This is a genomic window from Bacillus sp. C28GYM-DRY-1, assembly GCF_030519405.1.
Lineage (GTDB): Bacteria > Bacillota > Bacilli > Bacillales > Bacillaceae > Bacillus > Bacillus spizizenii_A.
This window is the reverse complement of the sequence record NZ_JAUMKF010000007.1, coordinates 1-57671: the sequence shown is the minus strand read 5'-3', so window position 1 is coordinate 57671 and position 57671 is coordinate 1. Positions and strand designations below refer to the sequence as shown.

54 protein-coding genes and 7 pseudogenes (1 of these 61 running past the window's edge) are annotated in these 57671 nt (G+C 43.4%); 45 read left to right on the top strand and 16 right to left on the bottom strand.

What is annotated here, in order from left to right; all coding sequences use genetic code 11:
* Positions 1 to 317, bottom strand: the 5' portion of a protein-coding gene (locus tag Q3W56_RS08840; protein ID WP_302895199.1) for a CidA/LrgA family holin-like protein. Its footprint begins 88 nt before the window's first position; only the first 317 of its 405 coding nucleotides appear in the window; the start codon lies at positions 315 to 317; its stop codon lies beyond the left edge, outside the window.
* Between the two features lie 226 nt (positions 318 to 543).
* Between Q3W56_RS08840 and Q3W56_RS08835 the strand changes: the two genes are divergently transcribed.
* A complete protein-coding gene (locus tag Q3W56_RS08835) occupies positions 544 to 975 on the top strand; it encodes a MarR family winged helix-turn-helix transcriptional regulator (protein ID WP_302895198.1) in 432 nt (143 codons plus the stop codon).
* 56 nt (positions 976 to 1031) lie between these two features.
* Here Q3W56_RS08835 and Q3W56_RS08830 read toward each other — a convergent pair.
* Positions 1032 to 2100: pseudogene (locus Q3W56_RS08830) on the bottom strand (SDR family oxidoreductase).
* A 126-nt stretch (positions 2101 to 2226) separates the two neighbouring features.
* Here Q3W56_RS08830 and yxaF point away from each other — a divergent pair.
* The 3 genes from yxaF (at position 2227) to Q3W56_RS08815 (ending at position 5223) form a co-directional block, all read left to right on the top strand.
* Positions 2227 to 2802, top strand: a complete 576-nt coding sequence (yxaF, locus tag Q3W56_RS08825; RefSeq protein ID WP_302895197.1) for a transcriptional regulator YxaF — start codon at positions 2227 to 2229, stop codon at positions 2800 to 2802.
* A gap of 91 nt (positions 2803 to 2893) precedes the next feature.
* The gene (locus tag Q3W56_RS08820) at positions 2894 to 3907 is read left to right on the top strand and encodes a quercetin 2,3-dioxygenase (RefSeq protein WP_302895196.1); all 1014 of its coding nucleotides are present in this window, start codon (positions 2894 to 2896) and stop codon (positions 3905 to 3907) included.
* Between the two features lie 107 nt (positions 3908 to 4014).
* The gene (locus Q3W56_RS08815; protein WP_302895195.1) at positions 4015 to 5223 is read left to right on the top strand and encodes a DUF418 domain-containing protein; all 1209 of its coding nucleotides are present in this window, start codon (positions 4015 to 4017) and stop codon (positions 5221 to 5223) included.
* Positions 5224 to 5252: 29 nt separating this feature from the next.
* Here the strand turns inward: Q3W56_RS08815 and Q3W56_RS08810 are convergent.
* Positions 5253 to 5683: pseudogene (locus Q3W56_RS08810) on the bottom strand (RDD family protein).
* Between the two features lie 266 nt (positions 5684 to 5949).
* On the opposite strand from Q3W56_RS08810, the gene Q3W56_RS08805 reads away from it, so the two are divergent.
* Positions 5950 to 6381, top strand: a complete 432-nt coding sequence (locus tag Q3W56_RS08805; protein ID WP_302895194.1) for a DUF5391 family protein — start codon at positions 5950 to 5952, stop codon at positions 6379 to 6381.
* 50 nt (positions 6382 to 6431) lie between these two features.
* On the opposite strand, the gene Q3W56_RS08800 is transcribed toward Q3W56_RS08805, so the two are convergent.
* The gene (locus tag Q3W56_RS08800; protein WP_302895193.1) at positions 6432 to 7769 is read right to left on the bottom strand and encodes an aldehyde dehydrogenase family protein; all 1338 of its coding nucleotides are present in this window, start codon (positions 7767 to 7769) and stop codon (positions 6432 to 6434) included.
* Positions 7770 to 7911: 142 nt separating this feature from the next.
* Between Q3W56_RS08800 and Q3W56_RS08795 the strand changes: the two genes are divergently transcribed.
* On the top strand, positions 7912 to 9057 hold the full coding sequence (locus Q3W56_RS08795) for a TetR/AcrR family transcriptional regulator (RefSeq protein ID WP_302895192.1): 1146 nt from the start codon (positions 7912 to 7914) through the stop codon (positions 9055 to 9057).
* A 706-nt stretch (positions 9058 to 9763) separates the two neighbouring features.
* Here the strand turns inward: Q3W56_RS08795 and Q3W56_RS08790 are convergent.
* Positions 9764 to 10585 (bottom strand): SDR family oxidoreductase, encoded by an 822-nt coding sequence (locus tag Q3W56_RS08790; protein ID WP_302895191.1) that lies wholly within the window; start codon positions 10583 to 10585, stop codon positions 9764 to 9766.
* 115 nt (positions 10586 to 10700) lie between these two features.
* Here Q3W56_RS08790 and Q3W56_RS08785 point away from each other — a divergent pair.
* A pseudogene (locus Q3W56_RS08785) lies at positions 10701 to 10953 on the top strand (hypothetical protein).
* 182 nt (positions 10954 to 11135) lie between these two features.
* On the top strand, positions 11136 to 13016 hold the full coding sequence (gene htpG / locus Q3W56_RS08780; protein ID WP_302895190.1) for a molecular chaperone HtpG: 1881 nt from the start codon (positions 11136 to 11138) through the stop codon (positions 13014 to 13016).
* Between the two features lie 40 nt (positions 13017 to 13056).
* Here htpG and Q3W56_RS08775 read toward each other — a convergent pair whose 3' ends face one another.
* The 7 genes from Q3W56_RS08775 to iolR form a co-directional block, all read right to left on the bottom strand.
* On the bottom strand, positions 13057 to 14442 hold the full coding sequence (locus tag Q3W56_RS08775; RefSeq protein WP_302895189.1) for a sugar porter family MFS transporter: 1386 nt from the start codon (positions 14440 to 14442) through the stop codon (positions 13057 to 13059).
* Positions 14443 to 14558: 116 nt separating this feature from the next.
* Complete coding sequence (locus Q3W56_RS08770) at positions 14559 to 15047, bottom strand: HPP family protein (RefSeq protein WP_302895277.1); 489 nt, start codon at positions 15045 to 15047, stop codon at positions 14559 to 14561.
* Positions 15048 to 15183: 136 nt separating this feature from the next.
* Positions 15184 to 15750, bottom strand: a complete 567-nt coding sequence (locus Q3W56_RS08765; protein ID WP_302895188.1) for a CGNR zinc finger domain-containing protein — start codon at positions 15748 to 15750, stop codon at positions 15184 to 15186.
* 214 nt (positions 15751 to 15964) lie between these two features.
* Complete coding sequence (locus tag Q3W56_RS08760; protein ID WP_302895187.1) at positions 15965 to 16270, bottom strand: DUF2653 family protein; 306 nt, start codon at positions 16268 to 16270, stop codon at positions 15965 to 15967.
* 3 nt (positions 16271 to 16273) lie between these two features.
* Positions 16274 to 16924 carry a hypothetical protein gene (locus Q3W56_RS08755; protein WP_302895186.1) on the bottom strand — a complete coding sequence of 217 codons (651 nt, stop codon included), beginning with the start codon at positions 16922 to 16924 and terminating at the stop codon, positions 16274 to 16276.
* A 325-nt stretch (positions 16925 to 17249) separates the two neighbouring features.
* The gene (locus Q3W56_RS08750; RefSeq protein WP_302895185.1) at positions 17250 to 18182 is read right to left on the bottom strand and encodes an aldo/keto reductase; all 933 of its coding nucleotides are present in this window, start codon (positions 18180 to 18182) and stop codon (positions 17250 to 17252) included.
* A gap of 53 nt (positions 18183 to 18235) precedes the next feature.
* On the bottom strand, positions 18236 to 18991 hold the full coding sequence (iolR, locus tag Q3W56_RS08745) for a myo-inositol utilization transcriptional regulator IolR (protein ID WP_302895184.1): 756 nt from the start codon (positions 18989 to 18991) through the stop codon (positions 18236 to 18238).
* A gap of 417 nt (positions 18992 to 19408) precedes the next feature.
* Between iolR and iolA the strand changes: the two genes are divergently transcribed.
* The 10 genes from iolA (at position 19409) to fba (ending at position 30724) form a co-directional block, all read left to right on the top strand.
* Positions 19409 to 20872: a methylmalonate-semialdehyde dehydrogenase gene (gene iolA, locus Q3W56_RS08740; protein ID WP_302895183.1), complete on the top strand. Its 1464-nt coding sequence runs from the start codon at positions 19409 to 19411 to the stop codon at positions 20870 to 20872.
* Positions 20873 to 20946: 74 nt separating this feature from the next.
* Complete coding sequence (iolB, locus tag Q3W56_RS08735) at positions 20947 to 21762, top strand: 5-deoxy-glucuronate isomerase (protein WP_302895182.1); 816 nt, start codon at positions 20947 to 20949, stop codon at positions 21760 to 21762.
* 23 nt (positions 21763 to 21785) lie between these two features.
* Positions 21786 to 22763 carry a 5-dehydro-2-deoxygluconokinase gene (gene iolC, locus Q3W56_RS08730; protein WP_302895181.1) on the top strand — a complete coding sequence of 326 codons (978 nt, stop codon included), beginning with the start codon at positions 21786 to 21788 and terminating at the stop codon, positions 22761 to 22763.
* Between the two features lie 32 nt (positions 22764 to 22795).
* Entirely contained in the window at positions 22796 to 24709 is a 1914-nt protein-coding gene (gene iolD, locus Q3W56_RS08725) for a 3D-(3,5/4)-trihydroxycyclohexane-1,2-dione acylhydrolase (decyclizing) (protein ID WP_302895180.1), read from the top strand.
* A 16-nt stretch (positions 24710 to 24725) separates the two neighbouring features.
* Entirely contained in the window at positions 24726 to 25619 is an 894-nt protein-coding gene (gene iolE / locus Q3W56_RS08720) for a myo-inosose-2 dehydratase (RefSeq protein ID WP_302895179.1), read from the top strand.
* Positions 25620 to 25633: 14 nt separating this feature from the next.
* Entirely contained in the window at positions 25634 to 26962 is a 1329-nt protein-coding gene (gene iolF / locus Q3W56_RS08715) for a myo-inositol transporter IolF (RefSeq protein WP_302895178.1), read from the top strand.
* Between the two features lie 22 nt (positions 26963 to 26984).
* Complete coding sequence (gene iolG, locus Q3W56_RS08710) at positions 26985 to 28019, top strand: bifunctional inositol 2-dehydrogenase/D-chiro-inositol 1-dehydrogenase (RefSeq protein WP_302895177.1); 1035 nt, start codon at positions 26985 to 26987, stop codon at positions 28017 to 28019.
* Positions 28020 to 28038: 19 nt separating this feature from the next.
* On the top strand, positions 28039 to 28908 hold the full coding sequence (locus tag Q3W56_RS08705; protein WP_014115770.1) for a sugar phosphate isomerase/epimerase family protein: 870 nt from the start codon (positions 28039 to 28041) through the stop codon (positions 28906 to 28908).
* A gap of 86 nt (positions 28909 to 28994) precedes the next feature.
* Positions 28995 to 29831 carry a 2-keto-myo-inositol isomerase gene (gene iolI, locus Q3W56_RS08700; protein ID WP_302895176.1) on the top strand — a complete coding sequence of 279 codons (837 nt, stop codon included), beginning with the start codon at positions 28995 to 28997 and terminating at the stop codon, positions 29829 to 29831.
* 20 nt (positions 29832 to 29851) lie between these two features.
* Positions 29852 to 30724, top strand: a complete 873-nt coding sequence (gene fba / locus Q3W56_RS08695; RefSeq protein WP_302895175.1) for a class II fructose-1,6-bisphosphate aldolase — start codon at positions 29852 to 29854, stop codon at positions 30722 to 30724.
* A gap of 39 nt (positions 30725 to 30763) precedes the next feature.
* Here fba and Q3W56_RS08690 read toward each other — a convergent pair whose 3' ends face one another.
* On the bottom strand, positions 30764 to 31729 hold the full coding sequence (locus Q3W56_RS08690; protein WP_302895174.1) for an iron-hydroxamate ABC transporter substrate-binding protein: 966 nt from the start codon (positions 31727 to 31729) through the stop codon (positions 30764 to 30766).
* A gap of 174 nt (positions 31730 to 31903) precedes the next feature.
* On the opposite strand from Q3W56_RS08690, the pseudogene Q3W56_RS08685 reads away from it, so the two are divergent.
* Positions 31904 to 32302 (top strand): annotated as a pseudogene (locus Q3W56_RS08685) (hypothetical protein).
* Positions 32303 to 32352: 50 nt separating this feature from the next.
* Here the strand turns inward: Q3W56_RS08685 and Q3W56_RS08680 are convergent.
* Both Q3W56_RS08680 and cotNE read right to left on the bottom strand, forming a co-directional pair.
* Complete coding sequence (locus tag Q3W56_RS08680; protein ID WP_302895173.1) at positions 32353 to 32706, bottom strand: hypothetical protein; 354 nt, start codon at positions 32704 to 32706, stop codon at positions 32353 to 32355.
* Between the two features lie 249 nt (positions 32707 to 32955).
* Entirely contained in the window at positions 32956 to 33321 is a 366-nt protein-coding gene (gene cotNE / locus Q3W56_RS08675; protein WP_302895172.1) for an inner spore coat protein CotNE, read from the bottom strand.
* A gap of 154 nt (positions 33322 to 33475) precedes the next feature.
* On the opposite strand from cotNE, the pseudogene Q3W56_RS08670 reads away from it, so the two are divergent.
* The 24 genes and pseudogenes from Q3W56_RS08670 to Q3W56_RS08555 form a co-directional block, all read left to right on the top strand.
* A pseudogene (locus Q3W56_RS08670) lies at positions 33476 to 33692 on the top strand (DUF3255 family protein); the annotation flags it as partial.
* A gap of 19 nt (positions 33693 to 33711) precedes the next feature.
* Complete coding sequence (locus Q3W56_RS08665; protein WP_302895171.1) at positions 33712 to 34272, top strand: hypothetical protein; 561 nt, start codon at positions 33712 to 33714, stop codon at positions 34270 to 34272.
* A gap of 39 nt (positions 34273 to 34311) precedes the next feature.
* Entirely contained in the window at positions 34312 to 35124 is an 813-nt protein-coding gene (gene yidA / locus Q3W56_RS08660) for a sugar-phosphatase (RefSeq protein ID WP_302895170.1), read from the top strand.
* Positions 35125 to 35313: 189 nt separating this feature from the next.
* On the top strand, positions 35314 to 36141 hold the full coding sequence (locus Q3W56_RS08655; protein WP_302895169.1) for a DUF1206 domain-containing protein: 828 nt from the start codon (positions 35314 to 35316) through the stop codon (positions 36139 to 36141).
* Positions 36142 to 36276: 135 nt separating this feature from the next.
* The gene (gene deoR, locus Q3W56_RS08650; protein ID WP_302895168.1) at positions 36277 to 37218 is read left to right on the top strand and encodes a DNA-binding transcriptional repressor DeoR; all 942 of its coding nucleotides are present in this window, start codon (positions 36277 to 36279) and stop codon (positions 37216 to 37218) included.
* Positions 37219 to 37322: 104 nt separating this feature from the next.
* A complete protein-coding gene (gene deoC, locus Q3W56_RS08645) occupies positions 37323 to 37991 on the top strand; it encodes a deoxyribose-phosphate aldolase (RefSeq protein WP_302895167.1) in 669 nt (222 codons plus the stop codon).
* 95 nt (positions 37992 to 38086) lie between these two features.
* Complete coding sequence (gene nupC, locus Q3W56_RS08640) at positions 38087 to 39268, top strand: nucleoside permease NupC (RefSeq protein WP_302895166.1); 1182 nt, start codon at positions 38087 to 38089, stop codon at positions 39266 to 39268.
* A 29-nt stretch (positions 39269 to 39297) separates the two neighbouring features.
* Positions 39298 to 40599, top strand: coding sequence for a pyrimidine-nucleoside phosphorylase (locus Q3W56_RS08635; protein WP_302895165.1), 1302 nt, complete (start codon positions 39298 to 39300; stop codon positions 40597 to 40599).
* Between the two features lie 264 nt (positions 40600 to 40863).
* On the top strand, positions 40864 to 41058 hold the full coding sequence (locus tag Q3W56_RS08630; RefSeq protein ID WP_268400354.1) for a helix-turn-helix transcriptional regulator: 195 nt from the start codon (positions 40864 to 40866) through the stop codon (positions 41056 to 41058).
* Position 41059: 1 nt separating this feature from the next.
* On the top strand, positions 41060 to 41539 hold the full coding sequence (locus Q3W56_RS08625; protein ID WP_268400356.1) for a DUF6773 family protein: 480 nt from the start codon (positions 41060 to 41062) through the stop codon (positions 41537 to 41539).
* Positions 41540 to 42039: 500 nt separating this feature from the next.
* Positions 42040 to 43743 carry an ABC transporter ATP-binding protein gene (locus Q3W56_RS08620; RefSeq protein ID WP_311766030.1) on the top strand — a complete coding sequence of 568 codons (1704 nt, stop codon included), beginning with the start codon at positions 42040 to 42042 and terminating at the stop codon, positions 43741 to 43743.
* A gap of 343 nt (positions 43744 to 44086) precedes the next feature.
* Complete coding sequence (locus Q3W56_RS08615) at positions 44087 to 44314, top strand: hypothetical protein (RefSeq protein ID WP_302895164.1); 228 nt, start codon at positions 44087 to 44089, stop codon at positions 44312 to 44314.
* A gap of 129 nt (positions 44315 to 44443) precedes the next feature.
* The gene (gene abnB, locus Q3W56_RS08610; RefSeq protein WP_302895163.1) at positions 44444 to 45835 is read left to right on the top strand and encodes an arabinan endo-1,5-alpha-L-arabinosidase AbnB; all 1392 of its coding nucleotides are present in this window, start codon (positions 44444 to 44446) and stop codon (positions 45833 to 45835) included.
* Positions 45836 to 46138: 303 nt separating this feature from the next.
* Positions 46139 to 46504 (top strand): YwqH-like family protein, encoded by a 366-nt coding sequence (locus Q3W56_RS08605; RefSeq protein WP_302895162.1) that lies wholly within the window; start codon positions 46139 to 46141, stop codon positions 46502 to 46504.
* 11 nt (positions 46505 to 46515) lie between these two features.
* On the top strand, positions 46516 to 46785 hold the full coding sequence (locus Q3W56_RS08600) for a YwqI/YxiC family protein (RefSeq protein ID WP_302895161.1): 270 nt from the start codon (positions 46516 to 46518) through the stop codon (positions 46783 to 46785).
* A 19-nt stretch (positions 46786 to 46804) separates the two neighbouring features.
* Entirely contained in the window at positions 46805 to 48502 is a 1698-nt protein-coding gene (locus Q3W56_RS08595; RefSeq protein ID WP_302895160.1) for a ribonuclease YeeF family protein, read from the top strand.
* Between the two features lie 13 nt (positions 48503 to 48515).
* Complete coding sequence (locus Q3W56_RS08590) at positions 48516 to 48785, top strand: hypothetical protein (protein ID WP_268394373.1); 270 nt, start codon at positions 48516 to 48518, stop codon at positions 48783 to 48785.
* 19 nt (positions 48786 to 48804) lie between these two features.
* A complete protein-coding gene (locus Q3W56_RS08585) occupies positions 48805 to 49056 on the top strand; it encodes a hypothetical protein (protein ID WP_268394374.1) in 252 nt (83 codons plus the stop codon).
* A gap of 78 nt (positions 49057 to 49134) precedes the next feature.
* Entirely contained in the window at positions 49135 to 49515 is a 381-nt protein-coding gene (locus Q3W56_RS08580; RefSeq protein ID WP_268394376.1) for a hypothetical protein, read from the top strand.
* A 617-nt stretch (positions 49516 to 50132) separates the two neighbouring features.
* Positions 50133 to 50315: a hypothetical protein gene (locus Q3W56_RS08575; RefSeq protein ID WP_302895159.1), complete on the top strand. Its 183-nt coding sequence runs from the start codon at positions 50133 to 50135 to the stop codon at positions 50313 to 50315.
* Positions 50316 to 50572: 257 nt separating this feature from the next.
* A pseudogene (locus tag Q3W56_RS08570) lies at positions 50573 to 51031 on the top strand (DUF2247 family protein); the annotation flags it as partial.
* 302 nt (positions 51032 to 51333) lie between these two features.
* Positions 51334 to 53172, top strand: coding sequence for a PTS beta-glucoside transporter subunit IIABC (bglP, locus tag Q3W56_RS08565; protein WP_302895158.1), 1839 nt, complete (start codon positions 51334 to 51336; stop codon positions 53170 to 53172).
* Positions 53173 to 53196: 24 nt separating this feature from the next.
* Positions 53197 to 54606 (top strand): aryl-phospho-beta-d-glucosidase, encoded by a 1410-nt coding sequence (gene bglH, locus Q3W56_RS08560; protein ID WP_302895157.1) that lies wholly within the window; start codon positions 53197 to 53199, stop codon positions 54604 to 54606.
* Between the two features lie 7 nt (positions 54607 to 54613).
* Positions 54614 to 54834 (top strand): annotated as a pseudogene (locus tag Q3W56_RS08555) (universal stress protein); the annotation flags it as partial.
* A gap of 33 nt (positions 54835 to 54867) precedes the next feature.
* Here Q3W56_RS08555 and Q3W56_RS08550 read toward each other — a convergent pair.
* Positions 54868 to 55599: a 2OG-Fe dioxygenase family protein gene (locus Q3W56_RS08550; RefSeq protein WP_302895156.1), complete on the bottom strand. Its 732-nt coding sequence runs from the start codon at positions 55597 to 55599 to the stop codon at positions 54868 to 54870.
* A 167-nt stretch (positions 55600 to 55766) separates the two neighbouring features.
* Here Q3W56_RS08550 and Q3W56_RS08545 point away from each other — a divergent pair, with 167 nt between their 5' ends.
* On the top strand, positions 55767 to 56510 hold the full coding sequence (locus Q3W56_RS08545) for an SDR family NAD(P)-dependent oxidoreductase (protein ID WP_302895155.1): 744 nt from the start codon (positions 55767 to 55769) through the stop codon (positions 56508 to 56510).
* Between the two features lie 66 nt (positions 56511 to 56576).
* Positions 56577 to 57512 (top strand): DMT family transporter, encoded by a 936-nt coding sequence (locus Q3W56_RS08540; RefSeq protein WP_302895276.1) that lies wholly within the window; start codon positions 56577 to 56579, stop codon positions 57510 to 57512.
* The last annotated feature ends 159 nt before the right edge of the window (positions 57513 to 57671 follow it).

The window sequence follows — 57671 nt, the reverse complement described above, 5'->3', positions numbered from 1 at the left end:
GCCGCAATGATCGTAACGATGGTGCTCAGAACGATTGTAATCAGCAGGATCAGGCCATTGAATGAAATGAGGGACGGGTATTTCATCACTCCTGTTATTGCCGGGATGAACAACAAAGGAAGAAAGGACAATAAAAAACCTGCTCCGTCTTGAATAATGGAGACGGGAACAATACGAAGGCCTAAACAGATCAGCAGCAATACCAATCCGACTATGCTTCCTGACACCGGTAAATGAAACAGATGCTGAATGGCTTCCCCGATCATAAAAAATACATATAATATCAACACTTGCAACATAATTCGAATGACTTTCACATCAAGTGCTGCTCTCTAAATCGAACAGCTTCCTCCTTTCTGGTGACTGGCTTCTAGGATGGTTCTGAGGAATCGCTTTACTTTCTTGTTATATAATTGTACTATACAAGTAAAATAATAAATTGATCATATAACGACTTGTATGTATTCAGGAAATATACATTTGTATTATACAAGTATATATGGTGTTGTCAATGTCGGAAATTGGAATGGGGAGCGAGAACGATTGCAAAAACAACACCCAGTTGAATTAATTGAATATGAGCTGACGACTTTTATCAGGAGAGCCGTTTATCTGGAACAATCTGAGAAAAGAACAGGGAATTTGGAGAGATCTTCGTACTTATTGCTGAGACAATTGGATGAGTTTGGGCCTGCTCGTGTAAAGGAATTGGCAGAATCGTTTAAGCTCGATATTTCCACTCTTTCAAGACAAGCAGCTGCATTAGAGGCGAAGGAGCTCATCTATCGCTTATCAGACCCTTCCGATGGGAGAGTCAGCCTGTTTACCATTACAAAACTCGGCAAACAACTATTAAAAGCCGATCAGCAAAAGCGCCTTGAACGTTATGAACAGATGCTGAAAGAATGGTCAACAAAGGAAAAAGAGATGTTCGGCGAGCTCCTGCAGCGTATGAACAAGGCTTTTATCGATTAACAGCTGAAAAACCCATGGTTCGCTGGAACAGCATGGGTTTTTCTTATGGTCAGAGATTACCTGCATCGTTTGGCGGCAGCCCAAGCCACTAGTCCTGCAACAACAGCCGCCGATACAATGGGGCGCTTCGTCGCTTTCGTGTAGTAGCTTCTTGACCTCATCCATCCTTTATTTGTGCCTCTGTCATGCATACCGCAGCCCGCATCATAAAGAGCGCTTTCTTCTCGCGGTTTGGACGGTCTTTGGCATGCTGGCTGTGGTACATGATTTTCTCCATCAGTCTGTCGGTCAGCCGGGGGAAAAGAGCGCCCAGCATGGCGATGGCTTTTGCCTGTGAGCCGACGTACATGTCACGCTTCGGGTGTTCGGCGGCAAACAGGATGGCTTCGGCGACTGCTTCCAGAGGATAGATGAAGGAGCGATAATGAGCCGGCTGTTTGTCTAGGCAGCTGTGCGCGTGTTCGTTGTAAGGTGTGTCAATTCTGCCTTGATGAATGAGCGTAACCGAGACGGGCGCCTGTTCCTTTTCAAGCTCCATCCGGATGCTTTCCGTCCAGCCGTGAAGCGCAAATTTGGCTGACGCATATGTGGATTGAATGACAGTTCCCCTGTCGCCAAACAGGCTGCCTATATTGATTAGTGCGTCCGGCATGCCTCTGCTGGTGTAGTGTTTGACGGCCGCTCTTGTTCCGTAAACAGGCCCCAGAAGTTTGCGTCAAACATGCGCTTCATGTCTTCAACGGTGACGTCCATAGCGTGTCCGAAGATCGAGACGGCGGCATTCTTGACCCATGTGTCAAAGCGGCCAAATGTGCTGATTGCGGTTTCTGCGATGCGGTTGACGTCTTCTTCTTTTCCGACATCCGCTCTGACCCATATGGCGTCGTGCCCTTTATCCTTTAGTTCATCAGCGAGTTCCTTCAACGCATCTTCATTTCGCGCTGCTGCGACGACCTTTGCGCCTTGTTCAGCTGCCATTCGTGCCGTGACAAGGCCGATCCCGCTTGTAGCGCCGGTAATGACGATCACTTGATCCTTGAGTTGTTTCAGTTTGAGCTTCGTTTTCATGCCCGACTTCTGTTGTTCAAGCTTTTCTGTATTCGTGACTGAATAATCGTTTGTCATTGAAATCCCTAGACGCTGTTTTTCTACATTTACCCCATCCGGGAGGGTCTTACCCATTTTGACAATCACAGGGTTCTTTTTTATATTATATAAGTCGCTCTACCATACCTAGGAGGGAATGTTTTAATGACTAGCAGAGGAGATTCACGTGAAAAAATCCTTCACACGGCGTCACGTCTGTTCCAGCTGCAAGGATATCACGCGACGGGTTTGAACCAGATTGTGAAAGAAAGCGGTGCTCCGAAGGGATCGCTTTATCACTTTTTTCCGAAGGGCAAAGAAGAATTAGCAATAGAAGCGGTTACATACACAGGGAAATTGATTGAACATCTGATACAGCAAAGCATGGATGAATTCTCTGATCCAATAGAAGCGATTCAGCAATTTATCAAAAAAACAGCCAGCCAATTTGACAACACAGAAAGCATTAAAGGGATTCCAGTCGGTTTGCTGGCGAGTGAGACAGCATTAATCAGTGAACCGCTGCGGACGGTTTGTATGAAGGTGTTTAAAAGCTGGGAAGCGGTTTTTGCCAAAAAATTAGTGGAAAATGGTTTTGCAGAAGAAGAAGCAAATCAGCTTGGAATGCTGATCAATTCGATGATTGAGGGCGGGATCATGCTTTCGTTAACGAATAAAGACAAAATGCCTCTTCTTCTCATTGCCGAACAAATTCCAGTGCTGGTGAGAAAAAAAGGGTAGCAATTTGTTATCCTTTCTCCTACAATTATATAGAACGGTCTAGTCAGATAGATGAAAGTATACTGACTGGTCTACATTGGAGGAACGATATATGAAAACATTATGTGAAAATGCATTACCTAAAGAAAAAATGCCTTATTTGCTCCGCAGCGGAGAAGGCGAGCGCTATTTGTTCGGCAGACAGGTTGCCACGGTGATGGCGAATGGAAAGAGCACCGGCGATCTGTTTGAGATCGTGCTGCTTGCCGGGGGAAAAGGAGATGCCTTTCCGCTTCACGTCCACAAGGACACACATGAAGGGATTCTCGTTTTGGACGGGAAGCTTGAGCTGACGCTTGACGGGAAACGCTATTTATTAATATCAGGGGACTATGCGAACATTCCGGCCGGAACACCACACAGCTACCGGATGCAGAGCCATAGAACAAGACTGGTGTCTTACACGATGAAAGGAAATGTGGCCCACATGTATTCCGTTATTGGGAATCCATATGATCACGCTGTACATCCTCCGCACGCAAGCGAAGAGGTGTCAAACGAGCAATTTGCAGAAGCAGCTACAGTAGCTGACATTACATTTCTGGACGAAGAAAAGGCTGCCGGTGTGCCAACATTAGCGGAACTGGCAGAGCTTCCGGATGGACCGGTTCCATACGTGCTTGAGTCTGGAGAAGGCGACCGTTTATTGACCGGAGACCAGCTTCACCGCATTGTGGCTGCACAAAAAAATACAGACGGCCAGTTTATCGTCGTCGTATCGGACGGCCCTAAAGGCGAGCGAATCGTTGATCACTACCATGAACATCATACAGAAACATTTTATTGCCTTGAGGGGCAGATGACGATGTGGGCCAATTGCCAAGAAATCCAGCTGAATCCTGGAGATTTTCTGCATGTTCCTGCGAATACTGTTCACTCCTATCGTCTGGATTCCCATTATACAAAAATGGTGGGCGTATTGGTTCCAGGCTTATTTGAACCGTTTTTCCGGACGTTAGGTGAGCCGTATGAAGGCCATATCTTCCCAAGTGAGCCTCAGGCTCTTCGCTTTGATCGGGTTTTGCAGAATATCGAAGCATTAGATTTAAAGGTGATGAAACCGTAAAGATGACAAGATTGTAAGGTTTCCATGCCTGCCTGACACCTAAATCGATGTTTCTGCGCTCCTTTTTTTCATACCCTTAAGGTACAGAAAAAAGGAGCGTGATGGCTATGTCTTCATTGCAGCCGACTTTGGCAAATGAGCGGATCGGCGTGCTTGATGTGCTAAGAGGAATGGCGATTTTCGGCATCTTGTTTGTCAATCTGGCACATTTCAGTTATCCGGATATGTATTTGTCTATGCTTGGAAAAGAGAACTTTTTTACAGAAAAGTGGTCTGAAGCAGATTTTGCAGCAGCAGCCATCATAACATTCTTCATCCAAACAAAATGTATTTTATTGTTTTCTTTTTTATTTGGATTTGGCATGGTTGTCATGATGGAGAGAGCAGCAAGCAGAGGAAAACGGTTTGTTCCGCTATATGTGAGAAGGCTAACGGCGCTTCTCTTGTTTGGAACGATTCATGCCTTTTTGATTTGGGACGGGGATATTTTAATGGAATACGCCCTGCTTGGCTTTGTCCTGCTCTTATTTCGAAAAGCAAAGCCAAAAACCCTGCTGATATGGGCTGTTTCTTTGTATCTTTTGTTTTGTATTCCGTTTATTTTGACCAGCTTTTATCAATCAAACGGACAGGAATGGGCACAAGCGGTAACTCAGCAGGCAAAGCAAGCACTCCATGTTTACGGAAGCGGCAGCTTGAAGGACATTGCGGAACAGCGGATACACGATCGTCTTGTTTACATGTCTTCGAATGGCATGCTTACGTATAACCCGCTCACCTTCTTCTTTGCATCCATTCCTTACTTCAGCATGTTTTTGCTGGGAGCTGCGGCGGCAAAGGCACGATATTTGCACGACCCTGGAAAGCATCGCAAAGGATTGAGAAGGGTGTGGATGGCGGGGCTAGTCATCGGCCTCAGCGCCCAAGTGTTGTACAGTGTTATGGATAGGGAAGTATTTTTGCTGATTGGCGCGCCTTTTCTTATGTTTTTCTATGTCACAACGGTTGTCTATCTGTATCACAAAACAAGAGTGAAAACAGTGCTGCAATCCTTCTCCGCTGTTGGACGGATGGCATTTACCAATTATCTGATGCAGTCTATCGTGTGTACGTGGATTTTCTATCATTACGGCTTGGGGTTATACGGGAAAGTGTATCCTGCTGCCGGCGTGCTCATCACGATTGCTATTTGTGCCGTTCAAATGGTTTTCAGCCATCTTTGGCTTCGGGTATTCCGGATGGGGCCGTTTGAGTGGCTGTGGAGGAGCGCTACGTATTTGGCGTGGCAGCCTATTGAAAAGAAAACAAAAGTCTAGATGCCTATTGGCGTCTAGGCTTTTTTCTATTATTGATACACAACACGTGTTTTGCAAATGATGTCATGCAGGCCTTTTTTCTCTCCAAAGGCGATCATTGTAAAACCAATATAAAAGATGATTCCAGATAAAATGTATGCAAAGTAACGGCCGATTCCCTGTCCGGCAGAGACCCGTCCGCCTTGTTCATTGACCACTTTCAGGCCAAGAATTTTTTTGCCGAGTTTGCCCTGCATTTTAGATGCAGTGAGCAGACCGTAATATAATACACTGATGACGAGCATGATCAGCATGGTAGGCAAAAATGCAAGCATCATGTATGTCACCATATACTCCTCTTGGGTCATGTAAGGGTTTGCTGCCACAGCCCCAGCACAAAAAACGTATTGATAATAAATAGAATCATATAACTAGGAACAGATACAATAATGCCATCAATAAAATAAGCTAAAAAGCGAATCTAAAATCGTGCTGGTTTTTCCATGTATTTTTCTCTCTCCTTTAATGAATCTGGAATAGTATATTTTGAATGCAATATAATATGGTGATAAATTCCTGATACACCTTAAAAAATGAGTCTTTTATCCTTTTTATTTACTATATAAATATACCGGGAAGAACCTTATCGTTTGCGTATGTGTTCTGGGATTTTCTAGATATAATGAATTTTCCATTTGTCTTAATTATAATAAAAAGGTTAATATTTCTATTTAAAGGAGGGGTTTGATGTCTAGAAAAAAAAGCGTGGCGGTCGTAACAATCATTTCTGCGTTCCTTTTTTGCGCCATGATTGCCGCTGCTTCACTTTCACCGCTGGCCGAAACGGGAGGGGCGGCCAATCAGTTTAACTCAGTCGGCATGTGGGCGGCTATCGGAATGATCCTTGTGTTGTATCTCATTCCTTTTCTCATTTACATGCTTGGAGTTGATGCAATGAGGTATGTAATGGCGGTGCTTTGCGGCTTTGGGCTGCTGATTCATTTATCTTCGGCCGGTTTTGTCTTGATGTTTAGTAGTTTGTTCAGTGACCATCTGCTTTCTGAGGTAATCCTTGTGATAGGGGTTTGTCTCGCTGCGGCTGCTGTAAACATCATTTGGTTTTTTGCAGCCTTTCGTTCAGCATCAAAAAAACCTGTTACAAGAAGTTTCAGAGTGTAGTGAAAAATAAAAGAGAACCTGCAGAATGATGCAGATCCTCTCCATTATGATTATTTAGCGGCTTGAATAAATACACCCTTCTCATGAGAAAACTCTTTAAAGCCATATACCCCGTGATAGGAGCCGATTCCGCTTGTGTTGACGCCTCCGAATGGCAGGTTGACATCACTGAAATGGACGACAACATCATTGATGGCGGCGTTGCCTGATGTCGTATGCTGAAGGACGTTGTCAATCAGGTCTTGGTTGTGGCTGAATATATAAAGCGCAAGCGGTTTATCGCGATCATTTACGTAATCAATGACCTCGTCGATGGTTTCATAGTTCATCATCGGCAGGATCGGTGCGAAAATTTCCTCCTGCATGATTTTCATGTCAGGTGTGACGTTTTTCAAAACGGTTGGCGAAATCGTGCGGTCGCTGGCATCAAACACGCCTCCGAATACGACTTCCGCCCCTTTTTCGATGGCGTCGTCGAACAGGTCTTTGACGCGGTTGAAGTTGCGGTCATTGACGATCTGCGTAAATTTGCTGCGGTCTGGATTATGATCATCCTCCATAAATCCTGCGTTGACGATCGTTTGTAAAATGCCCGCGAACTTGTCCTGAACGTCTTCTTTAATGAACAGATAATCAGGTGCGATGCAGGTTTGGCCGGCATTTACAAATTTCCCGACTGCAATCTTTTTCGCTGCGTCCATGAGATCATATTCACTGTCAATGATCGTTGGGCTCTTGCCGCCAAGCTCAAGTGTGACAGATGCTAAATGTTTGGCCGCTGCTGTCATGACGATTTTTCCGACATTTGTGCTTCCAGTGAAGAAAATGTGGTCAAACGGCTGATCTAGAAGCTCGGTTGCCACCTCAACCTCTCCTTCAAAAATCGCGACTTCTTTTTCATCAAAAGCGTCTCGAATCACTTTTGCAGCAATGTTGCTTGTGTTCATCGTAAAATCAGACAGCTTCACAATCGCGCTGTTTCCGGCTGCGAGAGAAGCGGCAAGCGGCGCCATCGTCAGCATAAACGGATAGTTCCACGGACCGAGGATGAGCGTTACGCCTTTAGGCTCGTACATGAGAATGCCGTTTGCGTCAGGGCTTAAAGATGAACCGACTTCTTTAGGCGTCATCCATTGTTCCAAGTTGTTCATATTATCTCTAATCGCTTTTTTCGTCCCTTCGATTTCCGCTTTTTTAACCTCGTGATAGGGTTTGCGGACGTCTTTGCGGATCGCTGCGATGATTTCCTCTTCATGGGCAATGACAGAATCTAAAAAGCGCTGAAGCTTCTCTATGCGCTGTTCCGCTGTTGAAGCGCGCAGTGCTTTTTGCTGTTTTTTCTGAAGCTGAAAGACACGCTGAATGTCGTCTTTTACTTGCTGTTCCATTGTAATATCCCCCTCATTTGCTTTCTTCTTTTCTCGGACCTATTATAAAGTGGTACCTTTTCTATAAGAAAGACAACGGTGAACCATCTATACGTTACCGTACATATATCGAACATCTGTCTAATGATTGGAGGTGTCTTTTGTGCAGGAATCTGCTGAAGCCCAAGTAAAACAGGCGCTGCTGGCCTTATTGGAAGAAAGGGATATTCAACATATCACAATGAAAGAAATTGCTGAGAAGGCCAAAGTGAGCCGCGGGACGCTCTACCTTTATTATGAAGACAAGTTTTCAATCATTGAGGATGTGATCGAAGACATGAAGGAAGGTCTGGGCAAAGCGCTTTTTGACGCCTTCAGGCATATGGATACCCTCCATTTGAACAAAAAACGGCAAACCGTGCATCCGACTCTGTCCTTTGTTCACGAGCACCGATCGTTTTTTTATGTAATGATGAACAGAGGACATTTTCATCGTTTTTTTAAGGATGTGTTTCAGCAGGATGTCCTGCTGGCTCCGATCCATGTGAATTTGACGCCGATCGAACGGGACATTTATGGACATTATCGGGCCTTGTACACGTACGCGATTATCCTGTATTGGCTGAATGAAGATGCGGCCGCGTCTCCTGAAGCCATCAGCCAGAAGGTATGGGAGCTTGTTTCTCAAAAGCGATTTTATTGGCTGTTTGGACAAGCTGTGCCAGGAGAACGAGAGAAGGAGAAACAAATCGACAGGCGGGTGGTTCGAACGAGAGAGGCGCTGCAGAAGGCTTTGCTGGACGTCTTGGCGGAGAAAAAAGATTACGCAGCCATCACGATTTCAGACATTACCCGTAAAAGCAATATCCGCCGCGCAACCTTTTATGATCACTATGCCAGTAAAGAGGAATTGCTGCAAACTATGATTCAGCAATCATGCGCGGAGATCATAGACCACCTGACGATTGCCTCCAGTCCGAGTGGGCTTTCCTTAGAAGAAGCAGAGACAGCGCTCACCAGTCTGCTTTCTGCTTTATCGGACCGCATGCCCATTGTTCATTTTCTCAATCGGGACTGGGGTGTTCCTCATGTGATACCCGAGATGATCAAAGCGCTGGAAACATTTTATCTGCATCAGCAGACTGAGATTCAAGCGGGAAAAAAGCTTTATGCTTATTATGTATCCGCGATGATTATCGGTCTGATTTTATATCGGCTGGATGAAGGGAAGACGCATGCGCCGGAAGTACTGGCGAGGGAGTTTTTGCAGTTTTTGGATGTGAAGAAGTATAAGGTGGTCTTGCTGTAATAAACGAACCGAACTGGATATACATTTGCCCGGATACTCAGTCCGGGCTCTGTGTCGTTGTGTGACTCGGCTTGGTCTTTTGAGTTTCTCTCTTTTCTTTTAAGGTGTACTTTAAAAAGAGAAGGGCCAAAAGAAATAGAGCAATGTTTACCAACCAAGATGTCCAGCTTGCAGTAGGGTCTAAAATTGAATTGAGCGAGTGAAGGATAGAAGAGAATGATAAAATGAAAAATAATAGTTTGTTCTCAGACATAAATGACGTACCTTTCTATATGGAGAATGTGAGGTTTTAAACATTCAATAGCTGCCTTCACATTATATCCTGCAAGATTTTATTTTAGTATTAATTTGAAGTTTCGGGGCTTTTAGCTCGTCTATATAAAAAAAGTGCAAAGTTAAAATAGATAAGATATAAAGCAAGATTAAAAATACCTAAATCAAAAAGGCAAGAAAGAGAAATGCTAGTGAAGCCTCCTAAAATGATATAGATAAATAGCAATTTCATTCTAACAACTCCCAATAAATTCTAAATCCATTGTAGGATAGGATCGACAATATGTAAAATATATAGAGTAATGCAGTCTGTTTTTTTCTGCAGGAGAGCGAAAAAAATTGAGGAATGATGAAGAGGGAGCTTATCCTAGTGATTAAGGAAAAGCTCCCTTTTATGATTGATATTTGATCATTGATAATGCGCAGACTATGTTTATTTCGTTTCTTCCTTCCATTTCTCATCAAACAGCATCTTCCCAGGCCATGTATACGCCATGATGCCGCCGTCTGCGGTGATGTCTTCGCCTGTGACGTATGAGCTGTCGTCAGAAGCGAGGAACAGCGCCACCGTTGCCATTTCCTTCGGCTGGCCGAGACGGCCGAGCGGCGTGATCCACTTGTTGGCTTCGCGGAATGTTTCACCCATTTCCTGTTCTTTGGTGCCTGCTAATTTGTCAATCAGCGGGGTTTCGATCGTTCCCGGAGAAATAGAATTGACGCGGATGCCGTTTCTTGCGTAGTCGATCGCCATCGCTCTTGTCAGATTCGTGATTCCTCCTTTTGCGGCATTGTAGCCGGAGCGGTCGAGGTCCGCGGCCCGGCCAGACATGGAGGAGGTGTTGATGATGGAGCCTCCTTTTTCGAGCATGAGCGGAATCAGATATTTGCTGCAAAGGAACGTGCCGCGCAGATCGACGGCGATAATGCGGTCAAACAGGTCAACGGGATATTCGTGCACTTTTCCGCCTTCCTGGTCAACCCCGGCGTTATTAAACAGAATGTCAATCGTGTCGCAGGCGTCTTTGATTTGATCAGCAAATGCTTTCACGCTGTTTTCATCTGACACATCGAGGTGAAAGGCGTCCGCCTGTCCTCCCTTTTGTCTGATCGCTTCAACTGTTTCTTCCATTTGATCTGCATTGATGTCTCCGATTATCACACGCGCGCCTTCATTGGCAAAAACCTCTGCCGTCGCTTGCCCAATGCCTGTCGCGGCGCCTGTGATGACGGCGGTTTTGTTTTCGAGTCTCCCCATGATACGAGTCCTCCTTTTTCTATTTGTCTTCCCGCTATGTGCAGTGATAAACATGTGAGAAAAGAAATGCCAACATATGTTAAGATGGACTAGAAATTGTTGGGAGGTAAGTGTTTTGAAGGTACAGCATAAGAAGGAGCTCAAGTTTTATTGCTTCGTTACAATTCCGTCTGCGTTTGTTGTGCTGACTGTCATCTCTTTTCTATTCAAAGAGATTACGTTTCCGGTTACAGCAAGCGCATTTCTGAATGCTTCATGGCATAATCTATTGTTTCTGATCCCGTTCGGTTTGTTTTTCTACCCGGTGCATATATGGATGAAGCGGGAGTTTGGCCGGCTGGAATGACGCAGAAAAAAAGAGAGGATGATAAAGCCTCTCTTTTTTATCAGGAGCGACTGATAAAAAAAGAGTGAAAATTCTCCTAGCTAATGTTAAATTTACATATATATGCATCTATCAATCTAATTGACAATTGTCACCACATGTGATAAATAGATGCTGAAAAGAGTTTACATAGCGTAACAATATATCAAAAAGGAGCGATCTAGAGTGGCTAAAAAAGAGTTTAAAGCAGAATCCAAACGCTTGCTGGATATGATGATTAACTCGATTTATACCCAAAAAGAAATTTTCCTTCGTGAGTTAATCTCCAATTCGAGTGACGCGATTGACAAGATCTATTACAAAGCACTGACGGACGATACGCTTACGTTTAATAAAGACAGTTACTATATAAAGGTCGCAGCTGACAAAGATGCGAGAACATTAACGATCTCTGATACGGGGATTGGGATGACAAAGGATGAACTTGAGCAGCATCTCGGCACAATTGCAAAAAGCGGTTCACTTGCGTTTAAAAAGGAAAACGAGCTGAAAGACGGACATGACATCATCGGGCAGTTCGGTGTCGGTTTTTACGCGGCGTTTATGGTTGCCGATGTCGTGACAGTCATCAGTAAGGCACTCGGCAGCGAAGAGGCGTATAAATGGGAGTCTGCGGGTGCTGACGGCTACACGATTGAGCCGTGTGAAAAGGATTCTGTCGGTACAGACATTATCCTGAAAATCAAAGAGAACACTGAAGACGACAGCTATGACGAGTTCTTAGAGGAATATCGTTTAAAAGCGATCATTAAAAAATACTCCGACTTCATTCGCTACCCAATCAAAATGGATACAACCATTAATAAGCCGAAGGAAGGCAGCGAAAATGAATTTGAAGAGGTACAGGAAGAGCAGACAGTCAACAGCATGGTGCCGATCTGGAGAAAAAACAAAAACGAGCTGACAGATGAGGATTATGAAAAATTCTATGCTGAAAAGCATTACGGGTTTGATAAACCGCTGACACATGTTCATATTAGTGTGGATGGAGCGGTTCGCTACAATGCGATTCTATTTGTCCCTGAAAACATGCCGTTTGACTATTATTCCAAGGAATACGAGAAAGGCTTGGAGCTGTATTCTAATGGCGTTCTGATCATGAACAAATGCGCGGATCTGCTTCCGGACCACTTCAGCTTCGTGAAGGGTATGGTCGATTCTGAGGATCTGTCATTGAACATTTCCAGAGAAATGCTCCAGCATGACCGCCAGCTGAAGCTGATCGCGAAAAATATCAGCAAAAAAATCAAAAGCGAGCTGGAAAGCCTGCTCAAAAAAGACCGAGAGAAATACGAGACGTTCTACAATTCATTTGGCAGACAGCTGAAATTCGGCGTGTACAATGATTTTGGCGCGAATAAGGATCAATTGAAGGACCTCTTATTATTCTACTCTTCCAAAGAGAAAAAACTGGTCAGCTTAGATGAGTACGTATCAAGGATGCCTGAAGATCAGAAATATATTTATTATGCGACCGGTGATTCATACGATCGCATTGAGAAACTGCCGCAAACGGAAATGGTAGCGGACAAAGGCTATGAAATTCTCTACTTTACAGAGGACATCGATGAGTTTGCGATTAAGATGCTGGCATCTTATCAGGAAAAAGAGTTTAAATCCGTATCAAGCGGAGACCTTGGCATAGACACGGATGAGGATCAAAAGCAGTCCGAGGAAGAGGAAAGCAAGTACAAGGATCTGTTTGAAGAAATGAAAAACATTCTGTCAGATAAAGTGAAAAACGTCAGAATCTCAAAACGACTCAAATCACATCCGGTCTGCCTTGCCGCTGACGGCGAAGTGACAATCGAGATGGAAAAAATCTTAAACGCGATGCCGGACAGCCAACATGTAAAAGCGGAAAAAGTGCTGGAAATCAACCCGAATCATGAGGTATTCCAAACACTGCAGAACGCATTTGAACAAGATAAAGAGAAGCTGAGCCTGTACACAAATCTTCTGTACAATCAGGCGCTTCTCATCGAAGGCTTGCCGATTCAGGACCCTGTTGAATTTACCAACAATATTTGCAAGGTTATGGTGTAATAGAAAAAGGAATCGTCCCTTGAGGAGACGATTCCTTTTTTTATAATGTACGCTCATTCAGCACTTGGTTTTGGCTGCTTTTCTTCTTTTTAAACTGTTTTTTCAGGCTTGCTTCAATTTCCTCCAAACTTTTCCCTTTGGTTTCCGGAACCATGTAGAGGGCGAAGAAAAATGAAAGCAGGCAGATGACTGAAAAAATGGTAAAGACCCATGCGATGCCCAGGGTGCTGAGCATCAGCGGGAAGACGAGCGACACAATCAGGTTGGTTGCTGATAATACCAAAGTAGTAAAGCCTGTTGCGGCTCCGCGTACTTTGGATGGGAAGAGCTCAGGCATCAGAACCCATACAACCGGCCCCCATGTTGCCTGGTAAAATACGATATAGACTCCGAGAAAAACGACGGTCAGCCATGCTGTTGATGTAGAGAGCCCCAGTGTCAGGAGCACAGCTGCTAGTGCGGCCAAGCTCAGTGTAATGCCGACGCTTCCCCATATCAGCAGTTTTTTGCGGCCGATGCGGTCAATTAAGATCATAGCAGTGATACACATGATGACGTTGAGGACACCGATACCCATTGTGCCGAGTACGGATGCCGATGTGCCAAGACCGGCCTTCGTAAAAATGGTCGGCGCGTAGTAGATGACCGTGTTAATGCCGACAGCCTGCTGGAAAACGGCAAGGCCGATGCCAATCAGAAGCATGGGACGAATCCATTTTGCTTTTAGTAAACCGAGTGTTGTTTCTTTTTTTCCTGCTTCCGCTTCTTTCATATCCGCAAGTTCTTGTTCAATATTTTCTTGGCCATGAGTGATTTTCATGATGTTTTTCGCTTCATCTTCACGCCCGCGCTTCACGAGCCATCTTGGTGATTCAGGCATAAATGCGATCCCGATTAATAAAAGCACCGCAGGCACCGCAGCCAGTCCCACCATCCAGCGCCACGCTTCAAACGGCGTGAACAGATAGTTTACGATATATGCTAATAAAATACCGGTAACAACCATTAAGTTGTTCATTGTACCGAGTGTCCCGCGGATTTTCGTCGGTGCCATTTCTGACAGGTACACGGGCACAAGCGCCGTTGAACCACCGACGGCCAAGCCGAGTATCACCCGAGATGCAATCAGCATGCCGACTGTTTGAGAAAACGCGCAAGCGAGCGCGCCGACAATGAAAATGATGGAAAGGACAAATACAACTTTTCTCCTGCCCCAGCGATCGGAGCATGTGCCGCTTAAGGCAGAACCGAAAATTGCACCAAGGAGAAGCATGCTGACAACCAATCCTTCTGTCAATGTCGTTAAAGGAATATCATTTTTGATAAAAAGCAGTGCTCCAGAGATGACGCCCGTATCATAACCGTAAAGCAGTCCCCCTAAAGCGCCGAAAAAGTAGATCATATATTTCCTTGTGTTTGTCTTCACAAATGTTCCCCCTCAGTTGTTAGGCCAATGAGTATCTCTTATGTTTAACAAAGTTAATAGAGTAGTACCCATTTCCTATCTGATTTGAAACATTTGTTTTTTAAAAGAAGAAAACATTAAAGCCAAAACGAAGGATATTGGCGATTTTTGCGCAAGTTATTGATAATAAGAGCGAAGAGTACAATGATGACAGACCCAATGAGTACGGGAAATACTAAATAACTCCAAGCATATGCCCCTTGAATAACGACAATCGGGTCTGCGCCGGCAGGAGGATGAGTGGTTTTGGTGAGCATCATCAAGCAAATGGCAAGCCCTGTCCCCAGTGCAAAGGTCCATGGGTGGGCGCCGAATATGTGAAGGACAACAATCCCTGTAAGTGCAGAGATAAAATGGCCGCCAATCACATTTCTCGGCTGTGATAATGGCGCATTCCAAGCGCTGAAAACCAGAACACAGCTGGCCCCAAAAGGTGCCATTAACCATAAGGTTGATGTATACGCGGTTAAAGAAGCGAGTGTCAGTATGGTGATAAATCCTCCAATAAGTCCTGTAACAGCGTCTTTGCCGTTTACCTGTAAAGGCGTTTTTCCTGTTCCTTTCATTTTCAAAAAGAAGTTTTTTTCCAAATTTATCCCTCCAGTATGTATAGAATAATAGCTGCAAACTAACCTGTCAAGAATATTTTTAAAGGTTAGTTTTTTAATTCAATAAAAAAACCGTTCGCTGGGGAACGGATTCTTATTCCTTATTCATTTTTTTCTGATGGCGTGAGACCTTATGTCTGTTGCCGCATATCTTCATGGAGCACCATTTTCGCCTTCCTGTTTTATCAAGGAAAAGCAAAATGCACTTTTCATTTGCGCACCGTTTCAGCTGTTGGATTTCTTTTGAATGAATCAGCCATAACGCATCATAAGCGATAAGCGATAAAATGGAATCATCTAGTTTTCCATTCGGAATGCGTGCAAGTTTGTCATCTGTGATTTGATAAGAAAAGGGAGCGGCGGCGATTTGATCTTGCAGGAATGTAATAAAAGCTGGAGAGGGTTCACTGCCTTCGGCGATACGCTCAAAGTGTTTTCTCAGCACAGCTCGAAATTGATGAATCCGTTGCAATTGTTCTTGGACTTGCTGTAGCGTAAAAGAACTGAGAAAAGGAGCAGTTTCTCCCATTATTTCAAACCATGCCATCAGATCTTTGTCTGACTGGATGAGATCGTGCCGTTTATCATAGCTTATAATTTCAGTATTCACGAGATCGAGAGAAAGGTTTTGTGTAATAAGAGGGAATTGAGCATTTGCCATTGTAATCATTCCTTTCAATATCATTGTAAGCACGAAAGCCGTTATCAGCAAGGATGTGAGTAATGGAGGCTTATCTGTCAGGCGGGCTGCTGATGTGAAGGGCGGTGCTCTTCCTGTTTGCCGGAAAACAGACCGTTTCTGTACCTGCATTTCATATGCCGGAGGGGAAACGTCAATAAAACCTTACTCACAAGGAGGAGCAAGGTTTTGATTTTTATTCTCCCTCGTTGACGAAAACCAAGGCGGAAAATCCTTTTTTCTTATCAAATTGCAATTCTACTGCTGTAACGTCTGGATTGAAGTTGTGGTATTCCTCTAAGAACTGAATAATGCCTTCTGAAATGTCATCTGACACTAGCTGCTTGTGGTGCAGGCCATATGAGGCTTCAGCGAAGAATCCTGTCCGCTTGTTGTAAGACAGCTCTTTTACTTCAACGTCCTCAGGGTACACATCTTCTTCATGAGAAATGAACACACAAATCCCGTCTACAATTTCTTGCTCATTTAAGACTAATTTCATTACCTAAAAGCTCCTTCTGTACGTCTTCGGTGTTTTGAATGCGCGAATCAGTGCGATGACAATGAGTAAAATAATGATCAAAGCGATGATATCAACGATCCAGGCAATGGGCGAAGCGCCGTAAGAAACATAGCCTGGACCCCCAACTGGATGATAGGTGTAACCCCAAGGGTGCATCATGCTGATCATGAACATGCCCGTTGTCAATCCGCTATAATATCCAAACCATCCCGATGGCGAGAATCCTGCATTGTAGTAATGGTTGACCGAAACATAACGTCCGTCAACATAAGCTTTAGACGTTTTTCCGCTGTATGTCTTACCGCTTACTTTTGAAGTGGCACCGGAAAATGTGCCTGATGATTTTTTAGCGCTTGATGAGCTGGACGTTTCCGAGGATTTCTTTTTCAGCGAAATCGATGAGGATGAATCGTCAGACGTCTTGTAATTTTTGCTTGAAGAGCTTGATCCTGAACTGTAGCTTGATTTTGGGCTGGATCTATAGCTTCCGCTGTATGATGAGCTTGAACTTCGGCTGCTGTAACTAGATGATGAGCGGCCACTAAAACTTTTTGCATGAGAAATGGTTGATGGCAGCAGTACACCTAAAGCAACAGTTACTGCAACAAAAGCTTTTACATATGTGAGTTTCATTCTGTTTCCTCCATAGACCCGAAACGGTCCATTATTCTGAACAGCAAATAAAAGTAGCTGTCCAGATTTTTTTATACACATGAGTCTATTATTTCTAGATGATACTAACGTTTCATATCTTGTTTTGCTTTTTCAATCACTTTCTTTCTGAAGTAACTTACCTTTATTTTATCGAATTTATGGCTCTTTTTGTAAGTTTTTGCTCCAAAATCAGTAATTCAGTGGAGCTATTACGATGTTTTCTCATCATGCAATCATAGGATGATAGATGAATGTTGCACAAATAAAAACAGCCTTCTCATTGGAGAAGGCTGTTTTCTATTTCTTATGAGAATAGCTTATCAGTAAACGAGATATCCTCTTGAGAAAGCGTCACGTCAGCTGTTTTAATGTTATCAATCAACTGATCGGCACGTTTTGCGCCAGGGATTAAAATATCAATTTCCGGTCTTGCCAAATACCAAGCCAATACGATGTGAGGGATGTCCACGTTGTGCTTTTCAGCAATCGGCGCAAGCTTGTTGACCTTTCTGATATTCTCTTTGAAACGCTCGCCTTTGAAGTGTTCCTGTTCGTTTCGCAGGTCTCCTTCAGGGAACGTTGTATCTTCTGTATACTTGCCTGCCAATAATCCTGATACGAGCGGGAAGTAAGGGATAAATGAAATATTATGCTCCTTCGTATACGGGAAGAATGTCTTTTCCGCTTCACGGTTTAACAGGTTGTATTCGCCTTGCAATACATCTACCAATCCGTCTCTGTTTGCTTCTTTCAATTGCTCTATAGAGAAGTTTGATACACCGATGGAGCGAATTTTTCCGGCTTGTTTCATCTCATTCAGCGCGTTGACAGCTTCATCCTTAGGTGTATGTTCGTCCGGGAAGTGAATGTAGAACAAATCGATATAATCGGTATTCAAACGCTTCAGGCTTTCATCAACTGATTTCTTAAGGAATTCTGGTGAATTATCAAAGACAAAGTCATTTCCTTGTTTTCTGTGCGCGGCTTTCGTCGCGATGACAACATCTTCACGGTTGAATTCACGCAGCACCTCGCCAATTAATTCTTCAGAACGGCCGATTCCGTAAATGTAAGCGGTATCCAACATTGTCACGCCATTACGGATCGCCTCGCGAACCAATTCTTTTCCGGTTTCTTCATTCAGATTCGGGTAGAGGTTATGTCCTCCGACAGCATTTGTTCCTAATCCGATAGGGAATACCTGCAAGTCTGATTTTCCGAGCGTAGCTTTTTTCATGATCTGCCTCCTAGAATAAAATGGATGAAAGAATCTCAACACTATTGTAACCGCTAGGCCATATGAATGCCGATTTGGTGCTCATTGCAATACTGCGTGTACTCGTCATCTAATGGCTGGGATGTCACAATGCAATGCAGCCTGTCAAACGGTGCATACGTCAGCAGCGTTGATTTTCCGAATTTAGAATGGTCAGCCAATAAATACACTTCTTTTGCTTTTTCCGAAATCCTTTTTTTAATTTCGTACTCGAGCAGATCCGAATTGGTCAATCCGTGTGTCAGCGTCGTTCCGGTAGCAGACATAAAGGCTTTGTTGATATTGTACTTATCAAGCATAGCCGGGTCGTCCATTCCGACAAAGGAGCGCGTTTTTCTCTTATAATTATTTCCGATAATGATTAAGTTGATATGCTTCAAAGCTGACGCCGCATTGATAATGTCTAAACTGTTGGTCAAAATGGTGACATCTTTGGCAGGATCAAGCGTATCGAGAATAGACTTTGTTGTTGTTCCTGAATCAATGAAAATCAGATCGTGATCTTCAATAAAACGGGATGCATAGTGAGCAATTTTTGTTTTCTCGTCTTGGTGCTGAATGGTGCGATTCTCAAAAGGGACTAATGCGGTTTTCTCAATAGATGTTACGCCGCCGTATACTTTTTCAATCGCACCCTTTTCTGTTAGCTTGTTGATATCACGTCTGACTGTGTTTTTAGAGACATTGAATACCTGGCACAGCTCATCTAAGGAAACAGTGCCATGCGATAAAATGTACTCCTCCATTTCTTGAATCCGCATCAGTTTCATATAAATAAACTCCTTCTTGAATCTTTACGTAACATAAATATATAATAAAACCCAAGAGTTGATCAATAGTTGCTTAAAAAATGATAACATCAGTGTATATCTTTTGCAAGATTCAACGGACTTCTCGTTACTCTCTTCATTAGTTAAAAGATTAATATAATAAAAATAATGAAAAAATTTAGAGTTTGTGATTGACTTATGGGTATTATGCGATTAGAATATAACCAAGAAATGACCAAAAAGTAACCTGATGATTATGTAATGGTTGCTTGTATCTAAAACTGAACCGCCATTTATTTTTTTGGTTTTTTTGAAAGCGTTTAATTCTTGGCTTACTGAAACAGTGGATATTGATATGAATCTATCCTGAACCATCCATACAAGTGTATGTGTTTACTAATGAAGGAGGCAATAAGAATGGCAGAAATCAGAAAATTAAAAAACTACATTAACGGTGAATGGGTTGAAAGCAAAACAGATAAATATGAAGACGTTGTGAATCCGGCGACGAAAGAAGTGCTGTGCCAAGTGCCGATTTCAACAAAAGAGGATATCGATTACGCAGCGGAAAAAGCGTCTGAGGCGTTTAAAACTTGGTCAAAAGTGGCGGTTCCGCGCCGGGCCAGAATCCTATTTAACTTCCAGCAGCTGCTGTCTCAGCATAGAGAAGAACTTGCTCATCTGATTACCATTGAAAACGGAAAAAACACAAAAGAAGCGCTTGGAGAAGTGGGACGCGGAATTGAAAACGTGGAGTTCGCGGCTGGAGCACCTTCTCTGATGATGGGTGACTCACTTGCTTCCATCGCAACGGATGTTGAAGCGGCGAACTACCGTTACCCAATCGGAGTTGTCGGCGGAATCGCGCCATTCAACTTCCCGATGATGGTTCCTTGCTGGATGTTCCCGATGGCGATCGCGCTCGGCAACACATTTATTTTAAAGCCATCTGAGCGGACACCGCTGTTAACAGAGAAATTGGTTGAGCTTTTTGAAAAAGCGGGCCTTCCGAAAGGGGTATTCAACGTCGTATACGGTGCGCATGACGTTGTGAACGGCATCCTTGAGCATCCTGAAATTAAAGCGATTTCATTCGTAGGCTCCAAGCCGGTCGGCGAATACGTCTACAAAAAAGGAAGCGAAAACTTAAAACGCGTTCAATCTCTGACTGGCGCGAAAAACCATACGATTGTCCTGAATGATGCAAATCTCGAAGATACAATCACAAACATCGTCGGAGCAGCCTTCGGTTCTGCCGGTGAACGCTGCATGGCTTGTGCGGTTGTGACGGTTGAAGAAGGAATTGCTGATGAGTTTATGGCGAAGCTGCAGGAAAAAGTGGCTGACATTAAAATCGGTAACGGCCTTGATGACGGCGTGTTCTTAGGACCGGTGATTCGCGAAGACAACAAGAAGCGCACGCTCAGCTATATCGAAAACGGGCTGGAAGAAGGCGCGAGACTCGTATGTGACGGACGTGAAAATGTGTCTGACGACGGCTACTTTGTCGGCCCGACGATCTTTGATAATGTCACGACAGAGATGACGATCTGGAAAGATGAAATTTTTGCTCCGGTCTTATCTGTCATCCGCGTGAAAAACTTGAAAGAAGCAATTGAGATTGCCAATAAGTCTGAGTTTGCGAATGGTGCTTGCCTGTTCACATCCAACTCAAACGCAATCCGCTACTTCCGTGAAAACATTGATGCGGGTATGCTCGGCATCAACTTGGGTGTTCCGGCTCCGATGGCGTTCTTCCCATTCTCAGGCTGGAAGTCTTCATTCTTTGGAACGCTGCATGCGAACGGAAAAGACAGCGTCGACTTCTATACACGTAAAAAAGTGGTTACGGCAAGATATCCGGCACCTGATTTCAACTAAACGACCAACAGCCGAACGGCGTCTATGCGCGCTGTTCGGACTCATTCTACCAATAGAAAGAGGAGGGCTTTACTATGAGTGATTTATTGCGTAAGCCGCAGTCGAATGAAGTGTCTAATGGGGTCAAACTGGTGCATGAAGTAACGAAATCCAACTCTGATCTCACTTATGTAGAATTTAAGATGCTAGATATCGCTTCCGGTTCCAGCTATGCAGAGAAATTGAAAAAACAAGAAATCTGTATTGTGGCGGTAACAGGAAAGATTACAGTGACCGATCATGAGTCAACTTTTGAGCATATCGGCACACGTGAAAGCGTATTTGAACGAAAACCGACAGACAGCGTCTATATTTCAAATGACCGTTCCTTTGAGATCACAGCGGTCAGCGACGCAAGGGTTGCGCTTTGCTATTCTCCATCGGAAAACCAGCTGCCGACAAAGCTGATCAAAGCGGAGGACAACGGAATTGAGCATCGCGGGAAGTTTTCAAACAAACGTACTGTTCATAACATTCTTCCGGATTCAGACCCTTCAGCTAACAGCCTATTAGTAGTTGAAGTCTATACAGACAGCGGCAACTGGTCCAGCTACCCGCCTCATAAACACGATCAAGACAACTTGCCGGAGGAATCTTTCTTAGAAGAAACGTACTACCATGAATTAGACCCGGGACAGGGCTTTGTATTTCAGCGTGTATATACAGATGACCGCTCCATTGACGAGACAATGACTGTAGAAAATGAAAACGTTGTCATTGTTCCTGCTGGATACCACCCGGTAGGCGTGCCGGACGGATACACATCCTACTATTTAAATGTCATGGCAGGGCCGACGCGGAAATGGAAGTTTCATAATGACCCGGCACATGAGTGGATTTTAGAACGCTAACAAGTGAGGAGTGGCTGTTTACGATGAAGTATACATTCAATGAAGAGAAGGCTTTTGATATTGTTGCCATCGGCCGGGCATGTATTGATCTGAACGCAGTCGAATACAACCGCCCAATGGAAGAAACGATGACATTTTCCAAATACGTCGGCGGTTCACCTGCGAATATCGCGATCGGCAGCGCGAAGCTTGGCTTAAAAGCAGGCTTTATCGGCAAAATTCCAGATGACCAGCATGGAAGATTCATAGAGTCCTATATGAGAAAAACCGGTGTTGATACAACGCAGATGATTGTTGATCAGGATGGACACAAAGCAGGCTTAGCATTTACAGAAATCCTTAGCCCTGAAGAATGCAGCATCTTAATGTACCGCGATGACGTGGCAGATCTTTATCTTGAGCCTTCTGAGGTAAGTGAAGACTACATCGCAAAAGCGAAAATGCTGCTCGTTTCCGGGACAGCGCTCGCCAAAAGCCCGTCACGGGAAGCGGTGTTAAAAGCTGTTCAATATGCGAAGAAGCATCAGGTTAAAGTGGTGTTCGAACTGGATTACCGCCCGTACACGTGGCAGTCAGCCGATGAAACAGCCGTTTACTATTCTTTGGTCGCCGAGCAGTCTGATATCGTCATCGGCACACGCGATGAATTTGATGTGATGGAAAACCGCACAGGCGGTAGCAATGAGGAATCCGTCAATCATTTATTTGATCATTCAGCCGACCTTGTTGTCATCAAACACGGCGTCGAAGGCTCTTACGCATACAGCAAATCTGGCGAGGTATTCCGCGCCCAAGCGTACAAGACAAAAGTGCTGAAAACCTTTGGAGCCGGTGACTCCTATGCGTCAGCTTTTATCTATGGCCTTGTCAGCGGAAAAGACATCGAAACGGCATTGAAATACGGCAGCGCTTCAGCATCCATTGTGGTGAGCAAGCACAGTTCGTCAGAAGCGATGCCGACTGCGGATGAAATCGTACAGCTTATTGAAGCACAGTCATAATTGAAAAAGATCGAGTAAAGGTGGGATCGTTTGTGGGTAAGAAAATTCGCTTAACAACAGCACAAGCGCTGATTAAATTCTTAAACCAGCAGTACATCCATGTAGATGGAAAGGAAGAGCCTTTTGTAGAAGGGATTTTCACGATTTTCGGTCATGGAAACGTATTAGGGATCGGCCAGGCGCTTGAGCAGGATGCAGGCCATTTGAAAGTCTATCAAGGGAAGAATGAACAAGGAATGGCGCATGCCGCAATGGCGTACAGCAAACAAATGCTAAGAAGAAAAATATATGCGGTCTCTACATCCGTCGGGCCGGGAGCGGCCAACTTAGTGGCGGCAGCCGGCACTGCATTGGCAAACAATATCCCGGTTCTCTTGATTCCGGCAGATACATTTGCGACAAGACAGCCAGACCCTGTACTGCAGCAAATGGAGCAAGAATACAGTGCGGCGATTACGACAAACGATGCATTGAAACCTGTCTCGAGATACTGGGACCGCATTACGCGCCCTGAACAGCTGATGAGCAGTTTGCTGCGCGCGTTTGAAGTCATGACTGATCCGGCAAAAGCAGGTCCGGCAACGATTTGCATTTCTCAGGATGTCGAAGGAGAAGCATACGATTTTGATGAAAGTTTCTTCGTCAAACGGGTTCATTATATTGATCGCATGCAGCCGAGCGAGCGTGAGCTTCAAGGTGCTGCGGAGTTAATTAAAGCCAGCAAAAATCCTGTGATCCTTGTCGGCGGAGGCGCAAAATACTCCGGTGCGCGCGATGAATTGGTTGCTATTTCTGAAGCGTATCACATTCCGTTAGTTGAAACGCAGGCAGGAAAGTCGACTGTTGAGGCGGATTTTGCCAACAACCTCGGGGGAATGGGCATCACAGGGACTCTTGCGGCAAATAAAGCGGCCCGCCAAGCCGATTTGATTATCGGTATCGGCACAAGATATACCGATTTTGCGACATCCTCTAAGACCGCTTTTGATTTCGATAAAGCGAAGTTTCTGAATATCAATGTCAGCCGAATGCAGGCGTATAAACTCGATGCGTTCCAAGTGGTGGCGGATGCGAAAGTGACGCTTGGCAAACTGCACGGCTTGCTTGAAGGCTATAAGAGCGAATTCGGCTCAACGATTAAGGAGCTGAAGGATGAATGGCTCGCTGAACGTGAACGCCTCAGCAAAGTGACGTTTAAACGGGAAGCATTTGATCCGGAAATCAAACATCATTTCTCTCAAGAGGTTCTAAATGAGTACGCTGACGCGTTGCATACTGAGCTTCCGCAAACAACGGCATTGCTGGCAATCAACGAGACGATACCTGAAGACAGCGTGATCATCTGTTCAGCAGGCTCCCTTCCAGGAGATTTGCAGCGTCTGTGGCATTCAAATGTTCCGAATACGTATCACCTGGAATACGGGTATTCCTGCATGGGCTATGAAGTGTCCGGGACACTGGGTCTTAAACTGGCTCACCCTGACAGAGAAGTGTATTCCATTGTCGGAGACGGCAGCTTTCTGATGCTTCACTCCGAGCTGATTACGGCGATTCAGTACAACAAGAAAATCAATGTGCTGCTCTTTGATAACTCTGGTTTTGGATGTATCAACAACCTGCAAATGGATCATGGCAGCGGCAGCTACTATTGTGAGTTCCGCACAGAAGACAACCAGATTTTAAATGTCGATTATGCAAAAGTTGCTGAAGGATACGGCGCGAAAACCTACCGTGCAAACACAGTAGAAGAATTAAAAGCGGCGTTAGAGGATGCGAAGAAACAAGACGTATCAACGTTAATTGAAATGAAGGTTCTGCCAAAAACTATGACTGACGGCTATGACAGCTGGTGGCATGTCGGCGTAGCAGAAGTGTCTGAACAAGAAAGTGTTCAGAAGGCATACGAAGCAAAAGAGAAAATGCTGAATTCTGCGAAGCAGTATTAGAGGGGAGGCGCCATAGATGGGCAAAAATGAAATCCTGTGGGGGATCGCTCCCATTGGATGGCGGAATGATGATATTCCTGAAATCGGAGCGGGAAATACACTGCAGCATTTGTTAAGTGATATTGTTGTCGCACGTTTTCAAGGCACGGAAGTCGGGGGCTTTTTCCCCGAACCTGCCATCCTGAACAAAGAGCTGAAGCTTCGGAATTTACGCATTGCGGGAAAATGGTTCAGCAGTTTTATGTTGCGTGACGGACTTGGTGAAGCGGCAAAGGCATTTACCCTGCATTGTGAGTATTTGCAGCAAGTAAACGCGGATGTCGCAGTTGTCTCTGAACAAACCTACAGCGTGCAAAGCTTGGAGAAAAACGTGTTCACAGAGAAGCCGCACTTTACGGATGATGAATGGGAGCGGCTGTGCGAAGGGCTGAATCACCTGGGCGAAATTGCTGACCAGCATGGCTTGAAGCTCGTCTATCATCACCATCTCGGCACCGGTGTCCAAACGGCAGAAGAAGTCGACCGCCTGATGGCAGGAACAGACCCTGCGCATGTACACCTCCTCTATGATACAGGCCATGCGTATATTTCTGACGGTGACTATGTGGGGATGCTTGAGAAGCATATCAACCGCATTAAGCATGTGCACTTTAAAGATGCCCGCCTGAATGTCATGGAACAATGCAGGCTTGGAGGGGAATCGTTTCGGCAAGCATTTTTAAAAGGCATGTTCACGGTTCCCGGTGATGGATGCATTGATTTTAGAGAAGTATATCAGCTGCTGTTGAAGCACGATTATTCCGGATGGATTGTCGTTGAAGCTGAACAGGACCCCGATGTTGCAAACCCGCTTGAGTATGCATTGATCGCGAGAAACTATATTGATGAGCAGTTGTTGGATCTGGCTTAATGGGGACTGAATATATGGGTAATACCAATGGAGATTCGGCCTCGGCCTTCAATAAACGGACAATCGCAGCAGCTTTGGCCAACTACATTGATGCCGGTTCCATTGTGGCGGGCTCTGCTGGTTTATCATTATGGGTCAGTTACCTAAAGCTATCTGATACGCAAATCGGACTGCTCGGCGCGCTAAGTGCAAACGCAATTTCTGCCGCTGTCGGCGCACTGCTTGGCGGGTATCTCGCTGATAAAGTCGGGCGGAAGGCTGTTTATACCAATAGCATGCTGGTTTATGCAATAGGGATTTGTTTCGTTCTGTTTGGGGTGAATTTCCCCATGTTGTTAAGCGGTTACATGATTATTGGTTTATCGGTAGGTGCTGATATTACTGCATCATGGACCATTATTGCAGAAAATGCGCCAAAGAAAAACCGGGCCCGTCATTGCGGCGTGGCACAGGTCGCTTGGGCGGCGGGGGCAGTCGTTGTGCTGCTTCTCTCAGTACTGGTCGGTGATTTAGGCCTCTTGGGGAACAAAATTGTATTTGCCCATCTGCTTGTCATTGCACTGATTACGTACATCCTGAGAATCAGGCTTCCGGAGTCAGACGCCTGGCAGCCTAAAAATCAGCTGGGAGATGCTCAGTCAGAGAAGCCGGCCGTACTGAATAAAACATCGTATTTTGATTTGCTCAAGCCAATGTATGTAAAAAGCATACTGTTTTTGATGGGTGTGTACTTGGTTTGGAATTTAGCCGCCGGGGTGATGGGCTTCTTTATGCCATACATTTATCAGCAGGTCGGCGGTGTATCTGCCAATAGGGCAAACCTTTTGCAAATGGGGCTGTTTATTTTCACAGGATTGGGGGTCGCCTTGATCTTCATGCCCTTTGCCGACAAATATAGAAAAACCGTATTTGGAATCGCTGCCTTTCTGGCGGTGATCGGATGGACGCTGTTTCTGCTGCCGTTTGAAGGTCTGACCATTCTTCTCCTGTTTATTGTGGTGATCGGCATCAATAACGGGGCCGGACAGCAAGCCAACTATCAATTATGGGCCAGTGAAATCTTTCCTACGCAATATCGTGCTTCCGCACAAGGACTGATGTTTTTCCTCGTCCGTATTTCTATAGGGATTTGGAGTCTGTTTGTCCCAATGATTATCACCAATTTCGGCATTGGAACGATGGCTGCAATTCTCCTCGGATGTGTGACGGCCAGTATGATCATCGGGCTTCTCTTCGCGCCGAATACGTCTGGCAAGTCGCTTGAACAAATTCAAGAGGAACTCTACGGAGCTGGATCTCCTCAGGGCCAAGTAAAGCAAGGAACAGATAGCAAAATGATGTAACTAACAGAAGGAGTGACTGTCAATGAATTTACGTATTGGTGTAATTGGAACTGGAGCAATCGGAAAAGAACATATTAACCGCATCACGAACAAACTATCCGGCGCAGAAATCGTTGCTGTTACGGATGTCAATCAAGAAGCTGCGCAAAAGGTCGTTGAGCAATACCAATTAAACGCGACGGTTTATCCAAATGATGACAGCCTGCTTGCAGACGGAAATATAGACGCTGTCTTAGTGACAAGCTGGGGGCCTGCGCATGAATCGAGCGTGCTGAAAGCGATTAAAGCCCAGAAATATGTGTTCTGTGAAAAGCCGCTCGCGACAACGGCTGAAGGATGCATGCGCATCGTTGAAGAGGAAATCAAAGTGGGCAAACGCCTCGTTCAAGTCGGCTTCATGCGCCGTTATGACAGCGGTTACGTACAACTGAAGGAAGCGCTTGATAATCATGTTATTGGCGAGCCGCTTATGATTCACTGCGCGCACCGCAACCCTACTGTGGGAGATAACTACACAACAGATATGGCTGTAGTCGACACGCTTGTTCATGAAATTGATGTGCTGCACTGGCTCGTCAATGATGACTACGAGTCCGTTCAAGTCATCTATCCAAAAAAATCAAAAAATGCACTTCCGCATTTGAAAGATCCGCAAATCGTATTGATTGAAACGAAAGGCGGCATCGTCATCAATGCTGAGATCTATGTGAACTGTAAATACGGCTATGACATTCAATGTGAGATTGTAGGGGAAGACGGCATCATCAAGCTTCCTGAACCGTCAAGCATCAGCATGAGAAAAGAAGGCAAATTCAGCACAGATATACTGATGGATTGGCAGAGACGCTTTGTAGCTGCGTACGATGTGGAAATCCAAGATTTCATTGATTCGATTCAAAAGAAAGGCGAGGTCAGAGGCCCGACGGCATGGGACGGCTATATTGCTGCAGTTACGACTGATGCGTGTGTAAAAGCCCAGGAATCCGGACAAAAAGAAAAGGTTGAATTGAAGGAAAAACCGGCATTCTATCAATCGTTTACAACAGTTGAAAACTAAAAAATAGAGGAGTAAAAATATGAAATTAGCATTGGATCCATCGATGTACCGTGATGATTTAACGTTGGAGGAGATGGTTTATAAAACAGCGGAGCTTGGTTATGAATATATTGAGCTATCACCGCGCGAGGATTTTTGTCCATTCTATAAATATCCGAAAGTCGATTCAGCAAAGATCAAACAGTTAAAGCGTCTATTAAAGGATACAGGTGTTAAGCTTTCATCGCTCCTTCCGCTTTATCACTGGGCTGGTCCTGATGAAGACCGCCGCCAGGCTGCGGTGCGCAACTGGAAAAGGGCGATCGAAATTGCGGTTGAACTTGAAGTTGATTTAATGAACAGTGAGTTCAGCGGTTCAAAATATGATCCTTTAACAAGTGAAGAAAAATTCATCAAATCCATGGATGAGCTTCTGCCAGTCTTTGAGAAAGAAGGCATTAAACTTAATCTTCAAGCCCATCCATACGATTTTATCGAAACGCACAAAGGTGCGATGGATATGATTCGCGCGCTAGACAAGGATTGGATCAATCTTGTCTACTCGACTGCGCATACGTTCTTCTATGATGACGGCAAAGGCGACATTGAGACCATGTTTGACGAAGCCGGCGACCGCCTCACACATGTTTTATTTGCAGATACCTTTAATCATAAAGCGGCTCATGGCCTGCGCTACATCGTCAATCCGCCTGATGCAAAAGTAACGGTTCACCAGCATTTAGACATTGGGCAAGGTGAGGTTGATTTTGATACGATTTTCAGAAAGCTGAGAGAGATGAAGTTCGACGGAATTGCGACAAACGCAGTATTTGCTTGGGTCGACGAAAGAGCGGATGAATCAAGCCGATTTATGCTTAAGAAAATGAAAGAAGAATTAGGTCTGGCATAAGCTGAGCATGGAGTTCGGCGGGATATGGCGAACAGCCTTCCTGCCGAACTCCCTTCATATCTAAAACGCAGATGGGGGAGTCTGACATGAAACTTTGTTTTAATGAAGCAACAACATTGGAAAATTCAAACCTTAAACAGGATTTAGAACTATGCGAAAAGCATGGCTATGATTATATTGAAATCCGCACAACGGATAAGCTGCCGGAGTACTTAAAAGACCATTCATTGGACGATCTTGCGGAATATTTTCAAACCCATCACATTAAGCCGCTTGCCTTAAACGCGCTCGTGTTTTTCAACAACCGTGATGAAAAGGGGCACAATGAGATCATCGCTGAATTTAAAGACATGATGGAAACGTGCAAAACCCTCGGTGTGAAATATGTCGTGGCCGTCCCGCTGGTGACTGAGCAGAAGATTGTAAAAGAAGAGATTAAAAAGAGCTGTGTGGAGGTGCTGTCTGAGCTTTCAGATATCGCGGAGCCGTATGGCGTAAAAATCGCGTTCGAATTTGTCGGCCATCCACAGTGTACAGTTAATACGTTTGAACAGGCATACGACATCGTAAACACAGTCGACCGTGACAATGTCGGGCTTGTCCTTGACAGTTTCCACTTCCATGCAATGGGGTCGAATATTGAAAGCTTAAAGCAGGCAGATGGAAAGAAGATTTTCATCTATCATATCGACGATACCGAAGATTTCCCTATCGGCTTTTTAACGGATGAGGATCGTGTATGGCCGGGCCACGGGGCGATTGACTTAGATGCCCACTTATCAGCACTAAAAGAAATTGGCTACTCTGGTGTTGTATCGGTTGAGCTCTTCCGGCCTGAATACTATAAGCTGAGTGCTGAGGAAGCCATTCAGACAGCGAAAAAAACAACGGTTGATGTCGTATCAAAATACTTCAACATGTAATGGGTAAAGGAGGGGTGGACATGGCTTTTGTATCGATGAAAGAGCTTCTTGAAGATGCAAAGCGGGAGCAATACGCAATCGGCCAGTTTAATATCAACGGCCTGCAGTGGACGAAGGCGATTTTGCAGGCTGCGGAAGAAGAACAGTCACCTGTTATCGCGGCGGCATCGGATCGGCTGATCGACTACTTGGGCGGATTTAAAACCGTAGCCGCGATGGTCAATGCGCTGATGGAAGAATTGTCAATCACGGTTCCCGTTGTCCTTCACCTTGATCACGGCAGCAGTGTGGAGCGCTGTAAGCAAGCCATTGAAGCAGGCTTTAGCTCGGTCATGATTGACGGATCACATTCACCGATTGATCAGAATATTGCCATGACGAAAGAGGTAGCGGACTATGCCAAGCCTCACGGTGTGTCAGTGGAGGCTGAAGTCGGCACGGTAGGCGGCATGGAGGACGGTCTTGTGGGCGGTGTAAAATACGCTGATCTTCATGAGTGCCAGCGTCTCGTGGAAGAAACCAATATTGATGCCCTGGCTGCTGCACTTGGATCAGTTCATGGAAAGTATCAAGGTGAGCCTAAGCTCGGATTCAAAGAGATGGAGGAAATCGCTAATACAACGAACATTCCGCTTGTTCTTCACGGCGCATCGGGAATTCCGGCTGATCAAATCGCAAGAACAATCCAGCTTGGCCACGCGAAGATCAACATCAATACAGAATGTATGGTGGCATGGGCAGAAAAAACACGCGCTATGTTTGAAGAAAATCCTGACTTATATGAACCCCGTGCTTATATGACGCCGGGAATTGACGCAGTAAAAGAAACAGTGAAAAGCAAAATGAGAGAATTCGGCTCAGCGGGAAAAGCCGCTAAACAGCAAGTCAGCTGAAGAAAAAGCACTCACAATGTCGTGAGTGCTTTTGTCATGTTATGTTTGGTTTTCTTTCTCACGCTTCACCATCTTATCAGCAATCAAATCAACCTGTTTGCTGACGGAAATCGGATCGTACGGGTAGAATGTGTCAAAGTCGTTAATAAACACACGGTTATGTTTGACAGCGTCTAGGTTTTTCCAAATAGAGGAGTCCTCCAGCTTGTCGAGTGTTTTGCTTTCGCCTTTCGGATTGTAGTCCGTAATGAACATATAATCTGCGGCATACTCAGGAATGACCTCTTGAGAGAGCTGTTTCATTTCTACTTTTTTAATGACATCTTGTTCAATTTTTTCAGGCGCTTTTAACCCTAGCGCGTTGTATACAGCTTGGCCGCCGCGTCCGCCATTGTCATTGAACACCCAGAATTCGCCCTTATCCGTGTTTTCATAAATACCGAATGTTGCATCCTTGTCGATGACGCCGGCAATTTTCTTTTTGGCTGCTTCTGCCTTTTTGTTAAAATCAGCCATAAATGATGTTGCTTCATCTTTCGCTCCAGCGATATCTCCGAACATGCTGACTGTGTCTTCTACGTTTTTCGCTTTGTTATAAGGAACGACAACAGTTGGAGCGATTTTCTTTAATTGATCGACATTCTCTTCATTCATGACAACGATTAAGTCAGGCTGAAGCTCCATTACTTTTTCAACGCTGATCGGATCACCGACATCCTTCACATCTTTCAGCTTTGATTTTAAAAACGGATTATCAAATGACCATGAGCCCGAGCCGACCACATTCGCTCCGACAGACAGCAATTCTCCAGCATAAAAATCAGTAACGATGCGTTTCGGGTGTGCAGGAATGTTGACGTTCCCTTTTGTTGATTTGTATGTTCTCATTTCTGTCTTTTCGGAAGCTGAATCACTTGAGCTTCCTTTCGAGGCCGTGCTGCTGCAAGCGCTGGCAAACATAAGAAGCAGTACCAGCATGCCTGCGAGCAATGTGTTCTTTTTCATCAAGAACCCCCTCCAATATGTATTTTGAATTATTGATAATGATTATCATTATTAATTAATAATATAGCAAGAAACCTGTGTTCCGTCTATTACTATTTTAAGGGGAGAAATTTCTTTTTACAGGTGACGCTGTATTCTTAATCAATTATTATAGGTAAATAGAAAGAGGGAAATATAGGAATTACTAGAAGAGGTGCCGCGTGGGAGTGGCTGAATAGCTGGTGGATGCTGTTTATTTTCTTGCCGTTTGCCATTACCAGTTTTTTTGCTTTTTTATTTATTGGCATTAAGGTGAGAAATAGAAAGTGGATCATGTACGGAATCATTTAATTTTTCGTATTTGCGTTTGGTTTTGTGCTGCCCGATCGGCCCGGCGTTTTTATTGTGCTCCCGTTGTGGGCTGTAACCATTATTCATGGTTTTAAAGTGCGTCCGCTGTATTTGATTCAGCAATATGTCTACAAAGATCATGTGGAGGCGCGGGCTTTTGCTGAGGCAAGAAGTGAAGCCGAGAGCAGATTTGATGCACCGAAACAGTCTATTCAGGATATACATATTCGAAAAGAACGGTAAGAACGGTAAGAAAAAGCTCAACACGAACAGTGTGTTGAGCTTTTTCTATACTACTGCTGGTAGGATTGCTGCTGGAATGGCGTATGTTGTCCGAATGGCAGTGTAGACACATTCGTATTCATCATGCTGGATTGTCCAGTGAGCTCCTGCTGCATTTGGTTGCACATGTTGACAACCTGCTGGCATTTTTGAATGGCCGTATCATGTCCGTGCAGCGCTTGCTGAATGGTATGTGCAGCTTGTTGTTCGTGGTTTAGAATCTGCTGCAGCATTTGGATGTTTTGCTGCTCTTGGTGAAGCATTTGGCGATATTGCTGGCTGCTTTGCTGTGTTTGCTGAATCAGCTGCTGAGCAGTCTGGCGTGCTTGGTTCAACTGCTGCAGGCTGTGTTGTGTATGATGCATGAGTTATCCCTCCATATGATCGATTGACGTAAGTCGGTATTATCATGCAACTAGAATGAAAAGAAATTCTCCAAATGAGGAACTACAATTATTTTCCTCAGTTTCTCCATCTTTGAATGAAAACGGTAAAGATTGTATACTGGTACAAACCCTTTTTATGTAAATGTTCCGTTCTAAAACCATAAGAATTGCGGAAAACGAAACCCTGAAATCGGGAGAATCGTATTCCGCTTTTTTTCTTTGCCTGCTTCAGAAACCGCCTTCTCCTGCAGTATATGGGATATTCAGCCTGTTTTCTACTGAGCGGAGACGCTGATTGAGCCGGTTTAAGCGGCGTGTATGGCGTTCAACAGTCTGGCTTAACTGATTAACCTGTTCAGCAATCCGTGCGATTTCCCGATTTTGACGGCGGTCTTCGTTTGTCAGACGGGTTAATTCTCTCGCCTGCTGTTGATTTTGCCGTTCGAGTGCTGCGATTCTTCGTTCCAAAGCCGGCTGTCTATCCATTTGGTAGGGCTCGTATACATCCTGCTGAGGATAAGGGTTGTATTCATATTGGTTATAGTAAGGTTCCTGCTGAGGCAGCTGCGGGCTATAATGCTGATATGGATACATGTCATCAATCTCCTTAAAAATAAAATGTGGGTGTATTCCTTATAATTTATGTGGTCATTGGCACAGTGCCACGGCATGTGCCCAAAAAAGGGAGGAAAGGATAGATCACCTTGAGAAACAAATGTTGCATTTGTTTTTACCTGCTGTGTGCACGGGACCCATGAACGGCGTAAAATCAGCAACAGTCAACTTTACCAAAGACGAGGTGATAGAGAGAAGAGGTACAGCTGCCTTTTATATCCTACAAGGTGGGGATTCAGTATCGCGGACCTTATTATCCGCTCAAAAGCACGCTGAAAAGAGGAGAAAACGGGACACTGATATGGGAGCAAAATGGCCAGGCAAAAACGATGACAAGAATCAAATCATAGACTGGCAAGGAGGAGAAAGATGAGAAATAAAAAAGCTGAAAGACTGGTGCTAACAGGACTTATTTTACATATCATTCAGTGGATATTGATATTAGGGGCTTTTCTCAAGATCAAACACTTATTTAGTGACTATACAATTTATAATCCTAATGTGATCAGTGGATCGATGCAGTCCTTATCGTTTATACAAATGATGCGCGCTATGATGTACTCAGGGGCAATCGTGAATGATGTGTTGTTTTTTGCGCTAGTATTGCTTATTTATTGTATAGTGCTTCATGCCATCTTGATTGTTCTGGAAATGGCGGCTTACGTCATGATCAGACGGAACCCTAGCTCTTCATGGGTATTCTTTTTGACGGCGGCGGGTGTGAAGCTTGCTATCTTGAATATCACCGGCATTCCTTTTTTAGCGGCCGGCTTCCTGCTGATGAAACAGGAAAAAGCAGAAAACGGCGGCGTGGAGACAAAAAGAAAGCGGAAACCGCGTACGCGTACCCGAAGACAAGGCCGGCGTCTAAACAGAATCCGGAGAAAATCATCTCTTCCGGTTGAATATCAAAAAGAAAAAACGATATGATGGGACTATAGCCTGAAAACGACACGAAGGAGATGCAGGATGTACAAACTAATTGCAATTGATATGGATGGAACACTTTTAAATGATCATCATGAAGTAACAGAGGAGGTCCGCAACGCACTTAACGCGGCTAAAGCGGAAGGTGTCAAGATTGTGCTTTGCACCGGCCGGCCGATCGGGGGTGTGCGGAGATATTTAGATGAACTGAATTTAATTGAAGATGGCGATTATGTCATCGCGTATAATGGAGCGCTTGTTCAAAATACCCATACAAACGAAGTGGTCACGGAGCTGTCACTCGGTTATGATGATTTGACTTCATTATATGATCTGAGCTTAGAGCTGAAGACGCCGATGCATTTCTTTGACTCATCTAATTTATATACGCCTAACCGGGATATTAGCGAATTTACCGTATATGAATCCTATGTGACGCAAGTGCCGCTTCATTTCCGTAAGATTGACGAGATGCCAAAAGATATCCTCATCCCGAAAGTGATGTTTATTGATAAACCAGAGAACTTAAGCCACGTCATTACATCGATTCCAAAAGACGTGAGAGAAAAATATACAATGGTCAGAAGCGCGCCTTTCTTTTATGAAATTCTGCATCCGGAAGCCAGTAAAGGAAATGCCGTTCGCCAGTTGGCACAGCAGCTTGGCATTGAACAGGCCGAAGTCATGTGCATAGGGGACAACGGGAACGACCTGACAATGATTGAATGGGCGGGCTGCGGTGTTGCCATGGCAAACGCCATCCCGGAAATATTGGAGGCAGCAAACTTTCAAACGCGCTCCAATAATGAACACGGCGTTGCGCATGCGATTCACGAGCTTGTTTTGTCGAAATAATGAAATCCAGCCTTTTAGGAGGCTGGATTTTTTATCGGGGCTTTATTGTACTAGCGGAATCACGCCTGCCGGAGTGTCTGCCTGGAAGACGAAAACATGCTCTGCCGGCCAGAGCAGAGGCAGAAGCGGTTTTAACTATCACCAATAGGGAATGTAACAGTAAGGATACTGTGAAAGAGGGTTAGACACATGACCGTAAAAGACCAGTGTATGTCAAAAATCAAACAGGAAACCAAGCCTTGGATCAAGCGATTCGGCAGATTTGGTTATTTTGCATTCGGCGGCGTGTTTATTCTACTCGGGATTTTAGCATGTATGACGGCAGCCGGAGCGGGCGACGCGAAAGATTCGAGCGGAGCGCTCCAAACGTTATCACGCATGCCGTACGGGTCGTTCTTGCTTTTTTTCATTGGCATCGGTCTCGTCGGTTATGTGATCTGGATGGTGCTGAGTGCGTTCAAGGATACGGAAGGCCATGGATCAAGCAGGCGGGGCTTGTCACGAAGAACGGGAAATTTATTCAGCGCCGCCGTATACGCATCGATTGCATGGAATGCCCTTCGGTTTGTTTTTGATCAAGGGAGCGGCAGCACTTCAGAACAGACGTGGTCCGCTTATGTATTGGCGCAGCCATTCGGCCAATGGCTCACGGGGCTCACGGGTGCGGGTTTTATCCTATTTGCGATCGTTCAATTTGTGAAGGGTGTACGGGCTGCTTTTATGAAAGAATTCGATACGTCAAAAATGAATAAACAAATGAAATGCATCGCGAAAAACACCGGGCGCGCGGGCCATATCGCCCGGGCCATTATTTTCTCGGCTATCGGCTATTTTCTCATCAAGACAGCCATGACGGCTGATCCTGACGACACAAGAGGCTTTGACGGTGCGCTCGCTGAACTCGCGCAGCAGCCGCATGGCAAAATGATTCTATCTATATTGGCGTTCGGGCTGATCTTATATGGAATGTACGCTATTATGAAAGGGATTTTTCAGCATATGACATGGGAGAAGTAAGCTCTGGACAGGTCCTGCGCCCAGAGCGTTTTTCAGTTTCTCAGAAATCAGGTGGATGAAAGCTGGGGCCAGCCTGTATAATAAAAGCAAATCCAAAGCAGTTTTATCATGAACTGATCCAAAGGGAGGTGCGGAATGGATCGGGAAAAACAGCAATTAAGCATAGAAGCGGCAAGGCTTTATTATCAGTCTGACTACAGTCAGCAGCAAATTGCTGAGCAGCTCAACATTTCAAGGCCGACCGTTTCCCGGCTGCTGCAATATGCAAAAGCAAAAGGGTTTGTCCAGATTCGCGTCATGGACCCTTTTGAGGATTTGGATGCGCTCGGTTCCATGCTTGAAGAGAAATACGGGCTTCTCGAGGCGCATGTTGTATATTCCCCGACACCCGATTACGCAGGAATTACTCATGACCTCAGCCGCTATGGTGCAGAATATATGCATGAAACGGTAAAAGATGGCGACATTGTCGGTGTCAGCTGGGGAACCACCATGTACCAAATGGCGCAAAACATGCAGCCAAAACAGGTAAAAGGGGTCGAGGTCGTCCAGCTGAAAGGCGGCATCAGCCATTCCCGGGTAAACACGTATTCCGCTGAAACGATTCAGCTGTTTGCAGAGGCATTTCAGACGATGCCGCGCTATCTCCCGCTTCCCGTCGTGTTTGATCATGCGGATGTGAAGAGAATGGTGGAGAAAGACCGTCATATTGAGCGGATCATCGAGATGGGCAAGCAGGCGAATATCGCTCTCTTCACAGTGGGAACAGTCCGTGACGAAGCGCTGTTGTTCCGGCTCGGATATTTTAACGAAGAAGAGAAAGCCCTGTTGAAAAAACAGGCCGTCGGGGATATTTGTTCACGCTTTTTCGATGCGAAAGGGAATATTTGCAGCAGCGCCATCAATGACCGAACCATTGGCGTTGAGCTTGAAGACCTTAGGCTGAAAGAACGCTCCATTTTAGTGGCCGGCGGGAGCAGAAAAGTGTCCTCCATACACGGCGCATTAACCGGAAAATACGCCAATGTTTTAATCATTGACCAGCATACTGCGAGGGCGCTTGTTAATGATTTGTGACACGGGCAAACCGCTCGTTGAACAAAATTTCAATTACCAATTTACATATGTTCAAAAGTCGGTTATGCTAAAAAATATCTTAAAAAAAAGGAAGTGTGCGAAGGATGTCATTAGCTAACATAATTGATCATACAGCTTTGAAACCGCATACACAAAAAGCGGAGATTCTAACAATAATTCAAGAAGCGAAAACATACAATTTTGCTTCAGTTTGTGTCAATCCGACATGGGTTGAGCTTGCTGCAAAAGAGCTTGAGGGAACTGGAGTTGACGTCTGTACGGTCATCGGCTTCCCGCTTGGTGCCAACACAACTGAAACAAAAGCGTTTGAAACAAAAGACGCGATTTCAAAAGGCGCTACTGAAGTAGACATGGTCATTAACATTGCCGCGTTGAAAGACAAAGAAGACGATGTGGTTGAAGCGGATATCCGCGGTGTCGTGGAAGCTGCAGCCGGAAAAGCGCTTGTCAAAGTCATTATCGAAACATGCCTTTTGACTGATGAAGAAAAAGAACGCGCATGCCGTTTAGCGGTTTCTGCTGGAGCGGATTACGTGAAAACATCAACAGGATTCTCTACAGGCGGCGCAACGAAGGAAGATATCGCCTTAATGCGCAAAACAGTAGGCCCTGATATCGGCGTGAAAGCATCCGGCGGCGTCAGAACGAAAGAAGATGTAGACACAATGGTCGAGGCGGGAGCAAGCCGAATAGGTGCAAGTGCAGGCGTTTCCATTGTAAAAGGCGAAAACACATCAGGCGGAGACTATTAAGAAGCTGACGGGAGGCACATTGCCCTTCCGTTACTCATCTTTCTTTTCTGGGGAAGCAGTTATTGTAAGCGAATACAAATAAAGGAGAAACACATATGAAGTATTTGATTGGGATCATCGGTTTGATCGTATTTTTAGGCCTCGCGTGGATCGCAAGCAGCGGGAAAAAAAGAATTAAGATCCGCCCAATTGTTGTTATGCTCATTTTGCAATTTATTCTCGGCTACATTCTCCTCAATACCGGGGTAGGGAATTTCCTCGTAGGAGGATTTGCAAAAGGATTCGGTTACCTGCTTGAATACGCGGCAGAAGGAATCAACTTTGTGTTTGGCGGCTTGGTGAACGCGGATCAAACGACTTTCTTTATGAACGTTCTCTTGCCAATCGTGTTTATTTCCGCTTTGATTGGGATTCTGCAAAAATGGAAAATCCTCCCGTTTATTATTAAATATATCGGCCTTGCCCTCAGCAAGATAAACGGTATGGGAAGACTAGAATCGTATAACGCAGTCGCTTCAGCCATTTTAGGTCAGTCAGAAGTATTTATCTCCTTGAAGAAAGAACTAGGTCTCTTAAATCAGCAGCGCTTGTACACGCTATGTGCTTCTGCGATGTCAACCGTATCAATGTCAATCGTCGGCGCGTATATGACAATGCTGAAACCGGAATATGTTGTAACGGCACTCGTCTTGAACTTATTTGGCGGTTTCATCATCGCTTCAATTATTAATCCTTATGATGTAAAAAAAGAAGAGGATATGCTCCGTGTCGAAGAAGAAGAAAAACAATCCTTCTTCGAAGTCCTCGGAGAATACATCCTTGACGGCTTCAAAGTAGCAGTTGTCGTCGCTGCGATGCTGATTGGATTTGTTGCGATTATTGCTTTAATTAACGGCATTTTCAATGCAGTATTCGGTATTTCCTTCCAAGGCATACTTGGATATGTGTTTGCTCCATTCGCTTTTCTTGTGGGTATCCCATGGAATGAGGCTGTTAATGCGGGAAGCATTATGGCAACAAAAATGGTTTCAAATGAATTTGTCGCCATGACGTCGCTAACGCAAAACGGCTTCCATTTCAGCGGCCGTACAACAGCGATCGTATCGGTATTCCTTGTGTCATTTGCGAACTTCTCTTCAATCGGCATCATTGCCGGTGCCGTAAAAGGACTGAATGAAAAGCAAGGAAATGTTGTCGCTCGTTTCGGCCTGAAATTATTATACGGCGCTACGCTTGTCAGCTTTTTATCAGCAGCAATTGTGGGCTTGATTTACTGAACTTAATCGAAAAGGATCGGTGACCAAACATGAGAATGGTAGATATCATCATCAAAAAACAAAACGGAAAAGAACTCACCACTGAAGAAATTCAATTTTTCGTAGAAGGTTATACGGACGGAAGCATTCCTGATTATCAAGCAAGCGCGCTTGCCATGGCGATTTTCTTCCAGGATATGAGTGACCGTGAACGCGCGGACTTGACGATGGCGATGGTGAACTCCGGTGAAACGATTGATCTTTCTGCCATTGAAGGGATTAAAGTGGATAAACACTCCACCGGAGGCGTCGGCGACACGACAACACTCGTTCTCGCCCCGCTTGTTGCGGCTCTTGATGTGCCGGTTGCCAAAATGTCCGGCCGCGGCCTCGGCCATACAGGCGGTACGATTGATAAGTTAGAGGCGATCGACGGCTTTCATGTAGAACTGTCGAAGGACGAATTTATTAAGCTTGTGAACCGCGACAAGGTCGCCGTCATCGGCCAAAGCGGCAATTTAACGCCGGCTGATAAAAAACTGTACGCGCTTCGTGATGTAACGGGAACGGTCAATTCCATTCCGCTGATTGCAAGCTCGATTATGAGCAAAAAAATAGCTGCCGGGGCGGATGCCATCGTGCTCGACGTAAAAACCGGAGCAGGCGCCTTCATGAAAACAGAAGAGGACGCGGCTGAACTCGCCAAAGCGATGGTGCGCATCGGAAATAACGTCGGCCGCCAAACAATGGCTGTCATTTCTGACATGTCCCAGCCGCTCGGCTTTGCGATTGGAAATGCCCTTGAAGTCAAAGAAGCGATCGACACGCTCAAAGGCGAGGGCCCTGAGGATCTTCATGAGCTTGTCTTAACGCTCGGAAGCCAAATGGTTGTGCTTGCGAAAAAAGCTGATACATTGGATGAAGCGAGAACGAAGCTGGAAGAAGTCATGAAAAACGGCAAAGCGCTTGGAAAATTCAAGGACTTCCTGAAAAACCAAGGCGGCGACAGCTCGATTGTTGATGAGCCGTCTAAGCTTCCGCAGGCTGCATATCAAATTGATGTGCCTGCAAAAGAAACAGGTGTTGTCTCCGAAATTGTCGCGGACGAAATCGGCGTTGCAGCGATGCTGTTAGGTGCCGGACGCGCCACAAAAGAAGACGAAATCGATTTAGCTGTCGGCATCATGCTCCGCAAAAAGGTCGGCGACAAGGTAGAAAAAGGTGAACCACTTGTCACGCTTTACGCCAATTGCGAAAACGTGGATGAAGTCATTGCGAAAGTATATGACAACATCCGTATTGCAGCAGAAGCGAAGGCGCCGAAGCTGATTCATACGTTAATTACGGAATAAGGAAAAATAAGATAAATTCTAAAACACTACTCAATTATTTTGTTTAATAAACAAACATAAAATGAGTAGTGTTTTATTATAGGGAATACTTACTTGAATAGAAGTACGGTATTAAGGAAATTCGAAAAAATGTACTAACATAAATATAATCAGAAATATTTTATTGAAAAATGACATATAAATATTGCATTCGAAGTTCAGTTTTGATAAATTATGTAATATATAAGTTGCATGAGTAATCAATTTATAAAGAGAGGTGATGTTATGAATCAAAATAGGGTAAAGAAGACCCGTATAGAGAAAGGCTTAACTCAGCAACAGCTAGCAGACCTTACAAAGGTTACACGGCAAACAATAGGTCTAATTGAATTAGATAAGTACAATCCAACTTTAAGTTTATGTAAAAAAATATGTTACTCTTTAGACAAAACATTAGATGAATTATTTTGGGAGGATTAAAATGAATAGATTTTTATCGCTATTTGGGGAATCTAAAACTGAAGATGAACGATTACAAGGTATACAATATAAAGTATTGGCTCGAAGTGGTGCGATTGTATTTATTTTAGCACTTTTGGATATAATTATTAGAGGTGGGATATTTCATAAACCTTATCAAGAATGGGTTTCTAGTCTAGTAATCTTTGTAATATATCTAATTTGGAGTTTCTTTGATTCACTTTTTTCGGGCGTATTATACCCAAATTTGCAAACCAAACAGGATTTTAAAGCTAGGTTAAGAAAAAGTTTTAAAGAAATAATAATTCCGCCAATTTTTGTTGCTGTTATAAGTTGTTTTAAATTTGGATTCCCTACTGATGCATTATTTTACATAAAGTTATTATTTATATTTATTGGTATTACAGCCTTATTATTTATAATAAGCTATTTAATCATATTAATTACCTGGAAAAGAAACCTTAAAAATACAGATATTTGAGAAAAATATTAAAAAGCTGATTAATAGACCTTCAAAATTTATTAATCAGCTTTTTGAAAATATGTAGTTATTAACCAAAGATTTTTCTTGCAGCTTCATCACCAATTACATAACCAGCACCCCAAGCAGCGCCTCTAGCAAGAGCTCCCTACATAAAGTGTTTCACCTCCTCGAAAAGAAAAAGAAAGAATTAACCAAAGATTTTTTTTGCAGCTTTTTCGCCAACTACCCAGCCAGCGCCCCAAGCAGCGCCTCTAGCAAGAGCTCCCCACATAAAGTATTTCACCTCCTCGAAAAGAAAGGATTAATAAAGATTTAATAGTGATAGCTTACTAAATGCCTAAGTTAGGTTTAATCCTTATCCTCTTTTGTAAATTAATTTAATATTTTATCACCAATTTTTTTAGTAATTGTTTTGCCTGCAGTAAAAGCAAGAGCTTCACCAATTTTTCTCCACGGATTTGTATAAATAAGAATAAGAAAAAGGAATGATTTTAACGTTGAAGCTAAAACAAATGTGGTATTACACAAATCCACCGAAAGCGAAGCTGATAATCGGTATAATTTTAAATTTATTAAATACTTGTTGTTCTTTAATTATTCCACTATTGCTTAAAGAGCAGGTAGAACTATTATCGAAATCTTTTTCTATGGCATTGTTAATCCCATTAGTGATTCTTATTATTCTAGAATTTATCACTATGTCTATATCCGTATTTTTGTTAGCCTCTATTGGCCAACAGGTTGTAAAAAATCTTCGTATAAAACTATGGGATAAACTTTTGAAACTAAAAGTAGATTTTTATAGTCGCAATGCAGTCGGAGAAATAGTTAGCAGATTAACAAATGATACATCTGTTACAATGAACCTATTATCAAGTGAAATATCGCAACTAATATCTGGAGTTCTTTCAATAATAGGTTCAATAGTTATTCTTTGCATTCTAGACTTACCAATGACTATTGTCTTATTATCAAGTATTCCAGTGATTATATTCATCATACTACCTATTAGTAAAAAAATTTATGATGTATCATATGCACAACAAGAAAAAGTCTCAAAATTTTCAGGTCTTACAAATAAAATATTATCAGAGATTAGACTTGTAAAAGCTTATAATGCAGAAAATAAAGAGCTCAATCGAGGAATACAATACATTGATAATTTATACATAAACGGTTTGAAAAGGGCAAAAATTGAAGCGCTATTAATTCCATCGTTGGGAGCAGTTATATCCTTAACTATTGTTTTTATTATTGGATATGGAGCGTATCGAGTTAATCAAGGATTTATAACATCTGGTGAGTTGTTGGCTTTCATTATGTATCTTATTCAAATTGTCGTTCCTGTAGGCACGATTGGAGGATTTATTACAAATGTACAAGCTGCAAGTGGTGCGACTGAAAGAATCTCCGAAATTTTTAATCAAAAAGAAGAGATAATAAAAGCGCCATCTACAGATTGTTCTGATACGGTTAGTTCTTTAATTTTTAAAGGAATTTCCTTTAAGTATTCGGATAAGATGATTTTAAATGATATTTCTTTTGAAATACAACCGAATACGACTACTGCCATTGTGGGGCCTAGTGGTGTTGGTAAATCCACTTTGTTTTATTTAATTGAACGTTTCTATCAACCGACTAAAGGCACAATTTTTTATAATGATATTGATTACAGAGATATAGAATTAAGTTCATGGAGAAAGTTATTTAGTTATGTTTCACAAGATTCAACAATTATTTCTGGGACAATTAAGGAAAATATTATTTACGGATTAGAAGAAGAAACTATTGATGAAAGTAAAATTAAAGAAGCAGCTATTATGGCCAACTGTCATGATTTTATAGCTGGTTTCTCAGATGGGTATGATACTGAGGTTGGTGAAAGAGGTATAAATTTATCTGGGGGACAGAAACAAAGAATAGCTATTGCAAGAGCATTCTTAAGAGATACGCCTTTTTTATTATTAGATGAGGCTACTGCAAATCTTGATTCAAAATCGGAAAGTGCGATCAAAGGTGCGATTGATAGTCTTTCAAAGGGAAGAACCACAATTGTAATCGCACATAGACTTTCTACCATTAGGAATGCTGACAAGATAATTGTTCTTGAAAATGGGACTGTAACAAGTATAGGGAAGCATAACGATTTGATTAAAGAAAGTAACATGTATAAAACTTTAATTAATATACAAAGCAATTAAGGGAGATTTTAAGATGAAGAAACTTTTGTTATCTATTTATAAAGGACCTAGAATTTATTTGTAATATTTATATAATAATCTCTAGAGACCGCAAACTTGTTTCGTTTAAGGCTGTCGTGACTCCACGATAGCCTTTATTATTAAATAACTTAAGATGAGGCTTTTAGGCGGTCAAGGATAAAAGTAGTTTATTAATAGCATTTCGAGTTTAAAGATCAAAAAACTTATCTGTGAGGAGATAATTAAAACAGTATTATTAAATAGGTCATATTGTAAAAGATGGGTGTTTGAAACAGTGATGTATGCTAAAAAGAAATGGGTGTCATATCGCTGACAGGCAAAATTGCCAAAAAGAGGCGTAATTGCCGGAGAAACTGGCTTTATTACAGTCGATGACTTTACACGACCCGACAAAGCAGTTTTTACATACACAAATGGAAAAACAGAAGTGATAAAAGAAGGAGAAACGGCAAAAGGGTTGAACTATGAAGTAGAGGATATGCAAGCAGCAGTCCTGCATCAGCCAGACCATCAGTTTCTCCATGGATGTCATGAATCATGGACAGTGTAAGAGAACAGTGGGGAATCACCTATCCGTTTGAATATGAAAACATCAGGCCTTCCTAAAGGGCCGGTGTTTCTTCATAGAAAAAATGTAAGCGCTTAAAAAACTAGTAAAAAAGAGAGGCGAATTGTGTAGATGTTAAATCGATTGTTCCGTGTATGTTTTCTTGCAGCCCTTATCATGGCCTTTACCCTGCCAAACTCCGTCTATGCACAAAAGGCAGAAAAACCCGTATTTAAAGAAGTCAGCGTCCATGACCCTTCCGTCATTGAGACGAACGGCACCTTTTACGTTTTCGGATCTCACTTAGCTTCAGCGAAAACAAATGACCTCATGCAATGGCAGCAGCTGACCACTAACGTAAGCAACAACAATCCTCTGATTCCGAATGTCTACGAAGAATTAAAAGATACCTTCGAATGGGCGCAATCCGAAACTCTGTGGGCTGCTGACGTCACGCAGCTGGCGGACGGCAAATACTACATGTATTACAACGCCTGCCGCGGCGATTCGCCAAGATCCGCCATGGGCGTTGCCGTCGCTGATAACATCGAAGGCCCCTACAAAAACAAAGGCATCTTTTTGAAATCAGGCATGGAAGGCACAAGCAGCGATGCGAATGTCGTTGACCCGCATACCTTCTTTGATAAAGACGGCAAGCTGTGGATGGTGTATGGATCATACTCAGGCGGCATTTTCATTCTTGAAATGAATCCGAAAACGGGCTTCCCGCTTCCTGGACAGGGATACGGGAAAAAACTGCTCGGCGGCAACCACAGCCGAATCGAAGGCCCATATGTTCTCTACAATCCAGACACCCAATACTACTACTTATACCTATCATATGGCGGTCTCGACGCTACAGGCGGCTACAACCTTCGTGTGGCTCGCTCCAAAAAACCGGACGGTCCTTACTATGACGCAGAAGGCAACTCGATGCTTGACGTCCGAGGCAAAGAAGGCACATTCTTCGATGACCGTTCCATTGAACCGTATGGTGTCAAACTCATGGGCAGTTATTCATTTGAGACAGAACAAGAAAAAGGAACCGGTTACGTCTCACCAGGCCACAACTCTGCGTACTATGACAAAAAAACGGGACGCTCCTATTTAATCTTCCACACCCGTTTCCCGGGCAGAGGTGAAGAACATGAAGTCAGAGTCCATGAAATGTTCATGAACAAAGACGGCTGGCCGGTAACAGCGCCATATCGTTACGCAGGAGAAACACTGAAAGAAGTAAAACAAAAAGACATCACAGGAACATATAAACTCATCCAGCATGGAAAAGACATCTCAGCCGACATTAAAAAGACCATCAACATCCAGCTCAACAAAAACCGCACCATTTCCGGGGAAATGACCGGAACATGGAAGAAAACCGGAAAAAACACAGCCGAAATCACGTTAGCCGACAAGACGTATAGCGGAGTGTTTTTACAGCAGTGGGATTCGGTGAGAGAGAAGAACGTCATGACGTTTAGTGTGCTGAATGGCAGTGGTGAGGCTGTTTGGGGAACTAAATAAGATGGAGAAACGCCTTCGTAGGAGGGCGTTTTTTTATCAGCTTTATTGACTATAAGTAACAGTCCAAAGGAAGAAAAAATCTAAGATGTTGATAAGGTTAAAGACCCAAACTCAAAGTCCTCTTTGTTCTTATTATCCTCCTTATCAAAACGTCGGAAAGTGAATTTATAGCAATTTAGAATCAAATGAATCTCTCTTAAGACAAACCTTTTTACCTATTTATCCAATATGACCCATCATTATGAAAATAGTCTGTATTGTATAGAATTGACACAGTTTGATAGAAACATGAGGTGTTGCGGCATGCATAGTGAAATGTTGTTACATTCGGTAAAAGCCGATTTACATGAAAAGCAGGAACAGATCCATCAGTTAAAACGAGTGCTGCACGAAATCAGGCAAATCAAACACGATTTTTCTGAGGCCCAGCATCTCATTCACCGGCCTCATCTCACCTCGGATGCATGGAGAGGAACACATGCTGAGCGGTTTGAAGATATTCGTGAAGGAATGAACAAAGCATATCATCAAATTAAAAGCGAACAGGTCAGTGGAATTATCGAAAGCATCGAAGGGAAAATCCACTCATTAGAGGGCGATGTCTATTCCATAAGACGCCAAATCACGAGAATAGAGCACGAAATAGAGAAGGAAAAACATAAAAAGTGAGGTGAGCACAAATGGCCCAGGAAATTAAAATGGTGTATGGCACATTGAAGCAAGGGCTTTCTCAGCTCAAGAATTCAGCTGAACTCAAGTCCTCCGTGCCCGGCCATCTCTCAGGCAGAAATCATTTAAACGTTGTGAAGTCCATCGAGCAATTAAATGAGGACATCAAAGAGCTCACTGAAGCATATGCATCCGTTCTGGCCAAGCATATTGCACAAACTGAAAGTGCAGTAAATGCCATGAAGGAAACGGATGAAAACATATCATCTTCCATGAAATAAAGCGCGGGAGGACAAGGGATTGAAAACAATAGATGTCCACGCTCTTCACGAGGGCATTCAGCATACGATTGAGAAACTGGACAAGCAAAAACAGCAGCTGGAAAAGCTGGAAAAAAGCGTTGAGCATCTGGCAGGCATGAAGGATGCGCTAAAAGGAAAAGGCGGAGATGCCATCCGGACCTTTTACGAGGAGTGTCACAAGCCTTTTCTCCTTTTCTTTGGCATGTTTATCGACGAATACAAAAAAGTGCTGAAACAAACACAGCATGCGATTTCCTCTGTAGAATCTGACTCCCACGGCATGATCGCAGAGGCTTTTCTCTCACACGATGCGAGACACGGGGTCAAGCATGCACGAGAAGTGACAGAACAGCTCACAGACGCAGTCAATCGGCAGACATCAGCCATCGATCACATCGTCAGCCTGCCCACAGTCAATGACTCCCTTTTTCGGATGGAAACAGAACAGGCTGACCGGTTGATAACAGACACTCTGCATAAGCTCTTTCAATTTGACGGCCAGCAAACCCAAGCACTAAAAACAGCAAAATCAGATTTTCAAATGATGAAAAAATACATTGATCAGCTCGAAACCATGTACACCGGGCCGAAAATTGAAATCACAGGCTACAAAAGCGGCTCTATCTTGAAATCACTGGAAGAAGAAAATATCAACAAAACCTTCGGCGGCATAAACTCGCAAATGAAGAAGGCGGATAATTCACCGATGGAGTTGATGTTGAAGAAGCTGGAGAAACATAGGCAGTCCAACGTTGATACCGTGATGAAGGATAGCAAACAACAGAAGATCGAGCGTGAGATTCATGCTGATGACGGTAACGTAACGGTTCTGCAGAAAGAAGCAGCAGCTCACCCGAAAGTCTATGGAGACATACGGGTGATAAATGATAAACTATATAATCATAAAGGATTAAAAAAGATAGATACGATAGAAGTGATTGACGAACTAACTCGTGATACTGCAAGCATCGACTACGTCGGCGGCAAATACTTTGTATATGAAAATGGGCAAATTGTGAGAGAATTCTACGCTGGAGGGAAAAAGCGTCTAGAAGAGGTTTCTTACATTCCAGAAGATAAAGTAGGCGGAGCTAAGCCACTTAATTCGTTTCTTGCCGGAACGCAGTACGAATTTATTGAGTGGGTAAGCCCTCAGGGTGCTGTTAAAAAATTGGCAGTCCGAGGCGGGAAACGGGTAGTAACCAATGTGGGTAAACATGTTGCAGAGAAGGAAAGTAAGGGTGAAGTTAAGAAGGTAGTTTCTAAGAAAGCTGGTAAGTATTCCACAAGTATCGATCATAGAGTAAAGGAAGTTGAAAAACAAAATTTACCAGGTTGGATCAGTGAGTCGTTTACTGATAGTAATTATAGAACTGTAATTACAGAGGAGAATATCAATTTTTATAGAACCTTTGGTGGAAGTGCAAGAGTTAATGGTTCATTTGTTACTACGAGTCCTGCTGGGAATAGAATCAATGCAAAAATAAATACAGCTTTAGTTCCGGATTGGAAGAATTCAAGAGAGTTTGAAGCAGTAATAGAAGTCCCTAAAGGACAAATACTAAATATCGGTAGAGTTGAAAAGCAATACACAAAAACAGGAACATTACTAAAAGGTGAAGGAGACCAAATACTCCTGCCGCAAGGGTGGCCATCAGAATGGATAAAGGAGATTAGAAAGGTTCCAAGCCGATAAGGAGGATAATAAGTTGAATAGCAAAGAAAGATTAACTAAACAAGTAGAAAAAGTAATAAGTAAACTGGAAAGTGATTATAATAGTGAAATAAATAATGGTATTTATCAACTGCTATATAAAAGATATAAAAATGCATTAGATATATTGGAGAAAAATAAAGATATTAGAGAAATCAACATCATTGGTGGTGTAAGGGGTTATATGGATAGTTTTAATGACTATGAAAATCCATTACTTGAGGAATTGTATAAAGCTGAAAAAATATTAAAAGAGTTATTGTGAAATTTAATTAGGAAAAACAGTGGCGGTATACATTTTATTACTAAAAGAATATGAAGATGATGAAACTGTGGTTTACAAATTCGGGCCTAACGAAAATACTATGGGTAAAATCAAATTAAATAAAATAACTAGAAGGTTCTCAGCGTTAGAAGAAATTCCTGATAAAGATTTTCCGTCACCATTTTATTTTGATCGAGCTGCACAAAGATTAGCTGTTTGTTTAGTAAGAGAAGGCGGTATATTTCCAGAAAAAACAGCTTTTGAGTCTTAGCATTTAATAAAACCTTGATTGGCAAAACGTCTTTCAAGGTTTTAATCTGCATTCAATAAAAAACAAAGAGGTTCTCCTATGATATATAAAGCGCTTGTTAAAGGACTTGATCCACATATAGAAGAGGAAGTGATTCTCGAAATTGATGGTATTGAATTTACAGGTTTTTCATCTGTTTGTCCTTATGAAATCGAAGTAGGGAAAAAATATCCTGTGTTGATTGGCTTTACGATTTTTGATGAGTTAATGATTCGTGAAAATAAAGAAGGAATAAAAGATATAACACGAATTGATTTAGGATATCAATATTATATTAGGGGAGTTTTACAAGAGGATTCATTTGATGCAGGAATTGTTCTTACTGATGAAGATGAGTATTTTTCTGAATATCCTCATTTTATTGGGGAACATGTTGAGATAAAGGTTGACAGGATAAGCATAGAATTTTTAAGTAATTAGCAGGTAATTTGAAATCATGCTAAAAACATTAGAATGTAGAGATAAAAAGCCTATGAAAATAGAATTTGATGTCTATCACCCATTAATATAGAATTTGGAAGTTGGGATAAATCAGAAGATAAAACGGTATACTGGAGAACCGGTGATTTTAAAAAATCATTAATCTAAATAGGATTTTCACAAAAAATAGGAGAAATTCGTTCTATTACATTAACGCTGTGTGAAAGTGTTTATATATCTAAAGAATGGAATATAGAAAACATTGAACCAATTAAAGGGGGTCCTGTTTTTAACGTAGACCTGCAACAGAATGAAACGTATATTGATGAAAAAGGAATATTAAACGTATATATAACAGATAAAATAGTTCATATTCAATTTTCAGCTCATGAGATAGAATCTCTTATAGAAAATAATCACGTGTTATTTTGTTTAAATGGTGATGACAACTTTTGTGGCATTATTATAAACGATGTAGGAGATAATGAAATCAACATATTAGAACAGGCATTAAAATAATAATAAAGAAAAACCTTGAAGGGTGAACCTTTCAAGGTTTTTGACAATTATCATCTTTTTCTAGCAACAACAAATAAAAAGTTAAGGGGCAGTTTAAAGTGTTCACTACTTACAATGAATATGATTTATTAGAACTGTTTGAAAGTGAGCCAATAAGCGTGTCGGGTGATCTCCTTGCAGAAGTATTCATGTATTCTATCCAAGATATGAAAGGCTTTAAACTGATTCTGACAATGGATGTATATGCTTTGGAGTGCAATCTAAGTCTCGCCTTCAATTAGTTGCTTGTTTTTGAATCTAAGTTTATAAATGTTACTCAATCTTGTTTTTGAATCTAAGTTTATAAATGTTACTCAATTAAAGAGGTGTAATTCTGAACTATTTATATATATTCATAACGAACCAAAGGTAAAGGTTATATTTAAAAAGCAGATTGGATTATTTTCATTAATGACAGATATGAATGCAAGGATATTAGAAATTGAAAATCACGTTAAATACTTTCAAAGTACATCATGTAAATTAAGATTGGAAAACGCTTTACGTTGGATTGAAGCAGGGGTGGATAAACAAGATTGAAGTAATGAATTATGCTGTTGAATATTTGATGAACCATCCTGTTGTGCAACAAGAAGAAATTCTAGAACTGGCTTGGGGAGACAAGGATGAGATTGAAGAAGCCATTTTGAATATAATACGAGTTGAAGAGAATAGTTTTTATGCTATTAAAAAAAGAAAATGGAGATATGTTATTCTTCTTGAAGGAAAATCAAAGTATAGTGATCATGCAACCGAGCTTTTGAGCAAGCTTGCAGAAGTTGACGCAGTTATGAATTCCTCTGAAGATATGGAGGATTTCATTCATTATCAGCCGTCTTATAACGGATGCAACCTGCGCTTATATTCCTATGAACAAAATATAAATAGATTATGCAATTTGTTTCAAGACTTTTTAGTAAAAGAAAAACAAAATATACAAAATGGCTTATCGCTATAAACAAAAATAGTACTTAAAAAGTAATTTCCCTTAGTCAAAAACCAAAAATGAAAGCGTTGACATCCAACAAATCTAGTGCTAAAGTATACCTACAAACAAATAAAACGACCCGTCAGGATTGTTACTGCGATAGCAGGCAAAACCTAAATGGTGCAGGTGCAAGAGGAGACTCTGGCAATCTGCGTCATTTAGGTTTTTTTTATTCTCATGTAGGAGGTGATGCGGCATTTGATACAAAAAAAGCTGGTGAAAGGCGGCCACCTTTCATCCAGCGGGTTCCCCCATAAAAAGGAGGTATACACATGGATTATGATAAATTATCGAAAGACATATTACAACTCGTAGGCGGTGAAGAAAACGTTCAGCGCGTGATTCACTGCATGACGAGGCTTCGTTTTAACCTTCATGACAATTCGAAGGCGGATCGCGGTCAATTGGAGCGGCTGCCGGGTGTGATGGGCACAAATATCAGCGGCGAGCAGTTTCAAATTATTATCGGAAACGATGTGCCGAAGGTGTATCAGGCGATGCTGCGGAACAGCAATCTCAGTGATGAGAAGAGCGCGGGTTCATCCTCGCAAAAAAAGAATGTGCTGAGTGCGGTCTTTGATGTGATTTCTGGTGTGTTTACCCCGATTCTTCCGGCGATTGCAGGAGCGGGGATGATTAAAGGGCTTGTTGCGTTAGCTGTTACATTCGGCTGGATGGCAGAGACGAGCCAGGCACATGTGATTCTTTCGGCTGTCGGTGACGGCGCGTTCTACTTCCTGCCGCTTCTGCTTGCGATGAGCGCGGCGAGAAAGTTCGGAAGCAATCCATATGTAGCGGCGGCGATTGGGGCGGCGATTCTGCACCCGGATTTGACAGCGCTGCTTGGAGCGGGGAAACCGATTTCCTTTATCGGGCTTCCTGTAACCGCTGCCACTTATTCGTCAACAGTCATTCCAATTTTGCTGGCAATTTGGATTGCTTCGTACGTAGAAAAATGGATTGACCGTTTCACACACACTTCTCTCAAATTGATTGTGGTTCCGACATTCACATTATTGATTGTCGTGCCGCTGACATTGATTACAGTCGGTCCGTTAGGCGCTATTTTAGGAGAATACTTGTCTGTCGGTGTAAACGTTTTATTTGATCATGCAGGGCTTATTGCAATGATATTGCTTGCGGGAACATTCTCCTTAATTATTATGACGGGCATGCACTATGCACTTGTGCCGATTATGATTAACAACATCGCCCAAAACGGGCACGATTACTTGCTTCCGGCTATGTTTTTGGCGAATATGGGGCAGGCCGGGGCATCCTTTGCCGTTTTCCTTCGCTCCAGAAACAAAAAGTTTAAATCACTTGCGCTCACAACGAGTGTCACGGCGCTGATGGGGATTACAGAACCCGCGATGTACGGCGTGAATATGAGATTGAAAAAACCGTTCGCGGCGGCTTTGCTGGGTGGCGCGGCCGGCGGAGCGTTTTACGGCGTGACGGGTGTTGCTTCCTATATTGTCGGGGGGAATGCGGGTCTGCCGAGTATCCCTGTCTTTATCGGCCCAACGTTTATTTACGCCATGATCGGTCTAGTGATTGCGTTCGCGGCGGGAACAGCAGCTGCGTATTTGCTTGGATTTGAGGATGTACCGTCTGACGGCAGTCAGCAGCCGGCTGCAGGAAAAAGCTATGGGAGCAGCGGAGAAATTATTCACAGCCCGATTAAAGGGGAAGTGAAAGCATTAAGCGAAGTCAATGACGGGGTATTTTCTGCCGGGATCATGGGAAAAGGATTTGCCATTGAGCCTGAAGAAGGAGAAGTTGTTTCACCTGTTCATGGAAGCGTTACCACTATTTTTAAAACAAAACACGCCATTGGCATTACGAGTGATCAGGGAGCTGAAATCCTCATACACATTGGATTGGACACGGTGAAGCTGGAGGGACAATGGTTCACGGCTCACGTCAAAGAAGGCGACAAGGTCGCACCGGGAGATCCGCTCGTGTCCTTTAATCTTGAACAAATCAAAGCCGCGGGATATGACGTCATTACCCCGGTGATCGTGACCAACACAGACCAATATTCGTTTTCGCCAGTGAAAGAAATCGGCAAAGTGCAGACAAAGGAAGCGCTGCTTGCTTTATCCTAAAAAAACTGATGAGGTGATTAATATATGAGTTCAAATACAAAACAATTTCCAGAAGGATTTTTATGGGGCGGCGCGGTTGCTGCCAATCAGGTGGAGGGTGCTTATAACGAGGGCGGTAAGGGGCTTTCGACAGCTGACGTATCACCGAACGGCATCATGTCCCCATTTGATGAATCGATGACTTCTTTAAATCTGTATCATACCGGAATTGATTTTTACCATCGTTATAAAGAGGATATCGCCTTGTTTGCGGAAATGGGTTTCAAGGCGTTCCGCACATCTATTGCGTGGACAAGAATTTTTCCAAATGGTGATGAAGAGGAACCAAATGAAGAAGGCCTCACATTTTATGATAATCTGTTTGATGAACTGTTAAAGCATCAGATTGAGCCTGTCGTAACCATCTCTCATTATGAAATGCCGCTCGGTTTAGTGAAGAATTACGGCGGCTGGAAGAATCGCAAAGTCATCGAGTTCTATGAACGCTATGCCAAAACGATTTTCAAACGCTATCAGCACAAAGTGAAGTATTGGATGACGTTCAATGAAATTAACGTGGTCCTTCATGCGCCGTTTACAGGCGGCGGTCTTGTCTTTGAAGAAGGAGAAAACAAATTAAACGCAATGTACCAGGCGGCACACCACCAGTTTGTGGCCAGTGCTCTTGCCGTCAAAGCGGGTCACGAGATCATCCCTGATTCGAAAATCGGCTGTATGATAGCGGCAACGACAACCTATCCGATGACTTCTAAGCCGGAGGATGTCTTCGCAGCGCTGGAGAATGAGCGCAAAACACTTTTCTTCTCAGATGTGCAGGCAAGAGGCGCATACCCGGGATATATGAAACGCTATCTGGCAGAAAACAATATTACGATTGAAATGGCTAAAGGCGATGAAGAGCTTTTAAAAGAACAAACAGTGGATTACATCGGATTCAGCTACTACATGTCGATGGCGGCGAGCACTGATCCGGAAGAGCTTGCAAAATCAGGGGGCAACCTGCTGGGCGGAGTCAAAAACCCTTACCTCAAATCATCAGAATGGGGCTGGCAGATTGATCCGAAAGGCTTGCGCATCACGCTCAACACCTTATATGACCGTTATCAGAAGCCGCTGTTCATCGTTGAAAACGGCCTTGGCGCTGTAGACAAAGTGGAAGAGGACGGTACGATTCAGGACGATTACAGAATCGACTATCTTCGTGATCATTTAATTGAAGCGCGCGAAGCCATTGCGGACGGCGTTGATTTAATCGGATACACATCATGGGGGCCAATTGACCTTGTCAGCGCCTCCACTGCGGAAATGAAAAAACGCTACGGCTACATTTATGTTGATCGGGACAATGAAGGAAACGGAACCTTAAACCGCATCAAGAAAAAAAGCTTCAGCTGGTATCAAGAGGTCATCGCCACAAACGGAGAGAGTCTCTGACCACTTTGAAAATGCAAGAGAAAAAGCAGCCGAAACGGTGTTCAAGCTGAAATCATTTACGCGAATGGCGAGCCGGCGCATGAGATACTCACTCACGCAAAAGAGAAAGGCATCAGCCTGATCGTAGTTGGCAGCCGGGGCATCAGCGGCCTGAAAGAGATGATGCTTGGTAGCGTCAGCCACAAAGTGTCTCAATTATCAACTTGCCCGGTTTTGATTGTTCGATAGATTTGTTAAAAAAGACGCCCTTGGACGCTTTTTTTATCTATTAGAAAATGTAACTAATAATATATCTCGATGCGCGCCATCTTCATTAGCAGTGCCCACGGGTGTTACCGCATGAAAGACCTTTTGCCCGAGTGCGAGCGTTTCAAGCGGATCCGTCAGCCGCAGCACTTTATCAATTTGCTTAACAGACGGAGCAATCAAGTTATCCCCGCCGATGGCGTCTTCGCTCAGTTTAAATAGATGGACGAATACAAGCGGTTCATCATCACGGTGCAGCCAAATGGGAGAACTGTATGAAGGCGCGTCAGGTGTTACATGATATCTGATTTGGTGGAGCCCAACGATTACTTCTTTGTCCCAATCTACTAAATCCGTTTGGCGGGCCATTTCTACATTAGAATGTATCATTTGCTGTGTCACAGGGTGTTGTAGAAAATCATCTGATATTTTCTCGAATTGTCTGATAATTCCTCCGTCATCATAATTATATTCTTTTGATTGGAAATATCCATTATCCGGATCTAATTCAAGGGTGTTGGAGTGAGGAGCAAAAATATAGCGGGAGTGCGCTCTGTAACGGCCGCCTCCTTTTGGATCTGCTTTCAAATTATCATATGTAAGCTGTAATTCGTGAACGGCGGTATCTGTAGTTTTCTGCTGGTAAAAATCAGCCGGAATATATGAATAACCATTTTTCGTCAAAAAAGAAGCATAGTTATAAATGTCGGACTTTACCTGTTTTTGCACTTCTGAAACGTGAACCATACTAATCTCTCCTTAAAAAGTAGATGATTTTTTTGGTAATTTCCTGTATGATAGAAAATGTGGAAAATAGAGGATGTAATGTAATGGTAAATTATTTGTAATATATTGTCAAACGATAGTGTATAGTTTATTGAAAAATACCAAAATGAAAAAAGGCAGAATGTAAAATGGTGAAAAAAAAGAATATAATAATCACTGGGGCAAATAGTGGAATCGGCTTTGAAGCGGTAAAGCAATTTCTAGCGGACGGCTTTCGGGTTGTTGGAGTAGATATTCAAACGAATAAAATGTCAGAATTTATAGTAAACAGTGGCTTTCACATGGTAGAAGCAGACTTGTCTGATGTTCAGCAGGCGGAATCGTTGATGCCAAAGCTTGAACAAAGCCAATTGATTCCGGACATCTTAATCAATGCAGCAGGAATAAGGGAAATCACCCCTGTTCTTGAGTTATCGGCAGAATCATTCAAAAAGGTCATAGACATTAATCTGACGGCAGCCTTTATTCTTTCCCGGGACGCGGCAAAGCTGTGGTCTAAGCTGGGAAAACGAGGCTGTATGATCAATATCGCCTCTGTGTCCGGACTGATGGCAGAGCCTGCACGGGCCGCCTATGTATCTTCCAAGCACGCTGTCATCGGACTAACGAAGCAGCTCGCTATGGAATTCGGATCAAAGGGGATCAGGGTGAATAGCATTTCACCGGGCGTGATCCAAACAGAATTAACGGAAGAGTATTTCCAAGACGATGATATGGTTCAGCTGATCAAAAATAACCATGTCCTCCATACGTGGGGGCAGCCGAGTGATATCGTTTCCTGTATGAAGTATTTGGCTTCTGATGAGGCGCACTTTATTACAGGTTCAAACTTTGTCATAGACGGGGGCTGGACGGCCGGCAAGAAACTATAAAAAAAGGGAAAAGCACCTTGCAGTGGGTGCTTTTCCATATACATAACTGGAGGTAGAATACGCTTGATGCAGCAAGATCTCTCAATCGCACCAAAACAAAAATCAACAGCCGTGCTGAAAATGGTCATCTCCATGGTGATTTTCGGTTCCATCGGCTTTTTCTCAGAGCATACCAACCTGCCGTCATTTGAATTGGTATTTGTCCGCTGCCTTTGCGCGACGCTATTTTTAAGCTTTTGCTGGCTGGCGTCCGGCCAGTATAAAACCGAAAAGTGGAGCAAGAGAGAAGTGCTGCAAACATTGACGTGCGGTTTCTTTCTTGTATTCAACTGGGTGTTTTTATTTAAGTCTTTTGAAGAAACATCTGTCACCATCGCCATCTCCGTTTATCATCTTGCGCCGGTGCTTGTTCTTCTCCTGGGGAGCATCATCTACAGAGAAAAATTAAACGTCATCTCCGTCAGCTCCATCATCATCTGTTTTCTGGGAACGGCACTGATTTCCGGGATTAATGGCAGCACATCATTAACACAGCTAATGGGATCAGGAATCATTTGGGCCGTTCTCGCCGCACTGTTTTATGCGTTCACCACTTTATTGGGAAAAGGCATTCACAACCTCAGCCCTTACACGACCACCTTCCTGCAAACGGGTTTAGGGGTCATCATCCTGATTCCGTTTATTCACTTCGGCGCTTTTGCCGACCTGTCTCAGGGGAACTGGATCATGGTGGTGTCTACCGGGATCATCCATACGGGTATTGTGTATTTGTTGTTTTTTGACAGTTTGCGATTTTTATCAACGAAATTTATTTCAATCATTGTATTTCTCGACCCCGCTGTCGCGATCGTGCTCGATACCGTCTTCACAGGCTTCCGCCCTGACCTCTATCAAACGCTTGGCATCGTGTTAATCTTTGCGGGCATGGCCTTGACGCTTGTCAGGAGGAAGGGGAAAGCCGACGTGGCTGCTGAGGGTAAGGATATGGAACAAATTCAATAATGATAGAAAGAATGTAAAAAGGCCTAAGCGGCCTTCAGGCTGTCGAGAAAATCTCGACAGCTTTTATTTTCCCTTAAAATATCCATTCTCCTGTAATAAAATAAAAGAAAGACTTCAAAAGGACGGTGTCTTTCTTATGTTCCACACAAGAAATTCTTC

Bases quoted from the DNA above. Each gene is read 5' to 3' on its own strand.
- iolF (WP_302895178.1), top strand. From the start codon at position 25,634: ATGGGTAATACCAATGGAGATTCGGCCTCGGCCTTCAATAAACGGACA.
- bglH (WP_302895157.1), top strand. From the start codon at position 53,197: ATGAGTTCAAATACAAAACAATTTCCAGAAGGATTTTTATGGGGCGGC.
- Q3W56_RS08755 (WP_302895186.1), bottom strand. From the start codon at position 16,924: ATGAAACTCACATATGTAAAAGCTTTTGTTGCAGTAACTGTTGCTTTA.
- Q3W56_RS08625 (WP_268400356.1), top strand. From the start codon at position 41,060: ATGAATAGATTTTTATCGCTATTTGGGGAATCTAAAACTGAAGATGAA.
- Q3W56_RS08600 (WP_302895161.1), top strand. From the start codon at position 46,516: ATGGCCCAGGAAATTAAAATGGTGTATGGCACATTGAAGCAAGGGCTT.
- Q3W56_RS08580 (WP_268394376.1), top strand. From the start codon at position 49,135: ATGATATATAAAGCGCTTGTTAAAGGACTTGATCCACATATAGAAGAG.
- Q3W56_RS08705 (WP_014115770.1), top strand. From the start codon at position 28,039: ATGAAATTAGCATTGGATCCATCGATGTACCGTGATGATTTAACGTTG.
- deoC (WP_302895167.1), top strand. From the start codon at position 37,323: ATGTCATTAGCTAACATAATTGATCATACAGCTTTGAAACCGCATACA.
- Q3W56_RS08665 (WP_302895171.1), top strand. From the start codon at position 33,712: ATGAGAAATAAAAAAGCTGAAAGACTGGTGCTAACAGGACTTATTTTA.
- Q3W56_RS08690 (WP_302895174.1), bottom strand. From the start codon at position 31,729: ATGAAAAAGAACACATTGCTCGCAGGCATGCTGGTACTGCTTCTTATG.
- Q3W56_RS08760 (WP_302895187.1), bottom strand. From the start codon at position 16,270: ATGAAATTAGTCTTAAATGAGCAAGAAATTGTAGACGGGATTTGTGTG.
- iolB (WP_302895182.1), top strand. From the start codon at position 20,947: ATGAGTGATTTATTGCGTAAGCCGCAGTCGAATGAAGTGTCTAATGGG.
- abnB (WP_302895163.1), top strand. From the start codon at position 44,444: ATGTTAAATCGATTGTTCCGTGTATGTTTTCTTGCAGCCCTTATCATG.
- Q3W56_RS08765 (WP_302895188.1), bottom strand. From the start codon at position 15,750: ATGGCAAATGCTCAATTCCCTCTTATTACACAAAACCTTTCTCTCGAT.
- iolI (WP_302895176.1), top strand. From the start codon at position 28,995: ATGAAACTTTGTTTTAATGAAGCAACAACATTGGAAAATTCAAACCTT.
- iolG (WP_302895177.1), top strand. From the start codon at position 26,985: ATGAATTTACGTATTGGTGTAATTGGAACTGGAGCAATCGGAAAAGAA.
- Q3W56_RS08815 (WP_302895195.1), top strand. From the start codon at position 4,015: ATGTCTTCATTGCAGCCGACTTTGGCAAATGAGCGGATCGGCGTGCTT.
- Q3W56_RS08545 (WP_302895155.1), top strand. From the start codon at position 55,767: ATGGTGAAAAAAAAGAATATAATAATCACTGGGGCAAATAGTGGAATC.
- Q3W56_RS08550 (WP_302895156.1), bottom strand. From the start codon at position 55,599: ATGGTTCACGTTTCAGAAGTGCAAAAACAGGTAAAGTCCGACATTTAT.
- Q3W56_RS08750 (WP_302895185.1), bottom strand. From the start codon at position 18,182: ATGAAAAAAGCTACGCTCGGAAAATCAGACTTGCAGGTATTCCCTATC.
- iolR (WP_302895184.1), bottom strand. From the start codon at position 18,991: ATGAAACTGATGCGGATTCAAGAAATGGAGGAGTACATTTTATCGCAT.
- Q3W56_RS08790 (WP_302895191.1), bottom strand. From the start codon at position 10,585: ATGGGGAGACTCGAAAACAAAACCGCCGTCATCACAGGCGCCGCGACA.
- yidA (WP_302895170.1), top strand. From the start codon at position 34,312: ATGTACAAACTAATTGCAATTGATATGGATGGAACACTTTTAAATGAT.
- Q3W56_RS08800 (WP_302895193.1), bottom strand. From the start codon at position 7,769: ATGGAACAGCAAGTAAAAGACGACATTCAGCGTGTCTTTCAGCTTCAG.
- Q3W56_RS08635 (WP_302895165.1), top strand. From the start codon at position 39,298: ATGAGAATGGTAGATATCATCATCAAAAAACAAAACGGAAAAGAACTC.
- Q3W56_RS08820 (WP_302895196.1), top strand. From the start codon at position 2,894: ATGAAAACATTATGTGAAAATGCATTACCTAAAGAAAAAATGCCTTAT.
- Q3W56_RS08605 (WP_302895162.1), top strand. From the start codon at position 46,139: ATGCATAGTGAAATGTTGTTACATTCGGTAAAAGCCGATTTACATGAA.
- Q3W56_RS08630 (WP_268400354.1), top strand. From the start codon at position 40,864: ATGAATCAAAATAGGGTAAAGAAGACCCGTATAGAGAAAGGCTTAACT.
- fba (WP_302895175.1), top strand. From the start codon at position 29,852: ATGGCTTTTGTATCGATGAAAGAGCTTCTTGAAGATGCAAAGCGGGAG.
- Q3W56_RS08805 (WP_302895194.1), top strand. From the start codon at position 5,950: ATGTCTAGAAAAAAAAGCGTGGCGGTCGTAACAATCATTTCTGCGTTC.
- Q3W56_RS08540 (WP_302895276.1), top strand. From the start codon at position 56,577: ATGCAGCAAGATCTCTCAATCGCACCAAAACAAAAATCAACAGCCGTG.
- cotNE (WP_302895172.1), bottom strand. From the start codon at position 33,321: ATGTATCCATATCAGCATTATAGCCCGCAGCTGCCTCAGCAGGAACCT.
- iolA (WP_302895183.1), top strand. From the start codon at position 19,409: ATGGCAGAAATCAGAAAATTAAAAAACTACATTAACGGTGAATGGGTT.
- yxaF (WP_302895197.1), top strand. From the start codon at position 2,227: ATGACTAGCAGAGGAGATTCACGTGAAAAAATCCTTCACACGGCGTCA.
- Q3W56_RS08655 (WP_302895169.1), top strand. From the start codon at position 35,314: ATGACCGTAAAAGACCAGTGTATGTCAAAAATCAAACAGGAAACCAAG.
- bglP (WP_302895158.1), top strand. From the start codon at position 51,334: ATGGATTATGATAAATTATCGAAAGACATATTACAACTCGTAGGCGGT.
- nupC (WP_302895166.1), top strand. From the start codon at position 38,087: ATGAAGTATTTGATTGGGATCATCGGTTTGATCGTATTTTTAGGCCTC.
- Q3W56_RS08770 (WP_302895277.1), bottom strand. From the start codon at position 15,047: ATGAAAGGAACAGGAAAAACGCCTTTACAGGTAAACGGCAAAGACGCT.
- Q3W56_RS08680 (WP_302895173.1), bottom strand. From the start codon at position 32,706: ATGCATCATACACAACACAGCCTGCAGCAGTTGAACCAAGCACGCCAG.
- iolE (WP_302895179.1), top strand. From the start codon at position 24,726: ATGGGCAAAAATGAAATCCTGTGGGGGATCGCTCCCATTGGATGGCGG.
- iolC (WP_302895181.1), top strand. From the start codon at position 21,786: ATGAAGTATACATTCAATGAAGAGAAGGCTTTTGATATTGTTGCCATC.
- deoR (WP_302895168.1), top strand. From the start codon at position 36,277: ATGGATCGGGAAAAACAGCAATTAAGCATAGAAGCGGCAAGGCTTTAT.